50 protein-coding genes, 1 tRNA gene and 1 riboswitch are annotated in these 56,769 nt (G+C 71.4%); of the genes, 32 read left to right on the forward strand and 19 right to left on the reverse strand.

The features are described 5' to 3' along the window. Positions 1-239: 239 nt before the first annotated feature. The 5 genes from KBY19_RS16325 to KBY19_RS16345 all read right to left on the reverse strand — a co-directional run bounded on the left by KBY19_RS16325 (position 240) and on the right by KBY19_RS16345 (position 6,738). On the reverse strand, positions 240-3,302 hold the full coding sequence (locus tag KBY19_RS16325) for an efflux RND transporter permease subunit (protein ID WP_210966013.1): 3,063 nt from the start codon (positions 3,300-3,302) through the stop codon (positions 240-242). A 170-nt stretch (positions 3,303-3,472) separates the two neighbouring features. Then, positions 3,473-4,165 carry a response regulator transcription factor gene (locus KBY19_RS16330; protein WP_099880042.1) on the reverse strand — a complete coding sequence of 231 codons (693 nt, stop codon included), beginning with the start codon at positions 4,163-4,165 and terminating at the stop codon, positions 3,473-3,475. Continuing rightward, positions 4,162-5,481 (reverse strand): sensor histidine kinase, encoded by a 1,320-nt coding sequence (locus KBY19_RS16335; RefSeq protein ID WP_180289615.1) that lies wholly within the window; start codon positions 5,479-5,481, stop codon positions 4,162-4,164. Before KBY19_RS16335 ends, KBY19_RS16330 begins: the two co-directional genes overlap by 4 nt. A 145-nt stretch (positions 5,482-5,626) precedes the next feature. Next, the gene (locus tag KBY19_RS16340) at positions 5,627-5,905 is read right to left on the reverse strand and encodes a hypothetical protein (protein ID WP_099886441.1); all 279 of its coding nucleotides are present in this window, start codon (positions 5,903-5,905) and stop codon (positions 5,627-5,629) included. Positions 5,906-5,949: 44 nt separating this feature from the next. Beyond that, entirely contained in the window at positions 5,950-6,738 is a 789-nt protein-coding gene (locus KBY19_RS16345; RefSeq protein WP_247691039.1) for a PspA/IM30 family protein, read from the reverse strand. A 252-nt stretch (positions 6,739-6,990) separates the two neighbouring features. Between KBY19_RS16345 and KBY19_RS16350 the strand changes: the two genes are divergently transcribed. Both KBY19_RS16350 and KBY19_RS16355 read left to right on the forward strand, forming a co-directional pair. Beyond that, complete coding sequence (locus KBY19_RS16350) at positions 6,991-7,587, forward strand: DUF3043 domain-containing protein (protein ID WP_099880047.1); 597 nt, start codon at positions 6,991-6,993, stop codon at positions 7,585-7,587. Continuing rightward, positions 7,584-8,270, forward strand: a complete 687-nt coding sequence (locus KBY19_RS16355) for a bifunctional 2-polyprenyl-6-hydroxyphenol methylase/3-demethylubiquinol 3-O-methyltransferase UbiG (protein WP_210966043.1) — start codon at positions 7,584-7,586, stop codon at positions 8,268-8,270. Before KBY19_RS16350 ends, KBY19_RS16355 begins: the two co-directional genes overlap by 4 nt. 52 nt (positions 8,271-8,322) lie before the next feature. Here the strand turns inward: KBY19_RS16355 and KBY19_RS16360 are convergent, their stop codons facing one another. Beyond that, positions 8,323-8,760 (reverse strand): hypothetical protein, encoded by a 438-nt coding sequence (locus KBY19_RS16360; protein WP_099886443.1) that lies wholly within the window; start codon positions 8,758-8,760, stop codon positions 8,323-8,325. A 57-nt stretch (positions 8,761-8,817) separates the two neighbouring features. Continuing rightward, positions 8,818-9,054: a hypothetical protein gene (locus tag KBY19_RS16365; RefSeq protein ID WP_099880049.1), complete on the reverse strand. Its 237-nt coding sequence runs from the start codon at positions 9,052-9,054 to the stop codon at positions 8,818-8,820. 84 nt (positions 9,055-9,138) lie between these two features. On the opposite strand from KBY19_RS16365, the gene KBY19_RS16370 reads away from it, so the two are divergent. The 8 genes from KBY19_RS16370 to aceE all read left to right on the forward strand — a co-directional run bounded on the left by KBY19_RS16370 (position 9,139) and on the right by aceE (position 21,656). Beyond that, complete coding sequence (locus KBY19_RS16370; protein ID WP_210966016.1) at positions 9,139-10,353, forward strand: bifunctional adenosylcobinamide kinase/adenosylcobinamide-phosphate guanylyltransferase; 1,215 nt, start codon at positions 9,139-9,141, stop codon at positions 10,351-10,353. A 275-nt stretch (positions 10,354-10,628) separates the two neighbouring features. Further along, positions 10,629-11,741, forward strand: coding sequence for a nicotinate-nucleotide--dimethylbenzimidazole phosphoribosyltransferase (locus KBY19_RS16375; protein WP_210966018.1), 1,113 nt, complete (start codon positions 10,629-10,631; stop codon positions 11,739-11,741). A gap of 53 nt (positions 11,742-11,794) precedes the next feature. After that, on the forward strand, positions 11,795-12,622 hold the full coding sequence (locus KBY19_RS16380) for an adenosylcobinamide-GDP ribazoletransferase (RefSeq protein WP_099880053.1): 828 nt from the start codon (positions 11,795-11,797) through the stop codon (positions 12,620-12,622). A 204-nt stretch (positions 12,623-12,826) separates the two neighbouring features. Beyond that, on the forward strand, positions 12,827-14,536 hold the full coding sequence (locus KBY19_RS16385; RefSeq protein ID WP_307843523.1) for a leucyl aminopeptidase: 1,710 nt from the start codon (positions 12,827-12,829) through the stop codon (positions 14,534-14,536). Position 14,537: 1 nt separating this feature from the next. Then, on the forward strand, positions 14,538-15,926 hold the full coding sequence (gene lpdA, locus KBY19_RS16390) for a dihydrolipoyl dehydrogenase (RefSeq protein WP_180289617.1): 1,389 nt from the start codon (positions 14,538-14,540) through the stop codon (positions 15,924-15,926). A 61-nt stretch (positions 15,927-15,987) separates the two neighbouring features. Beyond that, positions 15,988-17,850 (forward strand): 2-oxoglutarate dehydrogenase, E2 component, dihydrolipoamide succinyltransferase, encoded by a 1,863-nt coding sequence (gene sucB, locus KBY19_RS16395; RefSeq protein WP_210966020.1) that lies wholly within the window; start codon positions 15,988-15,990, stop codon positions 17,848-17,850. Between the two features lie 171 nt (positions 17,851-18,021). Further along, entirely contained in the window at positions 18,022-18,651 is a 630-nt protein-coding gene (locus KBY19_RS16400) for a GntR family transcriptional regulator (RefSeq protein WP_099880061.1), read from the forward strand. Between the two features lie 305 nt (positions 18,652-18,956). Then, positions 18,957-21,656: a pyruvate dehydrogenase (acetyl-transferring), homodimeric type gene (gene aceE / locus KBY19_RS16405; RefSeq protein WP_210966021.1), complete on the forward strand. Its 2,700-nt coding sequence runs from the start codon at positions 18,957-18,959 to the stop codon at positions 21,654-21,656. 333 nt (positions 21,657-21,989) lie between these two features. Here the strand turns inward: aceE and KBY19_RS16410 are convergent, their stop codons facing one another. Next, positions 21,990-22,091 (reverse strand): methionine/alanine import family NSS transporter small subunit, encoded by a 102-nt coding sequence (locus KBY19_RS16410; protein WP_099880065.1) that lies wholly within the window; start codon positions 22,089-22,091, stop codon positions 21,990-21,992. Continuing rightward, positions 22,091-23,617, reverse strand: coding sequence for a sodium-dependent transporter (locus KBY19_RS16415; protein WP_099880067.1), 1,527 nt, complete (start codon positions 23,615-23,617; stop codon positions 22,091-22,093). Before KBY19_RS16415 ends, KBY19_RS16410 begins: the two co-directional genes overlap by 1 nt. A 74-nt stretch (positions 23,618-23,691) precedes the next feature. Here KBY19_RS16415 and KBY19_RS16420 point away from each other — a divergent pair, with 74 nt between their 5' ends. Next, positions 23,692-24,735 carry a YafY family protein gene (locus KBY19_RS16420; RefSeq protein WP_185016689.1) on the forward strand — a complete coding sequence of 348 codons (1,044 nt, stop codon included), beginning with the start codon at positions 23,692-23,694 and terminating at the stop codon, positions 24,733-24,735. Here KBY19_RS16420 and KBY19_RS16425 read toward each other — a convergent pair. After that, positions 24,726-25,673 carry an SDR family oxidoreductase gene (locus KBY19_RS16425; RefSeq protein WP_099880071.1) on the reverse strand — a complete coding sequence of 316 codons (948 nt, stop codon included), beginning with the start codon at positions 25,671-25,673 and terminating at the stop codon, positions 24,726-24,728. The genes KBY19_RS16420 and KBY19_RS16425 overlap by 10 nt on opposite strands. A gap of 177 nt (positions 25,674-25,850) precedes the next feature. On the opposite strand from KBY19_RS16425, the gene KBY19_RS16430 reads away from it, so the two are divergent. Next, complete coding sequence (locus KBY19_RS16430; protein ID WP_180289898.1) at positions 25,851-26,372, forward strand: DUF4240 domain-containing protein; 522 nt, start codon at positions 25,851-25,853, stop codon at positions 26,370-26,372. Between the two features lie 22 nt (positions 26,373-26,394). Here KBY19_RS16430 and KBY19_RS16435 read toward each other — a convergent pair whose 3' ends face one another. Beyond that, positions 26,395-26,838, reverse strand: coding sequence for a MarR family winged helix-turn-helix transcriptional regulator (locus KBY19_RS16435; RefSeq protein WP_247691040.1), 444 nt, complete (start codon positions 26,836-26,838; stop codon positions 26,395-26,397). Between the two features lie 197 nt (positions 26,839-27,035). On the opposite strand from KBY19_RS16435, the gene KBY19_RS16440 reads away from it, so the two are divergent. The 5 genes from KBY19_RS16440 (at position 27,036) to KBY19_RS16460 (ending at position 32,444) form a co-directional block, all read left to right on the forward strand. Further along, positions 27,036-28,058: a superoxide dismutase gene (locus tag KBY19_RS16440; RefSeq protein ID WP_307843524.1), complete on the forward strand. Its 1,023-nt coding sequence runs from the start codon at positions 27,036-27,038 to the stop codon at positions 28,056-28,058. 94 nt (positions 28,059-28,152) lie between these two features. Next, the gene (locus KBY19_RS16445; protein ID WP_247691041.1) at positions 28,153-29,058 is read left to right on the forward strand and encodes a TIGR01777 family oxidoreductase; all 906 of its coding nucleotides are present in this window, start codon (positions 28,153-28,155) and stop codon (positions 29,056-29,058) included. Between the two features lie 401 nt (positions 29,059-29,459). Continuing rightward, positions 29,460-30,938: an FAD-dependent oxidoreductase gene (locus KBY19_RS16450; RefSeq protein ID WP_307843525.1), complete on the forward strand. Its 1,479-nt coding sequence runs from the start codon at positions 29,460-29,462 to the stop codon at positions 30,936-30,938. Between the two features lie 192 nt (positions 30,939-31,130). Beyond that, the gene (locus KBY19_RS16455; RefSeq protein WP_180289899.1) at positions 31,131-31,367 is read left to right on the forward strand and encodes a hypothetical protein; all 237 of its coding nucleotides are present in this window, start codon (positions 31,131-31,133) and stop codon (positions 31,365-31,367) included. A 102-nt stretch (positions 31,368-31,469) separates the two neighbouring features. Continuing rightward, positions 31,470-32,444, forward strand: coding sequence for a DMT family transporter (locus KBY19_RS16460; protein WP_099880081.1), 975 nt, complete (start codon positions 31,470-31,472; stop codon positions 32,442-32,444). Here the strand turns inward: KBY19_RS16460 and KBY19_RS36515 are convergent. Beyond that, positions 32,380-34,593, reverse strand: a complete 2,214-nt coding sequence (locus tag KBY19_RS36515; protein WP_221505954.1) for a germacradienol/geosmin synthase — start codon at positions 34,591-34,593, stop codon at positions 32,380-32,382. The genes KBY19_RS16460 and KBY19_RS36515 overlap by 65 nt on opposite strands. Before the next feature lie 162 nt (positions 34,594-34,755). Here KBY19_RS36515 and KBY19_RS16470 point away from each other — a divergent pair, with 162 nt between their 5' ends. The 7 genes from KBY19_RS16470 to KBY19_RS16500 all read left to right on the forward strand — a co-directional run bounded on the left by KBY19_RS16470 (position 34,756) and on the right by KBY19_RS16500 (position 40,188). Then, positions 34,756-35,487, forward strand: a complete 732-nt coding sequence (locus KBY19_RS16470; protein WP_099880085.1) for a hypothetical protein — start codon at positions 34,756-34,758, stop codon at positions 35,485-35,487. A gap of 185 nt (positions 35,488-35,672) precedes the next feature. Then, positions 35,673-35,746, forward strand: a tRNA-OTHER gene (locus KBY19_RS16475). A 163-nt stretch (positions 35,747-35,909) separates the two neighbouring features. Continuing rightward, a riboswitch (cobalamin riboswitch) is annotated at positions 35,910-36,091 on the forward strand. A gap of 66 nt (positions 36,092-36,157) precedes the next feature. Beyond that, positions 36,158-36,379: a hypothetical protein gene (locus KBY19_RS16480; protein ID WP_210966029.1), complete on the forward strand. Its 222-nt coding sequence runs from the start codon at positions 36,158-36,160 to the stop codon at positions 36,377-36,379. Between the two features lie 145 nt (positions 36,380-36,524). Continuing rightward, positions 36,525-37,532: an ABC transporter substrate-binding protein gene (locus KBY19_RS16485; protein WP_210966030.1), complete on the forward strand. Its 1,008-nt coding sequence runs from the start codon at positions 36,525-36,527 to the stop codon at positions 37,530-37,532. 4 nt (positions 37,533-37,536) lie between these two features. Then, positions 37,537-38,562 (forward strand): iron ABC transporter permease, encoded by a 1,026-nt coding sequence (locus KBY19_RS16490; RefSeq protein WP_210966031.1) that lies wholly within the window; start codon positions 37,537-37,539, stop codon positions 38,560-38,562. A gap of 14 nt (positions 38,563-38,576) precedes the next feature. Next, the gene (locus KBY19_RS16495; protein WP_247691051.1) at positions 38,577-39,368 is read left to right on the forward strand and encodes an ABC transporter ATP-binding protein; all 792 of its coding nucleotides are present in this window, start codon (positions 38,577-38,579) and stop codon (positions 39,366-39,368) included. After that, the gene (locus KBY19_RS16500; protein ID WP_210966033.1) at positions 39,352-40,188 is read left to right on the forward strand and encodes a (2Fe-2S)-binding protein; all 837 of its coding nucleotides are present in this window, start codon (positions 39,352-39,354) and stop codon (positions 40,186-40,188) included. The genes KBY19_RS16495 and KBY19_RS16500 overlap by 17 nt, the downstream gene beginning before the upstream one ends. Before the next feature lie 75 nt (positions 40,189-40,263). Here the strand turns inward: KBY19_RS16500 and thrS are convergent, their stop codons facing one another. Both thrS and KBY19_RS16510 read right to left on the reverse strand, forming a co-directional pair. Then, complete coding sequence (gene thrS, locus KBY19_RS16505) at positions 40,264-41,490, reverse strand: threonine--tRNA ligase (protein WP_210966034.1); 1,227 nt, start codon at positions 41,488-41,490, stop codon at positions 40,264-40,266. 256 nt (positions 41,491-41,746) lie between these two features. Beyond that, complete coding sequence (locus KBY19_RS16510; protein ID WP_099880101.1) at positions 41,747-42,118, reverse strand: hypothetical protein; 372 nt, start codon at positions 42,116-42,118, stop codon at positions 41,747-41,749. 153 nt (positions 42,119-42,271) lie between these two features. Between KBY19_RS16510 and KBY19_RS16515 the strand changes: the two genes are divergently transcribed. Together KBY19_RS16515 and KBY19_RS16520 are read left to right on the forward strand one after the other, a co-directional pair. After that, on the forward strand, positions 42,272-43,588 hold the full coding sequence (locus KBY19_RS16515) for a DUF5685 family protein (RefSeq protein WP_210966035.1): 1,317 nt from the start codon (positions 42,272-42,274) through the stop codon (positions 43,586-43,588). A gap of 109 nt (positions 43,589-43,697) precedes the next feature. Next, entirely contained in the window at positions 43,698-44,594 is an 897-nt protein-coding gene (locus tag KBY19_RS16520) for a DUF1206 domain-containing protein (RefSeq protein WP_210966036.1), read from the forward strand. 108 nt (positions 44,595-44,702) lie between these two features. On the opposite strand, the gene KBY19_RS16525 is transcribed toward KBY19_RS16520, so the two are convergent. After that, positions 44,703-46,925, reverse strand: a complete 2,223-nt coding sequence (locus KBY19_RS16525) for an NADP-dependent isocitrate dehydrogenase (protein WP_185016693.1) — start codon at positions 46,923-46,925, stop codon at positions 44,703-44,705. A 425-nt stretch (positions 46,926-47,350) separates the two neighbouring features. On the opposite strand from KBY19_RS16525, the gene KBY19_RS16530 reads away from it, so the two are divergent. Continuing rightward, complete coding sequence (locus tag KBY19_RS16530; protein ID WP_099880109.1) at positions 47,351-48,109, forward strand: hypothetical protein; 759 nt, start codon at positions 47,351-47,353, stop codon at positions 48,107-48,109. A 137-nt stretch (positions 48,110-48,246) separates the two neighbouring features. On the opposite strand, the gene KBY19_RS16535 is transcribed toward KBY19_RS16530, so the two are convergent. Further along, the gene (locus tag KBY19_RS16535; protein ID WP_185016694.1) at positions 48,247-49,692 is read right to left on the reverse strand and encodes a glyceraldehyde-3-phosphate dehydrogenase; all 1,446 of its coding nucleotides are present in this window, start codon (positions 49,690-49,692) and stop codon (positions 48,247-48,249) included. A gap of 287 nt (positions 49,693-49,979) precedes the next feature. Here KBY19_RS16535 and arsM point away from each other — a divergent pair, with 287 nt between their 5' ends. Further along, a complete protein-coding gene (gene arsM, locus KBY19_RS16540) occupies positions 49,980-50,759 on the forward strand; it encodes an arsenite methyltransferase (RefSeq protein WP_210966037.1) in 780 nt (259 codons plus the stop codon). Between the two features lie 676 nt (positions 50,760-51,435). Then, positions 51,436-52,680, forward strand: coding sequence for a PP2C family protein-serine/threonine phosphatase (locus KBY19_RS16545; RefSeq protein WP_185016696.1), 1,245 nt, complete (start codon positions 51,436-51,438; stop codon positions 52,678-52,680). Between the two features lie 314 nt (positions 52,681-52,994). Here the strand turns inward: KBY19_RS16545 and KBY19_RS16550 are convergent, their stop codons facing one another. Beyond that, positions 52,995-53,567: a DUF5994 family protein gene (locus KBY19_RS16550; protein ID WP_247691043.1), complete on the reverse strand. Its 573-nt coding sequence runs from the start codon at positions 53,565-53,567 to the stop codon at positions 52,995-52,997. A 346-nt stretch (positions 53,568-53,913) separates the two neighbouring features. Here KBY19_RS16550 and KBY19_RS16555 point away from each other — a divergent pair, with 346 nt between their 5' ends. The 3 genes from KBY19_RS16555 (at position 53,914) to KBY19_RS16565 (ending at position 55,151) form a co-directional block, all read left to right on the forward strand. Further along, positions 53,914-54,498 carry a DUF5994 family protein gene (locus tag KBY19_RS16555; protein WP_210966038.1) on the forward strand — a complete coding sequence of 195 codons (585 nt, stop codon included), beginning with the start codon at positions 53,914-53,916 and terminating at the stop codon, positions 54,496-54,498. 5 nt (positions 54,499-54,503) lie between these two features. After that, on the forward strand, positions 54,504-54,707 hold the full coding sequence (locus KBY19_RS16560; RefSeq protein WP_210966039.1) for a hypothetical protein: 204 nt from the start codon (positions 54,504-54,506) through the stop codon (positions 54,705-54,707). Between the two features lie 183 nt (positions 54,708-54,890). Then, positions 54,891-55,151 (forward strand): hypothetical protein, encoded by a 261-nt coding sequence (locus KBY19_RS16565; protein WP_099880121.1) that lies wholly within the window; start codon positions 54,891-54,893, stop codon positions 55,149-55,151. A 475-nt stretch (positions 55,152-55,626) separates the two neighbouring features. Here KBY19_RS16565 and KBY19_RS16570 read toward each other — a convergent pair whose 3' ends face one another. Next, entirely contained in the window at positions 55,627-55,809 is a 183-nt protein-coding gene (locus tag KBY19_RS16570) for a hypothetical protein (RefSeq protein ID WP_099880125.1), read from the reverse strand. Further along, the gene (locus KBY19_RS16575) at positions 55,800-56,705 is read right to left on the reverse strand and encodes a hypothetical protein (protein WP_210966040.1); all 906 of its coding nucleotides are present in this window, start codon (positions 56,703-56,705) and stop codon (positions 55,800-55,802) included. The genes KBY19_RS16570 and KBY19_RS16575 overlap by 10 nt, the downstream gene beginning before the upstream one ends. Positions 56,706-56,769: the final 64 nt, after the last annotated feature.

Here is a 56,769-nt window from a genome sequence, read left to right on the forward strand (position 1 = left end):
CTTCACGTACGTCAATGGCTGTTTCATCGGGGGCAGTAACGCACGGGCGGATTCCATGTAAGGCAATGGCTTGCCTGGTTGCGGCAGGGGGGTTCTAGGGGGGCGAAGCCCACCTAGCGGGGGGCCGTCGGGGGGCAGAGCCCCCCGACACGACCCCTCGGCGGCAGCCGAAAACGCAAGGGGGCGTGCCCCCACAGGCGGGGGGCGCCGGCCCTCACGGGGGAACCCCGAAAGGCGGCTCAACCCGCGCGGAGCGCCCGGCGTTCTTTGCGGAGCTCCACCATGGTGTAGAGCGTCGGCACCAGCAGCAACGTCAGCAAGGTGGACGTGATCAGGCCGCCGATGACGACGACCGCCAGCGGCTGGGAGATGAAGCCGCCGTCACCGGTGACGGCGAGCGCCATGGGCGTCAGCGCACAGATCGTGGCGAGTGCGGTCATCAGGATGGGCCGCAGCCGGTGCCGGCCGCCTTCGACGACGGCGTCGATGACGCCGTACCCCTGTCGCCGGTACTGGTTGATCAGATCGATCAGCACGATGGCGTTGGTCACCACGATCCCGATCAGCATCAGCATGCCGATCATGGCCGGGACGCCCAGCGGGGTGCCGGTCACGACCAGCAGGCCCAGGGCGCCGGTGGCGGCGAAGGGGATGGAAACCAGCAGGATCAGCGGCTGGATCAGTGACCGGAAGGTCGCCACCAGCAGCATGAAGACGATGGCGATGGCCGCCAGCATGGCCAGGCCGAGTGAGCTGAAGGCCTCGTCCTGGTCCTGGGAGAGCCCGCCGATCTCGGCGGTGGCGCCCTTGGGCAGGTCCAGTCCGTCGATCTCGGACTGGAGCTCGGTGCTGACCGCACCGGTGTTGTCCCCGGTCGGCTTGGCCGTGATGGTGGCGGCGCGGGCGCCGTCGATGCGGGTCAGCTGGACGGGGCCGTCGACGGTGCGTACGTCGGCGACCTCGCCCAGCGTGGCCTTGCCGAGGGGCAGTTTCTTCAGTTCGGCGACGGTCTCGGCCGGTCGCGCGGAGCGGACGACGATGTCGCGCTCGGTGTCGTCGAGGATGGCCTTGCCGGACCTGGTGCCGCTGACCGCCTGGGTGACGGCCTGGCCGAGCGCGGCGTCCGACAGGCCGTGGCGTGCCGCCTCGGGCTTGGCCCGCACCGAGATGCGCGGTACGGACTGCGACAGGTCGGACTGCACGTCGGTGACATTGTCGAGCTCTGCGACCTTGGCGCGGACCTGCTCGGAGGCCTTCTTCAGTACGTCCTCGTCGCCGGCCTTGACGACGACGCTGAGGTCCTGGGTGCCGAAGCCGTCACCGGCGTTGACGGTGGTCTCGCCGATGGACGGGCCGAGCTTGTGGAGGCCGTCCTCGACGGCGTCCTGGACCCGGTCGCTGTCGGCGGACTCCTTCAGCTTGACCTGGTAGGTGGCCTGGTTGGCGTCCGTGCTGCCGCCGAACGCCGCCATGAGGCCTGCCGAACCGACGGTGACCTGGTGGTCCTCGACGCCGTCGATGCCCGACAGCATCTTCTCCACCTTCTTGGCCTGCTTGTCGGCGGCGCTCAGGCTGCTGCCGGGCGGCAGCTCCTGCTGGATGCTCAGCTGCTGGGTCTCGCCCTGGTCGAAGAAGTTGGTCTTCAGCAGCGGCGCCATGCCGAAGGTGCCCACCAGCACGGCGAGGGCGATGAGCAGGCTGGTGAAGCGGCGGCGGGTGGCGAAGCGCAGGACGGGGACGTAGATCCGCTGCAGCGGGCTGTGGGCCTCCTTCTCCTCGGACTTGCGGCGCTGTTCGGCGGGGTCGAGCCCGCGCAGGGACTTCGGCGCGCGCAGGAACCAGTACGAGAGCACCGGTACGACCGTCAGCGACACCAGCAGGGAGGCCAGCAGGGCGACGGTGATGGTGAGCGAGAAGCCGCCGAACAGGGCGCCGACCATGCCGCCGACGAACGCCATCGGGAGGAAGACCGCGACCGTGGTCAGCGTGGAGGAGGTGATCGCGCCGGAGACCTCCCCCACGGCGTCGAGGATCGCGGTGGTGCGCTCCTTGCCGTAGGCCAGGTGCCGTTTGATGTTCTCCAGGACGACGATGGAGTCGTCCACCACCCGGCCGATGGCGATGGTCAGCGCGCCCAGCGTCAGCATGTTGAGCGACAGGTCCCGGGTCCACAGCACGATCAGCGTGAGGACGACGGACAGCGGGATGGAGACCGCGGTCACCAGCGTGGAGCGCAGGGACAGCAGGAAGACCAGGATGACCACGACGGCGAAGACGAGGCCGAGCATGCCCTCGGTCGTCAGCGAGCTGATGGACTTGGAGACCTGCGGGCCCTGGTCGGCGACGACGGTCAGTTCGGCGCCCTTGCCCAGATCGGCGCGGAGTTGGGGCAGCTTGTCCTTGACCGTGTCGGAGATGTCCACGGCGCTGCCGTCGTTGTCCATGGTGACGGAGATCGAGAGGCTGCGCTCGCCGTTGGTGCGGGTGAGCGAAGTGGCCTTGCCGGGGGCCTCCTCGACGGTGGCGACCTCGCCGAGGCCGACCGGGTCCGACCCGCCCTTTGCGGGGATCCGCAGCCGCTTGATCTGGTCGAGGGAGGTGAAGCCGTCTCCGACCTGCACGGTCTTGGACTTGCCGCCCTCGTCGAAGGACCCGGCGGGTACCGAGGCGCCGCCCGCCTCCAGGGCCTTGGTCAGATCGGCGGGGGTCAGCTTGGCGGCGGCCAGCTTCTCGGGGTCGGGGGTGACGGCGACGACCATGTCCTGCACGCCGTCGACGGTGACCTGGCTGACGCCGTCGATGTCCTTGAGGACCGGCACCACGGAGGTGTCCAGCGCGTCGGCCAGCGCCTGCTGGTCCTTGCCCTCGGCGGAGGCGGCGAGCACGACGGTGGGGATGTCGTCGGTACCGCCGGAGACGACCTGCGGGTCGACGCCGTCGGGCAGCTCGGGGCGAGCCCGGTTGACGGCCTGCTGGACGTCGGCGACGGTCTGCTCGGAGCCGTCGCTGTAGTCGAACTGGGCCATGACGACGGCGGAGCCCTCGCCGGCTGTCGAGGTGACGCCGGTGATGCCGTCGACGCCCTGGATGTTCTCCTCCAGCGGCTCGACGACCTGCTTCTCGACCACGTCGGGGGACGCGCCCTGGTACGGCGCGATGACCGAGACCATGGGCAGGTCGATGGAGGGCAGCAGCTGCTGCTTGAGCTGAGGGACGGCGATGGCGCCGAAGGCGACGGCGACCAGCGCCATCAGGCCTATCAGCCCACGCTGCAGGAGGCTGAGGCGGGACAGCCAGGACATGGGTAGCGGGTCTCTCTGTGAGGGGGACGTGCGGGTGCCGCCTGCGCGGGCAGACACCTGGTGCCGCCTACACCCTCACCTACGAACCGGCCGGAGCCCTCCGCCGCAGGTCCCCTTCTGCCCTCGGCCGCGTACTGCGCCCGCAGTACGCGGCGGGGAGGGCCGGCCCCTCACTCCGGACGGAAGGGCCGTACCAGTCCGCTCTCGTACGCGGCCACCACCAACTGCGCCCGGTCCCGGGCCCCGAGCTTGGCCATGGTGCGGTTGACGTGTGTCTTGATGGTGAGCGGGCTGACGTCGAGCCGTTCGGCGATCTCGTCGTTGGAGAGCCCGCCGCCCACCTGGGTCAGCACTTCACGTTCGCGCGCGGTGAGTGCCTCCAGCCGGGCGGCGGCGCCGTTGTCGGCAGCGGCGCCGTCCGGGTCCGCACTGCCGCCCTGCGCCAGGAATCTGGCTATCAGCCCCTTGGTCGCCGCCGGGGAGAGCAGGGCCTCGCCCTTGGCCGCCGTGCGGATCGCGGAGAGCAGTTCGCCGGGCTCGGCGCCCTTGCCGAGGAACCCGGAGGCCCCGGCGCGCAGCGAGCCGACCACGTACTCGTCGACCTCGAAGGTGGTGAGGATGACGACCTTGACGTCGGCCAGCGCCGGGTCGGCGCTGATGGCGCGGGTGGCGGCGAGGCCGTCGGTGCCGGGCATCCGGATGTCCATCAGGACCACGTCGGCGCCCTTCTCGCGCACCAGCGCCACGGCCTCGTCGCCGTCGGCCGCCTCGCCCACGACCTCCATGTCGGCCTCGGAGTCCACCAGCACCCGGAAGGCGCTGCGCAACAGCGCCTGGTCGTCGGCGAGTACGACTCGGATCATGCGGGGGTCTCCTTCCGGGGCGCCGTCGTCTCCAGCGGCAACCGTACGTGGACCCGGAAGCCGCCCCCGGGCAGCGGTCCGGTCTCGCAGTCGCCGTGCAGCGCGGCGGCCCGCTCGCGCATTCCGACGAGACCGTGCCCGCCGCTGCCGCCCTCGCGGCGGGGGATGTCGTCGTCCGGGTCCGGGTCGGGGCCTGCGGCGGTGACGTCGTCGTCCGGGACGGTATGGGTGGCGCCCGCGCCGTCGTCGATGACGACGATCTCCAGGGCCCCGGCGTCCCGCCGTATGCGCACCTCGGCGTGGGCGCCGCTGCCCGCGTGCTTGTGCACGTTGGTGAGGGCTTCCTGGACGACGCGGTAGGCGGTCAGGTCCACGGCGGAGGAGAGCGACGGCGCGCCGGGGGTCGGCGCGTCCACGACGACGGACATCCCGGCGTGCCGGAAGCTCTCCACCAGTTCGTCCAGCACCTCCAGTCCCGGCGCGGGTTCGGTGGGGGCCGTGCTCTCCCCGGACTGGCGCAGCAGTCCCACGGTGGTCTGCAGCTCGGCGAGGGCGTGCCTGCTGGCGTCCCGGACGTGGGAGAGGGCTTGTTTGGCCTGATCGGGCCGCTGGTCCATGACGTGCGACGCCACCCCGGCCTGGACGTTGACCAGGGCGATGTGATGGGCGACCACATCGTGCAGTTCGCGGGCGATCCGCATGCGCTCCTCCGCGACCCGGCGTCTGGCCTCCTCCTCGCGGGTGCGCTCGGCACGTTCGGCGCGTTCCTGGATGGCGTCGACGAAGGCGCGCCGGTTGCGGACGGCCTCACCGACGGCGGCGGCCAGCGCGGTCCAGGCGAAGATGCCGAGATTCTCCTGCGCGTACCAGGGGCGGGCCCCGAAGAGCATGCTCGCGCCGGTGAGCACCCCGACGGTGGCGGCGCCGACCCGCCAGCTGGTGCGGCGGTCGGTGGTGTTGCTGACGGTGTAGAGCGCGATGACGGCGGCCGAGACGAGCGGCGCCTCGGGCGCCGAGCCGGCCCGGGGGCCGTCGCCGGCGACGAGAGCGACCACGGAGATCAGACTGGTGAGCAGCAGCACCGGCATCGGGGCGCGGCGACGCAGCGCGAGCACCCCGCAGGTGAGCGCGGCCAGCAGCACCATCTCTCCGGTGACCTGGCGCTCCGCGAACTGCGGCTGTCCGTCCGGACCGTTGGGCTCCGTCGCGGCGCCGAGGAGGATGCAGCAGAAGGTCCCTACGGCGATGAGGGCGTCGACCGCGTGGGGATGCGCACGGAGGCGCTCACGGATGTCGCGGAGTGTCACAGCAGGCACCGTATGCCCGGCTCCTGGGGTGTGTGTGCTGTCGTGATCTGCTCTTGCAGGTCGCGTTGTGCGTGTGGTGCGAGTGGTGCGGGACGTGCTTGTGGTGCGGGCGAGCTTGTGGGGGGTGGCGCGCCCGGGGCCGAGGTGCCGGGGGCTAGCCGGGGATGAGTCCGTCGTCGCCGAGCATCTCCCGTACCTCCTCCAGACTGGCGTCCGGTGCGGGCAGGATCAGCTCGGAGGGTTCGAGCGCGTCGTCGGGCAGCGGGCTGCCCAGTCTGCGGACGGCCTCCAGCAGCGCGTAGAGGGTACGGCGGAAGCCGGCCTCGTCGCCGCTCTCCGTCTCCCGGAGCAGCTCGTCGTCGAGCTTGTTCAGCTCGACGAAATGGCTGTCGTCCAGTCTGACCTGGCCTTCGCCCATGATCCGTACGATCATGCCGTTCTCCTCCTCCGGCTGCCGGGGTGCCGCTGCGGCCCGGTTCACTCCTTGTTGAACTTGGGCGCTTCCTGCTGCTGGCCGTTCGTCTGGCTCTCCGAGCCCTGGCCCCCCTCGATGGCCTGCTGGCCGCCACCGCTGCCGCCGGCCAGTTCGGCCTTCATCCGCTGCAGCTCCAGCTCCACGTCGCTGCCGCCGGAGAGGCGGTCGAGCTCAGCGGTGATGTCGTCCTTGGCCATGCCGGACTGGTCGTCCAGCGCGCCGGAGGCCAGCAGCTCGTCGATGGCGCCGGAGCGGGCCTGCAGCTGAGCCGTCTTGTCCTCGGCCCGCTGGATGGCCATGCCGACGTCGCCCATCTCCTCGGAGATGCCGGAGAACGCCTCACCGATGCGGGTCTGGGCCTGGGCAGCGGTGTAGGTGGCCTTGATCGTCTCCTTCTTGGTGCGGAAGGCGTCCACCTTGGCCTGGAGCCGCTGCGCCGCGAGGGTCAGCTTCTCCTCCTCGCCCTGCAGCGTCTGGTGCTGTCCTTCCAGGTCGGTGACCTGCTGCTGAAGGGCCGCCCTGCGCGAGAGCGCCTCGCGGGCCAGATCCTCCCGGCCGAGCGCCAGTGCCTTCTTTCCCTGTTCCTCCAGTTTCGAGGACTGCCCCTGCAACTGGGTCATCTGCAGCTCCAGGCGCTTACGGGAGGTCGCGACATCCGCGACGCCCCTGCGCACCTTCTGCAGCAGCTCCAGCTGCTTCTGGTAGGAGTAGTCGAGCGTCTCACGCGGGTCCTCAGCCCGGTCCAGGGCCTTGTTGGCCTTCGCGCGGAAGATCATCCCCATACGCTTCATGACACCCCTCATGGGCCTCGCGCGCCCCCTTCGTAACGGACTCAAGCCCTCGGCAATCTACAGACCCCAGAGTACGGGGCTGTCTTCCATTACCGCACCGTTCGAGCACGGATGCGCTCCTCCTGGAGGACGATCAGCCTTCGGCCCTCTCCGGCGCAGGGAGTAGGCACCGCTCCACGGTGGGGACCGGTCCCACCGGTCCTTTCCCCTGGGGGCTGGGGCCCACCCTGATTCACACCGTACTCTTGAGGTGTGTTCCGTAGCCGTTCGAAAGCAGGGCAGGCCAGCTCACCCCAGGTGACGGCGGCCGAGCCCCAAGAGCCCCGCGACCCGCAAGCCCCCAAGGGTCGCCCCACACCCAAGCGCAGCGAGGCGCGCGGTCCGCGCCGCCCGATGGCCGCCGGGCCGCAGAGCCGCAAGGACGCGGCCAAGCGGCAGCGCGAAGCCCGCAGGGCCGCGCTGGCCAAGCAGCGCGAGGCGCTGGCCAGCGGGGACGAGCGCCATCTGCCCGCCCGGGACAAGGGCCCGGTGCGGCGACTGGCGCGCGATTTCGTGGACTCCCGGTTCAGCGTGGCGGAGTTCTTCCTGCCGCTGGCCGTGATCATCCTCGTACTGAGCATGCTGCCCTCGCTCCAGCTGAAGAACATCTCGCTGCTGCTGTGGCTCGTGGTGATCCTGCTGATCGTCGTCGACTCGATCGGCATCTCCGTACGGCTCAAGAAGAAGATCCGCGAGCGCTACCCCGACGAGAACCGCCGGGGAGCTGTCGCCTACGCGCTGATGCGGACCCTCCAGATGCGCCGTATGCGCCTGCCCAAGCCGCAGGTCGCCCGCGGCGAGAAGCCCTGATCCGGCAGGAGCTGGTCGCCCGGCAGCTCGAGGAGCGGATAGCCGCGCACTTCGAGGTGGGGCGTCGGCTCCGGGTGCTGGACGCCGGGCTGGGTGACGGCGCACAGGCGCTGCGGCTGGCCCGGGCGGGTCACGAGGTGACCGGACTGGAGTCCGACCCGGCGCGGCTGGCCGTGGTCGAGGCGGCCCTGCGGGACGAGCCCGAGGGGATCCGAGCGCGGTTCCGCGCGCTGTCCGGCGGCGGCCAGGACACCGGGGCGCACTTCCTGCCGGGCACCTTCGACGTGGTGCTCGGCCATGACGTGCTCGACCGGACGCGGGACCCGGACAGCACGCTGGCCGGGCTCGCCCGGGTGCTCGACGCACGAGGGCTGCTCTCGCTCGTGCTGCCCAATGTGGCGGCCCGCGCGATGCGGCCGGGGCTCACCGGCGACTGGGCGGGCGCCCACGCCGCCCTGGTGGCGGAACCGGCCGAGAGCGACCGCTTTCTGCGCCTGGAGACGCTGACCTCGTTCCTCGCCCGGATCGGGGTGCCCATGGAGCGCTGGTACGGCGTGGGCGTCTTCGCGGCGGACGACACGGCCACCGGCCCGGACGCCCTCGACGTGGAGGAGCGGGCCTGCCGGATGGACCCGTACCGGGGCGTGGCTCAGTCGCTGCACCTGTTCGGCGTCCGGGGCTAGCACCGTCGGGCGTGTGCGCCACCGGCCGGTCCGGCCGGTGGCGCCGGCCCGTTCAGGCGACGGGCGGCTGGAACTTCGGGGGGTCGCGCAGCTCTATGTCCGCGACGTCGACACCCCGCTCGCGGGCGAGATGGTCGAGTGTCTCGGAGCGGGACCGCTCGGGGGCCTGGGTGTCGATGAAGGCCCCCAGCCATTCGCCGGTGCGGCGGTTGTAGGCGAGCTTGCGGGAGGCGGCGGCACTGCTGATGGTGCCCGTCTCCGCCACCGCGAAGTCGGTACCGATGGCCGCCTTGGCGACATGCGCGGCACAGGCGTCCATGAAGCGGGGGCTGGGACGCTCGTCGCCCCCGTAGAAGAACGCCTCGATCACCTCGGAGCCGCGGACCGACTTCTCGGCGAAGATGCCCGCCTTCTTCAGCGTTCCCAGCGCCCGGTCCCGTTTCTCGGCCGGGCCGCGCAGAACCACGTAAACCGCGCCACGTACGTCCATGAGCACCGAGGGTAGCGGCTCACCGGGTGGGCCGACCCCCCGCGGCGGGAAGCCGGCTCACCCGGCGGCGGTGCCCCCGGAGTCCGCCTCCGTGGCGGCGTGCAGACTCATCGGGCCATAGACGGTGCTGCCGTCCTCCTGGAGGGTCACCTGATCGGTTCCGCCCTCCAGCAGCTCCCGCCACACCTCCCCGATCCACGACTCGGCGTCCGACTGGGTGGAGAACTCCTCGGGCTGCACGGCCGGTTCTGTCTCCGTACCGTCGGCCTTCTCGAACCGCCACGTCCACGCCATCAGTGCCTCCGTAAGATCGCCGGTTGCTCCCGGAAGCGTAGTCCCCTGTGCGCGCGCGGCGGCAGGTCACGAGACGATCAGAGGGTGGAACTGACTCTGCTCGGCACCGGCGAGCCCGCCGGTCTCCCCCGCTCCGACTGCCCCTGCGCCCGCTGCGCCGCCGCCGTCGGCCATGAGGCACGGGCCGCGACGGCACTGCTGGTGGACAGCACCCTGCTGCTCGACCTGACGCCCGGGCCCGCCTTCGCCGCCGCGCGGGCCGGCCGGTCGCTCAGCGGCGTACGGCAGGTACTGCTGTCCCATCCGCACGACGGGCCCGCGCTGGAGGTGCCCGCCGGGCTGCCGGCGCCCGTGCGGGTGCCGGACCGGCAGGAGCTGGCACTGATCAGCGGGCACCGGGTGCGGGCGCTGGCGCTGGACTCCCCGGGCACCGGCTATCTGGTGACCGGGCCGGACGGGGAACGGCTGCTGTATCTGCCGCCCGGTGCCGCGCTCGCCGGGACCGGCAGCGGGGCGGGGCCCGGCGGCCCGTGCGACGTGGTGCTGGTGGACGTGGGCCGGCGCCCCGACGCGCTGGCCCGGCTGCGGGAGGCGGGACTGGTGGGGGCGGCCACGGACGTGCTCGCCGTCCATCTGGGGCACGACGTGCCGCCGGGCCCGGAGCTGCACCGGCGGCTGGCCGCGGCCGGCGCGCGGGCGGTGCCGGACGGGACGTCCCTGACCGTCGGCGAGTTCCACGGCGGGGTGGACGTCTCGCAGCTTCCGCGCCGGACGCTGGTGCTGGGCGGGGCGCGCTCGGGCAAGTCGGTGGAGGCCGAGCGGCGGCTGGCCGCGTTCCCCGGGGTGGTGTACGTGGCCACCGGCGGCAGCCGCGACGGGGATGCGGAGTGGGCCGCCCGGGTGGCCCAGCACCGCGAGCGGCGGCCCGCCTCCTGGCGTACCGAGGAGACCTGCGACCTGGTGCCGCTGCTGGAGCGGGACGGGCCACCGCTGCTGATCGACTGCCTGGCGCTGTGGCTCACCCACACCATGGACGAGGTGGGGGCGTGGGACGACACCCGGTGGGAACGGGGCGGTGCCGCCGAGTTGGCCACACGGGTACGGACGCTGGTGGAGGCCGTACGGCACACGCCGCGGCAGCTGGTGGCCGTCAGCAACGAGGTGGGGTCGGGCGTGGTGCCCGCGACCCCGGCCGGACGGCGGTTCCGGGACGAACTGGGCAGACTCAACGCGGCGTTCGCTGCGGAGTGCGAGCACGTACTGCTGACGGTCGCGGGCGTGGCGCTGCCACTGCGGTGAGGGACCAGCCGATGGTTTCGCGCACCCCGCATGGGGGCTGCGCTTGCCCACCCTGCTCCCCAAGCTCTTCGAGCAGGGGGTACCCCCAAGGGCACCTCCCGGCCGGAGGCTGGGGGAGCGGACTGCCCAAGCTTGCGGGGGCAACCAACAAGGGGCGCGGGGAACTGCGCGACCAGCCAGAAACAACCGGCAGCCTGCAACGCACAGCAAGGGGCACCCCCTCTCCAGCAAGGCGCCCAACCCAGGCGCATGGCACTGACGTACGCTCAGCGAGCATGAGTGACCGCAGCCTGGATCTGGACGACTTCTCCGACCTCATCGAGCGACCGCACGGCGGTCTGCGCCGGGAAGCCGAGGAACGGCGGGCGCTGACCGGGCTGCCCCCGCGGGCCCTGGGACGGCTGGAGGACGTCGGCGAATGGCTCGGCTCCGCACAGGCCCGGGTGCCGGTGCGGCCGATCACCGACCCGCGCCTGGTGGTCTTCGCCGGGGACCACGGCGTCGCCGAACTCGGCGTCTCCACCCGGCCGGCGGGCACCGCCAAGGAGCTCGTCCGCGAACTGCTGGACGGCGCCTCCCCCGCGGCCGTACTGGCGCGGCGCTTCGACGTACCGGTGCGCGTGGTCGACATGGCGCTCGACTGCGACCCGGGCGAACTCCCCGCCGAGGTGACACGGCACCGGGTGCGCCGCTCGTCCGGGCGGCTGGACATCGAGGACACGCTGACCCCCGAGGAGGCCGAAGCCGCGTTCCGCGCGGGTATGGCCGTCGCCGACGAGGAGGCCGACGCCGGCACCGACCTGGTGGTGCTCGGCGATCTGAGCGTCGGCGGCACCACTGCGGCCGGGACCCTGGTCGCCGCGCTGTGCGGCACGGACGCCTCGGTGGTCACCGGACGCGGCGGAGGCGGCATCGACGACCTGACGTGGATGCGCAAGTGCGCCGCCATCCGGGACGGCCTGCGCCGGGCCCGGCCCGTCCTCGGCGACCAGCTGGAGCTGCTGGCGACGGTGGGCGGCGCCGATCTGACGGCCATGACGGGGTTCCTGCTGCAGTCCGCCGTCCGGCACACACCGGTCATCCTCGACGGCGTGGTGTCCGCGGCGTGCGCGCTGGTCGGCCAGCGGGTGGCCTTCCGCGCCCCGGACTGGTGGCTGGCCGGCCAGGCGGGTGGCGAACCGGCCCAGGCCAAGGCCCTGGACCGGCTGGCCGCCGATCCGCTGCTGGAGCAGGGCGTCGAGGTCGGCGGCGGCACCGGAGCGCTGCTGGCCCTCCCCCTGGTGCGGGCGGCGGCCGCGCTGGCCGCCGAACTCCCGGTCCGCGAGGGCCCGGAGGCGGACCCGGACGCGGAACCGGCGGGTGGGGCGGGGGCCGTGGACGCCACCTGACCCCGCCGGGGCGTGGGCCGGGGCCGTCCGGGCCGCGGGTAGCCTGCTCGGCCATGGACTCCTCCTCCCCCGCGGAACCCGCGCAGCCCGCGGACACCGCCCCGGCCTCCACGGTGGAGGGGCTGCGGTTCGCGTTCGGCACGCTGACCGTGCTGCCGGTGGGCGTCGAGCGGTGGGACAGGGCCGCCGCGCGGGCGGGCATGGTGTGCGCGCCCGTGGTCGGGCTGGTGGTGGGGCTGCTCTCCGCCGCCGTGGCTGCCGTACTGCTGGTGTGCGGGGCCTCCGCACTGCTCGCCGGGGTCGTGGCCGTCGCGGTCCCCGCGGTGCTGACCCGGGGGTTGCACCTGGACGGACTCGCCGATGTCGCCGACGGGCTGGGCAGCGGCAAGCCCGCCGAGGAGGCGCTGCGAGTGATGAAGCGGTCCGACATCGGGCCGTTCGGCGTGGTGACACTGGTGTTCGTCCTGTTGGGACAGGTGGCCGCGCTCGCCGCGCTGTACGGCCAGGGGTGGGCCGCCGGAGCCGCCGGAACCGTCGCCTCCGCCGTGGTGGCGCGGACTGCCCTCACCCTCGCCTCCCGGCAAGGCGTGCCCGCCGCGCGGCCCGAGGGACTGGGGGCCGCTGTCGCGGGCACCGTGCCGCGGGGCGCGGCGCTGGGCACCGTGCTGGGCGTCGCGGGCTGCTGTGCGGCACTGGCCGGCTGCGCGGGACCGGCAGCAGGCGTCGCCGGTTCCGTGATCGGTGCCGTGCTCGGGCTGTGCGCCGCGGAGGCGCTGTTGCGACGGTGTGTGCGGCGGTTCGGGGGTGTGACGGGGGATGTCTTCGGTGCGGTGGCCGAGGTCGCGGCAAGCTGCACGCTCGTCGCGCTGACGGTCCTGTGAGCCCTGTGAGCCCGCAGGTCACCCTTCCGTGACCGCGCCCGTACCGCGATCGTCCCGCTCCCGCCGGGTACTTCGCCCCGGCCCGAGGTTGTGCGGGAAATGTGCGGAGCGGGAGAAAGGGGGCCGGGCATACGATGCCCGGAGCGTCCGAACCGGAGGCAGCTCGCGCTCCGGAGCCATGTCCAGGAAGAAGGTCTCTCCCACGTGTCTGCACTGACTCTCAGCTCCTCGTCCGCGGCGACGCTGCGCGCGGACGCCGTCGTCGTAGGTGTCGCGAAGAACGGTTCCTCCGGCAAGGCGGGCCGGGCGGCCAAGGCAGCCGTCGTCCTGGCTCCCGGCGCGGAGGCCGTGGACAAGGCCTACGGCGGAAAGCTGGCCGCGACGCTCGAGACGCTCGGCGCGAGCGGCGGCGAGGGCGAGGTCACCAAGTTGCCGGCGCCGGCGAGCGGCGTGAAGGCCCCCCTCGTGGTGGCGGTCGGGCTGGGCGACGCGGCCGGCGGACAGGAGCCCTACGACGCCGAGGTGCTGCGCCGTGCGGCGGGCGCCGCCGCACGCGCGCTGGCGGGCAGCAAGAAAGCCGCTTTCGCGCTGCCCGTCGAGGACGCCGAGGCGGTCGCCGCGATCGCCGAGGGCGCGCTGCTGGGCGCGTACTCCTTCACCGCCTACCGGGGCAAGGAGAACGGCGGCAAGGACGGCGGCAAGCAGGACGGCAGGAGCTCCAAGGACGCCTCCGCGCCGCTGGCGGAGATCGCGCTGGTCGGCGCCAAGCCGAGGGACAAGGCGCACAAGGCCGCCGTGGACCGCGCGCTGGTGGTCGCCGAGGAGGTGCACCGCGCGCGTGACCTGATCAACACCCCGGCCAACGGGCTGGACCCCAAGACCTTCGCGTCCGAGGCCCGCTCCGCGGCCAAGGACTTCGGCCTGACGTTCGAGGTGCTGGACGAGAAGGCGCTGGCCAAGGGGGGTTACGGCGGCATCCTGGGCGTCGGCAACGGCTCGGCCCAGCCGCCGCGGCTGGTCCGCGTCGGCTGGTCGCACCCGAAGGCGAAGAAGTCCCTGGCGCTGGTCGGCAAGGGCATCACCTACGACTCGGGCGGCATCTCGCTCAAGCCGGCCGGCCACAACGAGACGATGAAGTGCGACATGAGCGGCGCGGCGGCCGTCTTCGCCGCCGTGGTCGCGGCGGCCCGGCTGGGGCTGCGGGCCAATGTGACCGGCTGGCTGGCGCTGGCCGAGAACATGCCGTCCGGCTCGGCCACTCGTCCGGGTGATGTGCTGACCATGTACAGCGGCAAGACGGTGGAGGTCCTCAACACCGACGCCGAGGGCCGCCTGGTGCTGGCGGACGCGCTGACCCGCGCGAGCGAGGAGGAGCCGGACGCGATCGTGGACGTGGCGACGCTGACCGGCGCGATGGTGCTGGCGCTGGGCAACCGCACCTTCGGGATCATGGCGAACGACGACGAGTTCCGTACCGCTCTGCACGAGGCGGCCGAGGAGGCGGGCGAGGACGCCTGGCCGATGCCGCTGCCCGGACACCTGCGCAAGAGCTTCGACTCCCCCGTCGCCGACATCGCCAACATCGGTGAGCGGATGGGCGGCGGCCTGCTGGCCGGGCTCTTCCTGAAGGAGTTCGTCCCCGAGGGCACGCCCTGGGCCCACCTGGACATCGCGGGCCCGGCCTTCAACGAGTCCGGCCCCTTCGGTTACACCCCTCGGACCGACCGCCGGAGGCACCCCGCTCTCCGCTTTCCGGCAACAAGTGCAAAGATGGGTCACTGGCAGGACAGGGCCCCGCACGGCTTGACAGAAGCCGGAAGCGATGAAAAGGGCCGAGCAGACAAAAGCGGCCGAACCTCAAGCCGCCCGGTCGCAGGAGACCGGCTACGGCGTACCCATGCATGGAGGACGTGACGTGGCGAACGACGCCAGCACCGTTTTCGACCTAGTGATCCTCGGAGGCGGTAGCGGCGGTTATGCCGCTGCCCTTCGCGCCGCACAGCTCGGTCTGGATGTCGCCCTCATCGAGAAGGACAAGCTGGGCGGTACCTGCCTGCACCGGGGCTGCATCCCCACCAAGGCGCTGCTGCACGCCGGCGAGGTGGCCGACCAGTCCCGGGAGAGCGCCGAGTTCGGCGTCAAGACCTCGTTCGAGGGCATCGACATGGCCGGTGTCCACAAGTACAAGGACGGTGTGATCTCCGGCCTCTACAAGGGCCTGCAGGGGCTGGTCGCCTCCCGCAAGGTCACCTATGTGGAGGGCGAGGGCCGGCTGTCCTCCCCCACTTCCGTCGATGTCAACGGTCGGCGCTACGAGGGCCGCCACATCCTGCTGGCGACCGGCTCCGTGCCGAAGTCGCTGCCGGGTCTGACCATCGACCACGAGCGCATCATCAGCTCCGACGACGCGCTGGTCATGGACCGGGTGCCGAAGTCCGCGATCATCCTGGGCGGCGGCGTCATCGGCGTCGAGTTCGCCTCCGTGTGGAAGTCCTTCGGCGCGGACGTCACCGTCGTCGAGGGCCTCAAGCATCTGGTGCCGGCCGAGGACGAGAACAGCTCCAAGCTGCTGGAGCGGGCCTTCCGCAAGCGCGGCATCAAGTTCAACCTGGGCACCTTCTTCGACAAGGCCGAGTACACCGGCGACGGCGTCAAGGTCACGCTGGCGGACGGCAAGGAGTTCGAGGCCGAGGTGCTGCTGGTCGCCATCGGCCGCGGCCCGGTCTCCCAGGGCCTGGGCTACGAGGAGGCCGGGGTCGCCATGGACCGCGGTTTCGTCACGGTGGACGAGTACTGCCGCACCAGCGTCCCGACGATCTCCGCCGTCGGTGACCTGATCCCCACCCTCCAGCTCGCCCACGTGGGCTTCGCCGAGGGCATCCTGGTCGCGGAGCGGCTGGCCGGGCTCAACCCGGTGCCGGTGGACTACGCCGGTGTGCCGCGCGTGACCTACTGCAACCCGGAGGTGGCCTCGGTCGGCCTCACCGAGGAGCAGGCCAAGGAGCGGTACGGTGCCGACAAGGTGGTCACGCTCAAGTACAACCTCGCGGGCAACGGCAAGAGCAAGATCCTGAAGACGGCGGGCGAGGTGAAGCTCGTACAGGTGCGCGACGGTGCCGTGGTCGGCGTCCACATGGTCGGTGACCGCATGGGTGAGCAGGTGGCCGAGGCCCAGCTCATCTACAACTGGGAGGCGCTGCCGGCCGAGGTGGCCCAGCTCATCCACGCCCACCCGACGCAGACCGAGGCGCTCGGCGAGGCGCACCTGGCGCTGGCCGGCAAGCCGCTGCACTCCCACGACTGACCGCCGGGTTCCAGTCAGGGCGCGACCCATCCGCACAGTTTTGTAAGGAGCAACAGAAACCATGGCGGTTTCCGTAACCCTGCCGGCGCTCGGCGAGAGCGTGACCGAGGGCACCGTCACCCGCTGGCTGAAGGCCGAGGGTGAGCACATCGAGGCCGACGAGCCGCTGCTCGAGGTCTCCACCGACAAGGTCGACACCGAGATCCCGGCGCCCGCTTCCGGGACCATCTCCTCCATCAAGGTCGCCGAGGACGAGACGGTGGAGGTCGGCGCCGAGCTGGCCGTCATCGACGACGGCTCCGGCGCTCCGGCAGCTGCCGCACCGGCCGCCGAGCCCGCGGCCGAGCCCGCCGCGCAGCAGCCCGCGCAGACCGAGGCCCCGGCCGCCGAGGAGCAGCCCGCGCCGCAGCCCGAGCCCGCCGCCGCGGGCCCCTCCGGCGGTGGCGCGGCCGAGGGCACGGACGTGGTGCTGCCCGCGCTGGGCGAGTCCGTCACCGAGGGCACCGTCACCCGCTGGCTCAAGCAGGTCGGTGACGAGGTCGAGGCCGACGAGCCGCTGCTGGAGGTCTCCACGGACAAGGTCGACACCGAGATCCCCGCCCCGACGGCCGGCACCCTGCTGGAGATCACCGTCGGCGAGGACGAGACGGCCGAGGTCGGCGCCAAGCTGGCCGTCATCGGTGCGGCCGGTGCCGCTCCCGCCGCCGCGGCCCCGGCGCCGTCCGCCCCGGGCAAGCCCGCCGAGGCGGCTCCGCAGCCCGCGCAGGAGGCCCCGCAGGCTCCGGCGGCCCCGGCGCAGCCCGCCGCACCGCAGACACCGGCTGAGCCCTCGCAGGCCCAGCCGGCGCCCGCCCAGCCGGCCGCACCCGCCCAGCCCGCTCCGGCGCAGCCCGCTCCCCCAGCCTCCGGCCGGGAGGTACCCCCAGCGGCGCAGGCACCCGCGGCCCCGGCCGCTCCGGCCCAGACTCCGGCTCCGGCACCGGCACCGGAGAGCGACGGCGCCTATGTGACCCCGCTGGTGCGCAAGCTGGCGGCCGAGCAGGGCGTGGACCTCTCGTCGGTGCGGGGCACCGGCGTGGGCGGCCGGATCCGCAAGCAGGACGTCATCGAGGCGGCCGAGGCGAAGAAGGCCCAGGCCCCGGCCCCGGCCGCTGCCGCGCCCTCCGCCGCAGCCCCGAAGTCGCCGAAGCTGGAGCCGTCGCCGCTGCGCGGCCAGACGGTGAAGATGCCGCGGATCCGCAAGCTGATCGCCGACAACATGATGAAGGCGCTGCACAGCCAGGCGCAGCTGTCCACGGTCGTCGAGGTGGACGTCACCCGCATCATGCAGCTGCGGGCCCGTGCGAAGGACTCCTTCGCGGCGCGGGAGGGCGTCAAGCTCTCGCCGATGCCGTTCTTCGTGCAGGCGGCGGCCGAGGCACTGAAGGCCCACCCGGCCGTCAACGCCCGGCTGAACGACGACGGCACCATCACCTACCACGACGTCGAGAACATCGGCATCGCGGTGGACTCGGAGAAGGGCCTGATGGTCCCGGTCATCAAGGAGGCCGGGAACCTCAACCTGGCGGGCATCGCCCGCAAGACCGCCGAGCTGGCCAAGAAGGTCCGCGAGGGCGGGCTGGGCCCGGACGACATGTCCGGCGGCACGTTCACGATCAGCAACACCGGCTCGCGCGGTGCGCTGTTCGACACCATCATCGTGAACTACCCGCAGGTCGCCGAGCTGGGCATCGGCGCCACCGTGCGCCGTCCGATGGTCGTCAACCACCCGGACCTGGGCGAGACCATCGCGATCCGCGACATGGTCTACCTGACCCTGTCCTACGACCACCAGCTCGTGGACGGCGCCGACGCCGCCCGCTACCTCAACGACGTCAAGGCCCGTCTGGAGGCCGGCGAGTTCGAGGGCGAGCTGGGGCTGTAGGCCCCCGGCAACCGCGCAGAACGGTGCCCCCGCCACAGCTGTGACGGGGGCACCGTCGCGTCCGGGCGTCGAGCGCCGGTGACGGATCCCTCACCGCATGCAGTGGCACTCGGTGCCGGGGCAGGTCGTATCGTCTAGGGGCCCCACCACCTCGCTGCGAGGAGTGTCTTCATGACCCCGCCCGTCGTCCAGTCGCTGCGCGAGCAGATCCGCGAGCATCTTGTGGAGGGGATCGTCAGCGGGCGGTGGAAGCCCGGGGAGCGGATCGTCGAGCGGCGGATCGCGGTGGAGCTGGAGGTCTCCCAGACCCCGGTACGAGAGGCGCTGCGGGAGCTGGAGACGCTGCGGCTGATCGAGTCGGCGCCGAACAAGGGCGTGCGCGTGCGGGAGCTGTCGGCGGCGGATCTTGAGGAGATCTACCCGGTGCGCGCCGGGCTGGAGCAGATCGCCGCGGAGCTGGCGGTGCCCCGGCTGGCGGGGGATGTGACGGCGCTGCGGCCGCATGTGGCGGCGCTGTACGAGGCCGACCGGCGCGGGGACGGCGAAGCCCAGGTGCGGCACACCGTGGCTTTCCACCGGGAACTGGTGCGCGCCGCGGGCAACAGCGTGCTGCTGCACACCTGGGAGGGGCTGGGGATCGAGGTGTGGACGGCGCTGTCGATCCGTTGGCTGGGTACGGTGCAGCAGTCGTACGCGGAGGAGCACGAAGCTGTCATGGCCGCGATCCAGCGATGTGACCCGAACATCGGCCTCCTGGTGAAGGAGCACGTGCTGGGTTGCGCCCCGGCGCCCCGGGACTGAGCGCCCCGACAGGGGCGCGGGGAACTGCTCCCCCAGCCTCCGGCCGGGAGGTGCCCCCAACAACCGCGGAGCACCCGCACTCGGCAACGGACCCCGGGCGCGACGGCGAGCTTCCGGCATGCGGTGCCAGATTTCGCGGCACGGAATGCCAATTTCGCCATGACCTTTGATCGATCATCGATCAGAGGCGTACAGTCCCTTCGTTGGGTGCCCCCTGTCCTGCCCGTCAGGGTTCACAACACCCACCCGCACAACCGCCCTCCCGACCCGTTTGGAGGGGCCTACACGTCCGGAAGGTGGCCACCATGCCCGATCCCGTACGCCCGCCGTATCCGAGTGAGCTGGACCAGCTCCCGGACCGTGATCCGCAGGAGACCGGCGAGTGGCGCGAGTCGCTCGACGCCGTCGCGGCACATGCGGGCGACGAACGAGCCGCGTACCTGGTGCGTCGTACCGTGGAGCACGCCCAGCACAGCGGCCTGGCCGTACCGGCCCTGCTGGAGACGGAGTACGTCAACACCATCCCGACCTCGGCCGAGCCCGCCTTCCCGGGCGACGAGGCGATGGAGTCCCGCATCACCGCATGGAACCGCTGGAACGCGGCGGCCATGGTCACCCGCGGCAGCCGCCAGGGCCTCGGCGGCCATATAGCGACGTTCGCCTCGGCGGCGTGGCTGTACGAGACGGGCTTCGAGCACTTCTTCAAGGGCAAGGAGGGCGACGGCGGCCACAGCTCGGGTGACCAGTTGTACGTCCAGGGCCACGCCTCCCCCGGCATCTACGCCCGTGCCTTCCTCGACGGGCGGCTCACCGAGGCCCACCTCGACCGCTTCCGCCAGGAGGCGGGAGGCGACGGACTGCCGTCCTACCCGCATCCTCGCCGGCTGCCGTGGCTGTGGGAGTTCCCCACCGTCTCCATGGGCCTGGGCCCGATCTCGGCGATCTACCAGGCGCGGTTCAACCGCTATCTGACCCACCGGGGCATCAAGGACACCTCCGCCTCGCACGTGTGGGCCTTCCTCGGCGACGGCGAGATGGACGAGCCCGAGTCGACCGCCGCCCTCGCCCTGGCCGGGCGCGAGCAGCTGGACAACCTCACCTTCGTCATCAACTGCAATCTGCAGCGCCTCGACGGCCCGGTACGCGCCAACTTCAAGATCGTGCAGGAGCTGGAGACCCAGTTCCGCGCCGCCGGCTGGAACGTCGTCAAGTCGCTGTGGGGCTCCGCCTGGGACGAGGTGTTCGCGCTGGACACCACCGGCGCGCTGACCCGCCGGCTGCGGGAGGTGCCGGACGCGCAGTTCCAGACCTACGCCACCCGCGACGCCGCCTACATCCGCGAGCACTTCTTCGGCGCCTCGCCCGCTCTCGTCGAGATCGGCAAACTGCTGACCGACGACAAGATCACCGAACTGTTCAAGACCTCCCGCGCCGGCCACGAGCCGCGCAAGGTCTACGCGGCGTACAAGGCGGCCGTCGAGCACAAGGGCGCCCCCACGGTGATCCTGGCGCAGACCGTCAAGGGCTGGACGCTGGGCCCGGGCTTCGAGTCCCGCAACGCCAACCACCAGATGAAGAAGCTCACCGGCAAGGAGTTCCGCGCCATGCGGGACCTGCTGGAGCTGCCCATTCCGGACAGCAAGCTGGACGACGAGCTGGTGCCGTACGTGCACCCGGGCCCCGACTCGCCCGAGGTGCGCTACCTCCAGGAGCGGCGCGCCGAGCTGGGCGGGCCGGCGCCGGCCCGCAAGGTGCACCCGGTCGGCCTGCCCTCCCCCGCCGACAAGCCGTTCGACGTGCTGAAGAAGGGCTCCGGCTCGCAGGAGATCGCCACCACCATGGCGTTCGTCCGGCTGGTCAAGGACCTGATGCGGGAGAAGGAGACCGGCAAGCGCTGGGTGCCGATCGTCCCGGACGAGGCGCGCACCTTCGGCATGGAGTCGCTGTTCCCGTCGGCCGGCATCTACTCGCCGCTCGGCCAGCAGTACGACCCGGTCGACCGCGACCAGCTGCTGTACTACAAGGAAGCCAAGGACGGTCAGATCCTCAACGAGGGGATCACCGAGGCCGGTTCGCTGGCCGACTTCACCGCGGCGGCGACGTCGTACGCCACGCACGGCGAGCCGATGATCCCGTTCTACATCTTCTACTCGATGTTCGGGTTCCAGCGCACCGCCGACCAGTTCTGGGCGCTCGCCGACCAGCTCGGCCGCGGTTTCGTCATCGGCGCCACGGCCGGTCGTACGACCATGACCGGCGAGGGCCTGCAGCACGCCGACGGCCACTCGCATCTGCTGGCCTCCACCAACCCGGCGGTCATCTCCTACGACCCGGCGTTCGCCTACGAGGTCGGCGTCATCGTCAAGGACGGTCTGCGCCGGATGTACGGGCCGGACGCCGAGGCGCAGGAGAACGTCTTCTACTACCTGACGGTCTACAACGAGACCAAGGTGCAGCCGCCCATGCCCGAGGGCGAGGGCGTCGAGGAGGGCATCCTCAAGGGCCTCTACCGCTTCAAGGAGGCCGAGGCCGCCGCCGAGGACGCTCCGCGGATGCAGCTGCTCGCCTCCGGTACGGCCATCCACTGGGTGCTCGAAGCGCAGCGGATTCTCGCCGAGGAGTGGGGCGTGGCCGCCGATGTGTGGTCGGCGCCGTCCTGGACGGAACTGCGGCGTGAGGCCATGGAGTGCGACGCGGCGGCGCTGCGCGGCGAGGAGCGGGTGCCGCATGTGACCTGCGCGCTGGAGGGCGCACCGGGGCCCGTGCTGGCCGTCAGTGACTGGATGCGGGCCGTTCCCGACCAGATCAGCCAGTGGGTCGAGCAGGACTGGGCCTCGCTGGGCACGGACGGGTTCGGCCTCTCCGACACCCGTGAGGCCGCGCGCCGGTACTTCGGCGTCGACGCCGAGTCCGTCGTCGTGGCCGCCCTGTCGCGGCTCGCGCGGCGAGGTGAGGTCAAGGCGGAGGATGTCCGCCGGGCCGCCGAGAAGTACGGTCTCGCGTAGGCGCTCGCCTACGCTTCGCGGGGTTCGCCCACGCGGAGACGCGCCATCCGCGCTCGGGGCATCCTCCCCGAGCGCGGATGCTCCCCGGGACTCCGTCCGGGAAGTACCTCCAGGACTGAGCGCGCCCACGCGGCGAGCCGCACACGAACACGGCCCCCGCGCCCCGGAAGGGGTGCGGGGGCCGTGTTCGTTCCTCCGCCGGGTGCTTGCTGCGCCCTCCACCGTTGTGGCGGAGAGCCGCCGTCGGGGCTCGGGTCGTCGCCCGGGCGCCGGTGTGGTGGCTCGCAAGGTTCCCCGGGCCCCTTCGGGGCGCGGGGAACCTTGCTGTGCGGCCTACTCCGGCGGGTGGCTGCGCAGGCGGAGGATGGCGGCGACCAGGCCGCCCCAGACGATGAGGATGGCCGCGGTCATCATCACGATGGCTCCGGTGGACATCAGCGCACCTCCTCCCGCTCGGCCTCGTCCTCGACGGGCGCGTCCCGCCAGGGGATCAGCGAGATCAGGACGCCCACCAGCAGGGCCCCGATCGCCACGCCCCAGCCGGCCCAGGCCAGGAACGAGCTGGGGTAGCCGCCGTAGTTCTCGTCGAACTCCTTGCGCAGGCTGTCGACCATCATCCAGCCGAGCACCAGCGGGGTGATGACCCCGAGGCACACCCGCCACCAGGTTCCCAGCCGCACCGCGGAGGTCTCGTCGGCGTGGGCCTGGAAGGGCCGCAGACGGCGCACCACCCAGGCCATGATGACCAGGAAGACGAGCGCGGCGAGCGCGATGCCGTACTGGTTGATGAAGTGGTCGGCCGCGTCCAGCAGCGACAGGCCCGCATCCGTGGGGAAGAGGAGCAGCGAGACGACCGCCACCAGACCGCCGACGGTCCACACGGCGGGCACCCGGCGCATGCCGGTGCGGTCCTGCACGGCCGAGATGACGACCTGGACGATGCTGACCAGCGAGGTGAGGCCGGCGATGGCCAGCGAGACGAAGAAGATGACGCCGAACGCCGCGCCCAGCGGCATCTGGGAGATGACGGCGGGAAAGGCGATGAAGGCCAGGCCCACGCCTTCGCTGACGACGTCACCGACGGCCACGCCGTTGGCCTGGGCCATGAAGCCGAGGGTGGCGAAGACGCCGATGCCGGCGAGGATCTCGAAGGAGCTGTTGGCGAAGCCCGCCACCAGCGCCGAACCGGTCAGGTCCGCACGGCGCCCCAGGTAGGAGGCGTAGGTGACCATGATGCCGAAGCCGATGGAGAGCGAGAAGAAGATCTGCCCGTAGGCGGCGACCCAGACGCTGCCGTCGGTCAGCGCACCCCAGTCCGGGGAGAACAGCGCGTCCAGGCCCTTGGTCGCGCCGTCCAGTGTCACGGCGCGCACGACCAGGATGAGGAAGAAGAACACCAGGGCCGGGATGAAGACCTTGTTGGCCCGTTCGATACCGCGGCGGACACCCAGCGCGAGGATGGCCAGCACGACGATCCATACGGCCAGCAGGGGCCAGAAGACGTTGCCGACGAAGGAGCTGGGCAGCCCGGGCTCGCTTCCCGCCTGCAGGAAGTCCCCGGCGAAGAACTTCTCGGGGTCCTTGCCCCAGTCCTTGCCGAAGGAGAATCCGGCGTACCGGACCGCCCAGGCAACGATCACGGCGTAGTAGGAGGCGATGACGAAGCAGATCGCGACCTGCCACCAGCCGATGACCTCGGCGGGGCGGGAGATCTGCCGGAAGGCGGCCGGCGGTGACTTGCGGTACTTCCTGCCGACGGTGTATTCGAGGATGAGCAGCGGGAGCCCTGCGGTGAGCAGAGCGACGAGATACGGCAGCAGAAAGGCTCCGCCACCGTTCTTGTACGCCTCCGCGGGGAAGCGCCAGATGTTTCCCAACCCGACGGCGGAGCCGATGGCCGCCATCAGGAATCCGGCCCGCGAGCCCCACTGTTCGCGCTGTTCGCGAGTTTGCTGAGACATGACCGTTTCCTAGTTCGCTGTATAACGGGCGGAACGTTAACAGCGGGCCACGGCCCACGGGAGGGGTATTCAGCATGCGGGCAGCCCGGCTGATCAAGATGGTGCTGCTGCTCCAGGCGCGGCGGGAGATGACCGGTGCTCAGCTCGCAGCCGAACTGGAGGTCTCCGAGCGTACTGTCTCACGTGATGTGCAGGCGCTCTCCGAGGCGGGCGTGCCGGTGTACGCCGACCGGGGCCGCGCCGGCGGCTACCGGCTCGTCGGCGGCTACCGCACCCGGCTGACCGGCATGGGCCGCACCGAGGCGGAGGCGCTGTTCCTGTCGGGGGTGCCCTCGGCCCTGCGGGACCTGGGCTTGGACGACGCGGCCTCGGCGGCGAAGCTGAAGGTCTCGGCGGCGCTCGATCCCACCCTGCGCGATGTACACGACAGCACGGCGCAGCGCTTCCATCTGGATGCCCCGGGCTGGTGGCAGGCGCCCGAGACGCCGCCGCTGCTGCCCGTGCTGGCCGACGCCGTCTGGTCGGACCGCAGGGCCGCCGTCCGCTACCGCCGCCGGGACGAGCGGGGCGGCGGCGAGGTGGAGCGGGACCTGGAGCCCTACGGCCTGGTGCTGAAGGCGGGGCAGTGGTATCTGGCGGCCCGCGTCCCGGCGGACGCCGAGCATCCGCTCCGCAGCCGGTGGAGGGTCTACCGCGTCGACCGGTTCACCGAGGTCACCGTCGGCGACGAGCGCTTCGACCGCGACACCGACTTCGAGCTGGCCGCGTTCTGGGCGCAGCAGGCGGCGGCCTTCGCCCGCTCCCTCCTCAGGGAGCAGGTGACGCTGCGGCTGACGGAGCTCGGAACCCGCCGGCTGCGCCACGTCATCGACCGGGACGCGGCTCACGAGGCGCTGGCGGGCGGCACCGTCGACGAGCAGGGCCGTACGACGGTGACGCTGCGGGTGGAGAGCGAGGAGGTGGGCTACAGCCAACTCCTCGCCCTCGGCCCGGAGTGCGAGGTGCTGGCGCCGCCGCCGTTGCGGCAGCGCTTCGCGGACGCGGCACGGCGGGCGGCGGCGCTGTACGCAGGAGAGTCCGGAAGCGCGGGACGGTCCGGGAGCGAGGATCAGCGGTAGCCGGAGACGTCGGCGGGCTTGCCCGCGAACTGGACGTCCATGATGTAGCGCCAGGCGTCCGGCGCCGAGCCGTCCACGTCGGTGAAGCCGTAGACCTTGGCGAGACCGCCGCTGGAGAGCGACTGCCCGTTCCAGCGGGCCACCTCCGGGTCGGCGGCGAGCGCGGCCACGGCGCGGCCGATGAAGACTGGGGTCTCGGAGATGGCGAAGTGCGGGTCGATGGCGCAGCCGTCGCGCCAGTCCTCCTCGGTCACTTTGAAGTGGGTGTCGAGCATGGTCTCCGAGCGCAGCCACCCCGGGGTCAGACAGACCACGGTGGTGCCGTACCCGTCGGTCTCCTGGGCCAGCGCACGGGCCATCCGCAGCGGTGCCGCCTTGGCCAGGTCGTAGTAGACCGGCTCCCGGTAGCCCTGGTTGGACTCCTCGGTGCCGTCGGTGATCTCGATCAGCAGGCCGCCCGGCCGCCGGGTCAGCAGCGGCAGGGCGTGACTGCTGGTGATCAGGTGGCTGTCGATGCCGAGCCGCAGCACGCGCAGCCCCTCGGCCAGATCGTGCTCCCACAGCTTCTTGCCGAATCCGACGAGGTGGTCGCCGCCCCACAGGTCGTTGACGAGGACGTCGAGGCGGCCCTGTTCGCGGTCGATGCGCGCGATCAGGTCGCGCACCTGTGCGGGGTCGAGGTGGTCGACAGCGACCGCGTGGGCACTGCCCGAGTTCTCCCTCCCCGCCTCGCTCGCCAGTTCGGCCGTCTCCTCGATGGTCTCGCTCGTCCGGCCGACCTCGCTGGCCCTGACCCGGGTGGTCCGGCCGGTCGCGTAGACGGTGGCTCCGGCGCGGCACAGTTCGACGGCCATGGCGCGGCCCGCTCCCCGGGTGGCGCCCGCGACCAGCGCGACCTTGCCTGCCAGCGGCCCTGTGGAGCTGCTCGGTTCCTGCATCTGTTCCTCCTTGCTGCTGCTCCGGTTCGGTGGAAGGACACGCTGGCAGCGATACCGGACAGCTGCTGTCGGGTATTGAATACGGAATGCCGTGTGGCTCATGTCTCATAACGACACAGCCGCATCTGGCGCACTCCGCGTGCGTTGTGGGCTTCCAGGCCCGATGCTGAGGGCGTGATGGACGAGACGGAGTTCTGGGAGCTGATCGACTCCACCCGGCAGGAGGCCGACGGCGACCCCCCGGAACAGGCGGATCTGCTGGTCGAGCGGCTCACCCAGCTCGACCCCGACGCGGTGACGTACTTCGCCCGCCACTTCGAGTCGCGCTACAGCCGGGCCTACCAGTGGGACCTGTGGGCCGCTGCCTGGATCCTGCTGGACGGTGCGAGCGACGACGCGTTCGACTCCTTCCGCTGCTGGCTGATCGGCCAGGGCCGGGAGGTCTTCGAGGGCGCGGCGCACGACGCCGACGCCCTGGCCGAACTGCTGGACGACTTCGACGAGGAGCTGGACGGTGACGGCGAGGAGCTGGGCTTCGCAGCCGACGAGGCGTACGAACAGCTGACCGGTACGGTCCTGCCTGACCTGGGGCTGCCGGAGGCACCGGCGGAACCCGAGGGCGTCTCCTTGGACATGGAGGACCCGGCGGCGCTGGCCGACCGGCTGCCCCGGCTGTGGAGCCGCTTCCGGGGCGAGTGAGCCCAGCCCTCCACCGGCCGGTTCACTCCGGCCGCACCGACTCCAGATACCGCTCGCACCGCTCGAGCAGTGCGATCAGCTGAGCCCGTTCCTCGTCGGTGAACTCGGCGGCCAGCCCGCGTTCGACCCGTACGGCGCTCCGGTCCGCCTCGGCGACCGCTTCCGCCCCCGCTTCGGTCAGCCGGGTCTCCAGAACATTGCGGTGCCAGGAGTGCGGAGTGCGTGTGATGAGGCCGCGCTGCTGAAGGTTCTTCAGGATCGTGTTCATGGTCGGGGCCGTGACCCGGCATGCCCGGGCCAGGGCCGCCGCGGGCATCCCGGGGTTCTCCGCGAGCTGGAGCAGCGCGGCGTACTGCGCGACTGTCAGCCCCGAGGGCCTGAGCACGGCGTGCTTCGTCGTCATCAGTGCGTTGGCCGCGTCCTTGATATACGAGCCCAGGCGCTCGCCGGCGGGCATGGAGGTCATCCGGGCATCGTAACGACCAGCACAGCAGTAAGCATGTTGACGAGCATTAGAGCTCTAATTACCGTGTGGGTACATTCCCGCTGAAGGCGGAACGGGCCGGGTCGGACACCCGGTCCCACGCCTCGTCCTGCCCCTGGAGGCACACCATTTCCCGCTCGGCTTCCCCTCCGCTCCCCCACCCCTCTCGCCGTGCGGTGGTGACCGCCCTGGCCGCGGCGACAGCGGCCACCGCGCTCACTGCGTTCACCACGACACCCACCGCCCCCGCGCCGACCGCCCGCACCACGCACCCCGCCGCCCACCCGCCGCACCCTCCTCGGCTGCGTATCTCGACCGCGTACGAGCTGCCCGGCGACCGCGTCTACCCGGAGGGCGTCGCCGCTGACCCGCGTTCCGGCCGGCTGTACGCGGCCTCCTTCGAGACGGGCGCCGTCTACCGGATGACTCCCGGACGCCGGGTGGCCGAGACCTTCCTGCCCGCCGGCACCGACGGACGGCACACCGCCAACGGGCTCAAGGCCGACCGCGCCGGCCGGCTGTGGGTCACCGACTCCACCCGCGGCGTCTGCGTCTACGACCTGCGCACCCGGCGGCTGCTCGCCCGGTTCGACGCCACCGGCAAGGCCCCCTCCTTCGTCAACGACCTCACCCTGACCCCGGAGGGCTCCGCGTATCTGACCGACAGCCTGCGCAACGTCGTCTATCGCGTCACCCCGTCGCAGTTCGCCCGCGCCCGGGCCGAGGGAGGGCGTGACCGGCTGACCGTCCACTCCGACCTGTCCGGCCTGCTGCCTCCGCGCCCCGGCGAGGTGCCCTCCGCGCTCAACGGGATCGCGGCCGGGCCCGGTGGCCGCTATCTGCTCACAGTCGACATGACCGGCGGCGGCCTCTACCGCGTCGACCCGCGCACCGGCAAGGCTTCCCGCGTCGACACCCACGGCGTCGACCTGCGCAACGCCGACGGTCTGGAGACGGCGGGCAACAGGATGTGGGTCGTCCACAACACGGACAACGCGCTGAGCCGCTGGAGGATCGGCCACCACGGCACAACAGCACGCCAGGAAGCCCGCGCGAGCGACCCCGACCTGCAACTGCCCACCACCCTGGCGCGGTCACACGGCACCCTGTTCGTAGTCCGCTCGCAGTTCGACAAGGGCGGTCCGATGGGTCCGGGCACGCCGCGGACCCCGTTCACCATCGCCGCCGTACACGGACTGTGAGACGTCGTCGGCCGGCGGCCGGCAGCGGCCGTGCGTCCCGGTCGGCGGCGGCCCAGTCCGCTCGGTCGGCGGGGGCGCGTACGTGCTCGCGCGTATGGGTCAGGATGGGCGCATGCGTATCGCGGTCACCGGCTCCACGGGGCTCATCGGCTCGGCACTGACCCGCTCCCTGCGGGCGGACGGACACGACGTGCTGCGGCTCGTACGGCGGCCCGCCGCGGCGGCCGACGAGGTGCGGTGGGACCCGAAGGGCGGGCAGGTGGACACGGCGGGACTCGTCGGCTGCGAGGCCGTCGTCCACCTGGCGGGCGCGGGCGTGGGCGAACGCCGCTGGACGGAGAGCTACAAGCGCGAACTGCGCGACAGCAGGGTGCTGGGCACCCGCACCCTCGCCGGTGCCCTCGCCGGGCTGGACACCCCGCCCCACACTCTGATCGTCGGCACCGCGATCGGCTACTACGGCGACACCGGGGAGCGGGCCGTCGACGAGAGCGCCGGTCCCGGTGCCGGGTTCCTGACCGAGTTGTGCCAGGGCTGGGAGGCCGCGGCGGGGGCGGCGGCTCAGGCCGGGATCCGCACGGTGTACGGCCGCACCGGGCTGGTCGTCGCCCGCGGCGGCGGCGCGTGGGGGCGGCTGTTCCCCCTCTTCAAGGCGGGGCTCGGAGGGCGGCTGGGCGACGGCCGCCAGTTCTGGAGCCACATCGCGCTGCACGACCATGTGGCGGCGCTGCGGTTCCTGCTGGCTCATGAGGCGCTGAGCGGCCCGGTGAACCTCACCGCGCCGGAGCCGGCCACCAACCGGGAGGTCACCGCCGCCATGGGCCGTGTGCTGCGCCGCCCCACCCCCTTCGCGGTTCCCGCGCCCGCCTTGCGGGTCGTCCTGGGCGAGTTCGCCCAGGACGTGCTGGGCAGCCAGCGGGTGCTGCCCCGCCGCCTGCTGGACGCGGGCTTCCGCTTCGCCTTCCCCACCGTCACCGACGCCATCCGCGCCGCCCTGTGACCCGCCGGTCCCGGACGGACCACCGGGCCTCCACCGGGCCTCCACCGGACCTCCGCCGCCGGGATGCGGTGGCCGTCCCGCAGGCGCGGCACCCCCGGTGCATGCTTCCGGGCGCCCCCCGCGCGACGTACCGCAAACGCGATCACACACCAACGCTCGAACACGGGTATGAGCCGAGCACGCTGGGGCATCAGGACGACAGCCGGAGCCCACAGCGGCACACGGACCCACCAAGACGGACACACGGCGACACCGAAGCACACGCGTTCACCGCGCACAGCACCAACGCGACAGCAGCGAAGGCCAACCCCATCAGACCAGCACGCGCGTCGACGTCGGGAGGACACGTGCTGACCAGCAGCGCACAGGCAGGCACCCGAACAGCCACTGGCGGCGAGGAGGTGGAAGCCGTCGGCAGAGGAAGCGCCGATGTGGTGATCGTCGGTGCGGGCCTGGCCGGGCTGGCCGCCGCACACCGGCTGACCGGCGCGGGGATGCGCGTCCTCGTCCTGGAGGCGGCGCCGCACGTCGGGGGGCGGCTGCGCACCGATCACCTCGACGGGTACCGGCTCGACCGCAGTCCCGGGGTACTCAGCCTGGACCGGGACGCGGACCCGTTCGCGCGGCTGCCCGCGCTGGACACCCTCGCGCTGCGCCCGTTCACCCCGGGTGCGCTGCTCCACTTGGAGGGCCGCACCCACCGCGTGGCGGCCCCGGCGACGGAGCGCACCGCTCCCCCGGCGCGGGCAGGCCGTACGGCCCTGCTCGACCGGCGCACGAGGGGCGCAGGAAGCACGCGGGGCGCACTGACAGCTCTCACCACGGCTCGTGCGCTCACCGGCGCGCGGAGCCGCGCCGACATGTCGGACGCGCTGGGCCTGGTGCGGCTCCGCGCTTCTCTCGGCCGGTTCGCCGCGGTGCCGCCCCAGGGGCTGCTCTCGAGGCCCGAACTGCCCACCTGCCAGGCGCTGTCGGCCCGCGGTCTGCCTTCCCGGCCGACGGAGACGCTGGTGCGCCCGCTGCTGACGGCGCTGCTGTCGGACCCGGCGCTGACGACCTCCAGCCGCGTCGCCGACCTGACCCTGCGCGGCTTCGCACGCGGCGGACTGGGCGTACCGGCGGGCGGGCAGGCCACGGTGCCCGAACTGCTGGCCGCCGCGCTGCCGCCGGGCACGGTACGTACGGGGGTCCGGGTCACCTCGGTCAGCACCCACGCCGTCGAGACCGCGGAGCACGGCACGTTCGGGTGCGAGGCGGTGCTGGTGGCCACCGGTGCGCGCTCGGCCGCCACGCTGCTGCCCGGACTGCGGGTGCCCCAGTTCCACCCGGTAACAGTCCTGCACCACACCCTGGAGGGTCCGCTCCCGGCGGGTGCGAGCGAACCGTCGTTCACCGTCTGCGCCGAACGGGACGGCGCGGAGACCGACCCGGTCAGCCACACCTGGGTGGCCTCGGCGGTGGACCCCTCGCGCGCGGCGCCCGGCCGGACGCTCATCACCTCCGTCGTGCTGGGCGAGCGGGCGGCCGAGCCGCCCGCCGCACTGGACAAAGCCGCGCGCGAGCAACTCGCGGGCGTCTACGGCACATCGACGGACCGCTGGGAACTGCTGGCCGCCTACCACGACCCGGACGCGGTGCCCGCGATGCCCGCGCCGCACGATCCGCGGCGCCCGGTGCGGGTGCTGTCGGGACTGTACGTCTGCGGGGAGCACCGGGACACCAGTACACCGCGTGGGGCGCTGAGTTCCGCGGAGCGGGCGACGGAGCAGATTCTGCGGGACTTCGGGCGTCCGGCCCAAGGTCCGCGGGAGGCGGGAGAGACCTCGCCGCAGGAGTCGTCGCACAGCTCTCGACAGGCCTCGCAAGAGACCGCCGCTTAATCGAACAAAGATCCCGAACTCCCTGGTGACCAGCGGGTTTTGTCAGTGGGGCGGGGTAGAATAGGGGTAGTTTCCAGCAAGCGCACCGACGTCGTGAGGAGACCGTCGATGACTGCTGTCCGTTCCCGTACCTCTCGTTCGCACTCCCGCCCCACCACCCGCGCCCAGCACCAGCAGCAGCACCTGCCGAAGATGTCCACGCTGCCCGTGCTGCCCAAGAAACCGCTCCCGGCCGGCCTGCCGCGCGAGTGGTACGAGACGCACAACCGCCGGCTCAAAGCCATGCGGATCGCCATAGCGCTGCTCGACACCGGCGTCTACACCGCGGCACAGGCCCGCAACCGCACCATCCGGACGACGGCGCAGCGTATCGGCGTGCACCCGCCGTCGCTCACCACCTGCCGTCTGGTGCGCGCCCTGCTGCCGTAGCACGGCTCGGAAGGGGGCAGCGGAAAAACAGTGGCGTCATGAGTGAAGCTCCTTTACGGTCCTGACAGCATATGCGGTCGGATGAACCTTGAAGGAGCCCTCATGGCGGCAGGCAAGGGACGCGCCGAGGCCACGGCACTGGCAGCAGCCACGATCACGGTGGTGCTGTGGGCCTCGGCATTCGTCTCCATACGCAGCGCCGGCGAACACTACGCGCCCGGCGCCCTGGCGCTGGGACGGCTCGGGGCCGGTGCCCTTGTGCTGTGCGCCGTGCTGCTCATCCGCCGCGAGGGGCTCCCGCCCAAGGAGGCCTGGCCCGGCATCGTCACCTCGGGCCTGCTGTGGTTCGGCGGCTACATGGTCGCGCTCAACTGGGGTGAACGCCTCGTGGACGCGGGCACGGCCGCCATGCTCGTCAACATCGGGCCCATCCTGATGGCACTGCTGGGCGGCTGGCTGCTCAAAGAGGGCTTCCCCCGCCGGCTGCTGGCCGGGATGGCGGTCTCCTTCGCAGGTGCCGTGGTGGTCGGCCTGTCGGTCTCCGAGGGCGGCGACTCCTCGCCCCTGGGGGTGGCGCTGTGCGTGCTGGCAGCCGTCACCTACGCCATCGGAGTCGTCAGCCAGAAGCCGGCACTGCGCCACGCCTCGCCGCTCCAGGTCACCACTTTCGGCTGCCTGACCGGCTTCGTGGCCTGCCTGCCCTTCTCCGGGCAGCTGGCCTCCCAGGTGGCCGACGCACCGCTGTCGGCCACCCTCAACACCGTCTATCTGGGCGTCTTCCCCACCGCGCTGGCCTTCTCCACCTGGGCCTACGCCCTCTCCCGCACCACCGCGGGGCGGATGGGCTCCACGACGTACGTCGTCCCCTTCCTCGTCGTGCTGATGTCCTGGCTCTTCCTGAACGAGGTGCCCGGCTGGCTGACCCTGGCGGGAGGTCTGCTGTGCCTGGCGGGGGTGGCGGTCTCCCGCTCCGGCGGCCGGACCCCCCGGCCCCCGCGGACACGCACCGTGGCTACCTCGGCACCGGCCGGGCAGCCGACGTCCCCAACCCCTTCGGCCCGTCGAACGGCCAGGTAGGCAGGAAGTGGCGGCGCAGGTCGGCCTCCGTGTAGCGGCGGCAGTCGCGGTGCCACACCAGAATGCCCGCCATCCAGTTCTCCAGCTCCCGCACATAGCCGTCCAGTGCGGCGCGGCCCGCCCCGTCCAGCGCGAAGTCGTCGTAGAGCACCGGGAACTCGTGCGCGGCCACGTGCTGGAACTGCCGCATCCGGGACTTCATCAGATCGTCGACAATACGCAGCGCCGTGGGGTAGTCGCAGTCGAAGAAGTCCCGGACGACCAGCAGCCCGTTGTGGATCTCGCCCTCGAACTCGATCTCCTTCTGGTAGGAGAAGACGTCGTTGAGCAGACAGGCGTAGTCGGCGGCGGCGTTCTCCAGCGACTTCATCGGACCGCTGCGGTAGATCTCCTCCGGGATGGTGTCCGGCTGGGCGAGCCTGCACAGACTCATGGTCAGATCCGAGCCGAAGGTCCGCCGGCGCATCTCCACGTAGTCGACCGGGTCAGGGATGCGGTTCTGCGCCTGGTTGTCCAGCTCCCACAGCCAGCTGTCGGCCATGACCTCGATGGCGGTACGGAAACGGCGGCGCTTGGCCGGGCTCATCGGGCCCGCCGTCCGCACCCACAGATCGGCCAGTGAGCGCTCCAGCGGACTCGTCGGCGGCGGGGGTGGTTCGCCGTCGACGGGCATGAACAACGACAGCCGCCGGGTGCACGCCTTGGCACCCGCCAGATCGCGGGTGCGGCCGAAGCGGACCGGATAGTAGTCGTCGCCCCAGGTGCCCCAGGCCAGCCAGGCGGAGGCCAGATCGAGTTCGTCGGCCGTCGCGTCCGGGTGCAGACCGGCGGCGCACAGCGGCAGGTCGTTGTCCCGCATCAGCTCCTCGTCCCACACCCGGCCGCCGGGCACGTCCGGCTGCGGCTCCAGCAGCCCCATCGCACGCGCCCACTCGACCACCCGCTCCCGGGCGCCGCCCAGGTGCGGACTGAGCCGGTGCTCGAAGGGCATCTCGAAGTCGGGCAGCAGCGAGGGCCCGGTGCGCTCATGCGGTACGTGGCTGAAGGAACGGGTACGCCGCACCTGCGCCCGGGTGTGCGGGCGCAGTACTTCGGCGGCCGAGGTGCCGATACCGGCCGGGACGAACGGCAGCCGCACCGGTCCGGCCGCGTCGGCTCCCCCGCCGTTCATATAGCGGCTGGAGCGCATGTGCCACTCGTGACCACCGGACTGCCAGTCCTGCAGCCCCTTGGCGTAGGCGGCGATATCGGCGCAGGCGGCCGGATCCAGGCCCTCCTCGACGCAGAGCGCGGGCACTTCGGCCAGTGCGGTGTGCTCGAACTGCTGAAGGCGCGAGGTGAGCAGGTCGTTGACGGCGTCGGCCGCCTCCTGGGTGGTGCACTCCAGGAACGTCTCCAGGACGAGCACGCCGTTGGACAGCTCGCCCTCCTCCCGCGTCTCCCGCTCGTAGGAGAACAGGTCGTTGCGCAGATGGACCGCGTCGGAGAAGGTGTCGCGCAGTACGCACAGCGGGCGGGAGCCGGCCACCGACGCGGGTACCTCGGCGTGTGCCGCGAACTCCACCAGCCCGGCCGACCACGGCGCGCCGCCGACCTTGCGCCGCATCTCGATGTACTCGACCGGGTTCGGCACCCGCCCGATGTTGATGTTGGACAGCTCCCACAGCGACTCGTTGAGCAGGTTCTCGGTGCTGACGGCGAATCGCGCGCGCCAGTCGGCCGACATCGAGGGGACCGTCCTGGCCCACAGGTCGGCCAGCCCCGCCTCGACGGGGTTGGTGGGCGGGGGGACGGTCGCGGAGTCGGCCAACGGCATGAACAGCGGCAGCCGGTCCAGATACGCCTTGCCGCCCGCCCGGTCCTGGGTGCGCTTGAACATCTCCAGGAAGTGGTCGTCGAAGAAGAAGACCCACACGTACCAGTCGGTGACCAGCTCCAGGTCCTCGGCGGTGGCGTCGGGGTGGGTGTAGGCGCACAGCAGCGCGTAGTCGTGCGCGTCCAGGTCGGCCGTCTCCCAGACCCCGGACCCCTCCAGCATCCCCATCTGCCGTGCCCACTGCCGGGAATGGGCCCGCGCCTGGTCGACGTGCGGGTTGAGACGGGCGGGGTAGGGCACGTAGAAGTCGGGCAGTTCGAAGGGTTGCGACAACGTCTTGGTATCCCCACAGCTCGTCGAATCGGTGCTGCCTTTGCCTACCCGGGGCAGAGCGATGAGCATCCTTTTTCACCCGGACGTGGGACCCGCCCTGTTACCGAGCTGTCGAACAAAATCCGTGGTGCGGGGCGATGTTGGGCTGCTAGGTTCGCGATCGTGGCGAAGCTGAATCAGATCATCGCAGTGGAGAAGGGCGTCAAGTCCAAGGTGGCCCAGGACCTGGCGCAGGCGCAGCACGGGCTGACGAAGCCGCAGATGCTGGCCGGGATCTCGCGTACGTACCAGCCCAAGGACGAAGAGGGCGAGCAGCTTCCGCCGGAGTCGACGCGGGTCCAGGTCAAGGCCGAGGATGTGCTGAAGGAAACGGCGAAGATCCTGACCCGGCTGTTCGATGTGACGGCGACGAAGGACTGGGCGAACCTCACGGCTCGCGCGGATGTCGTCGTCGACGGACGCACGGTCCTGTCCCAGGTGCCGGTCTCCTATCTGCTGTTCCTGGAGAAGCAGTTGGGCGAGCTCGGCTCGTTCCTGCGGAAGCTGCCGGTGCTGGACGGCGCCGAGGCGTGGGAGAAGGACCCCTCCACGGACTGGTGGAAGACCGAGCAGGTCCGCACCGTCCGCACCAAGAAGGTGCCGCGCAACCATGTGAAGGCGGAGGCCACGGAGAAGCACCCGGCCCAGGTCGAGGTCTACTACGAGGACATCCCGGTCGGTTACTGGACCACGGTCAAGTACTCCGGCGCCCTGCCCGCCCGGCGGATCAACGAACTGCTGGAGCGACTGGACAAACTGGCCGCGGCGGTGAAGTTCGCCCGCGAGGAGGCCAACGGGACCGAGGTGAGCGACCAGCGCGTCGGGGACGCCGTCTTCGGCTACCTGTTCGCCTGAGGCGCGAAGGCGCCGGTGCCGGCGCCGGCACAACAACCGAAGACTCCCCGGGCCGGGGTTTCGACGACTTCGGCCCGGGGTGCGCCAGGAGCGCAAAGCTGAAGCTGAAGCTGATGTGTGAACCCCCGGCGGCCCTGCCAGAGCCAGGGTGCCGGTCAAACTCAACCTCTCGCTCCACGCTCAGCATCGCCGTTCATCGTCCGGCAACCGGGGCGGTGACGACCTCGAGACGCCGGTTCGAACCCGGCCGGCGGTTCCACATGCCGCCGTGGTGGAGTGGCTCCACGCGAGGACATCGCCGAACGATCCGCCCATGAACCGCTGGGACGTGCGAACGAACGGCACCCAGGACCCCGGGGCCGGGCAAAGCCCCGGGGTCCCTTTTGTCACCTCTCCCCCGTTCCTGCCGTCTGCCGCCCGCGTGGTACGTTGCAGCCGCCAGTCAAACCCTTGAACGGGTCAGGGAATCCGGTGTGAATCCGGAGCTGACGCGCAGCGGTGTGGGACTGGGGCGTGCACGAGGCCACTGGGGACCTCCTCCCTGGGAAGGCGCACGCTCCCACAGTCCCGAGCCCGAAGACCTGCTGGCACCCGCGCCCGGACAGCCCCGGGCGTGGTGGCACGCCGGGCCCCGCGACTGGGCCTTACGACGGAGAAGGATCAGCTGGCCATGCGCCGACCGCGCCGTATCCACGCACATGTGCCGGGCCTCGCCCTGGCACTCGTCCTGGGCACCGCCGGCTGCGGTGCCCACTCCACGACCAAGGCCTCCGGCGCGGGAGCGGCCCCCGGCCGCCCCCGGCAGCACCCCGAAGTGCCGCAGCCGACCGACGGCTGCCCCGCGCCCGAGAAGGCAGCACGCCCTCCGCGTGAGCCCGGGCTCGCCAAGTGAGGCCGGAACACGGTGCCAAGGCCGTCGTCCCCGGCAGCGGGGCCGCACCCCGCCCCACCGGGGCCGCCCCCGTGCCCCCCGACCGTGGCGAGGTGCACGGGGTGCGGCTCGTGCCCGCCGACGACGATGTCTTGAGGAGACACCCATGACCTGTCCGGGACCGGCCGCGCCGCGCCGCACCCGCCGCGCGGCGCTCGCCTCGCTGCTGCTGATATCCCTCACCGCCTGTGCGGGCGGCGCCGGCGGTGAGGGCACGAAGACCGGCAGCTCCGCGAAGGGGTTTCCGTACACGGTCGACAACTGCGGGGTGAAGACCACCTTCACCGAGCCGCCCCGGCGCGCTGTGACCATGAACCAGCACGTCACCGAGATCCTGCTGGCACTCGGCCTCCAGAACCGGATGGCCGGCACCGCTTTCCTCGACGACCGGATCCTGCCCCGCTACGAGAAGGCGTACCGCGGCATCAAGGTGCTGGCCAAGAAGTACCCGTCCAAGGAGACGCTGCTGGCCGCCAACCCGGACTTCGTCTACGGCGGTTACGCCAGCGCCTTCGACAAGACGGAGGGCCGGGAGCGCGCGGCCCTGGTGGACAGCGGCATCAAGACCCGCCTCAACGTGGAGGACTGCACCAAGGACGTCGGCATCGCCACCCTGCACCGGGAGATCCGCGAGATCGGCCGCACCTTCGGCGTACCCGACCGCGCCGAGGCACTGATCAAGAAGCAGGACCGGCAGCTGGCGGACACCGCCGAGCGGCTGAAGGGGGTCGAGCGCACCCCGGTGTTCGTCTACGACAGCGGTGAGAGCGCCGCCTTCACGGCGGGAGGTACGGGCATCGGCAACGAGATCCTGCGCCGGGCCGGTGGCCGCAACGTCTTCGCGGATGTCGACAAGAACTTCGCCGACGTCTCCTGGGAAAAGGTCGTGCAGCGCAAGCCCGAGGTCGTGGTGATCTACGACTACGGCGGCACGACCGTCGCCCAGAAGAAGAAACGGCTGCTGAACGACCCGGCACTGGCCGACGTGCCGGCCATCGAGCACAAGCGCTTCGCCGTGCTGCCGCTCTCCTCGGCCGTCCTGGGGCCGCGTGTACCGGACGCGGTGGACGAGCTGGCCCACCAGCTGCACCCGGACCGCGACGGCGCGGAGTAGCACCGTGCCCATCGGTTCGCGAACGCGGTGCACGCTGGTGGCCACGGCGCTCGTCACCGTACTCGTCGCCGGGGCGCTGGCCGGGCTGGCGCTGGGCTCGGCGCGCATTCCCCTGGGGGAGGTGCTGGCGGCGCTGACGGGCCGCTCGCAGCCGGGTCCGTTCGCCACGATCGTGCTGGATGTGCGGCTGCCGCGGGTGCTGCTGGCGGCGGTCGTGGGAGCGGGACTCGCCCTGGTCGGCACGGTGTTGCAGGCCCTGGTGCGCAACCCGCTGGCGGACCCGTATCTGCTGGGCATCTCCTCCGGCGCCTCCACGGGTGCCGTCGTGGTCGTCGTGCTCGGCGTCGGCGCGCTCTCGATGCAGATGGGCGCCTTCGCCGGGGCGATGCTCGCGCTCGTCGTCGTGTACACGATGGCGCGGCGCGGCGGAACGTCGGCGACCCTGACGACGGGACGGCTGGTACTGGCGGGAGTGGCGGTGCAATACGTGCTGTCCGCGCTGACGAGCCTGCTGCTGGTGACCTCCGCGGAGAAGGAGCATCTGCGGGCCATTCTCTTCTGGACCCTGGGCGGTCTGGGCCAGGCCCGGTGGCACACCCTGCCGCTGCCCGCACTGGTGCTGGCCGCCGGTCTCCTCCTGCTGCTGGCGCTGGCCAGGCCGCTGGACCTGCTGCTGGCCGGGGAGGAGGGCGCCATGGTGCTCGGCCTGGACACCGGGCGCTTCCGCGCGGCGGTGTTCGTCCTGGCGTCCCTGGTGACGGCGGTGCTGGTGACGGTGAGCGGCGCGATCGGCTTCGTCGGGCTGATGGTGCCGCACGCCGCCCGGATGGCGGTCGGCGCCGGCCACCGCGCGCTGCTGCCGGTCGCGGCACTGGGCGGGGCGGCGTTCCTCGTCCTGGCGGACCTGGCGGCACGTACCGTCGCCGCGCCCGAGGAGATCCCGGTCGGCGTGCTGACGGCGCTCACCGGCGGGCCGTTCTTCCTGTGGATGCTGCGGCGTTCGCAGCGCACCGAGGGGGTTGCCGGGTGAGCGGGGCGTGCGCGCTGCGCGCCGAGGAGGTGTCCTACGAGGTGGCCGGGGGGCGCGCCCTGCTCGACGGGGTGACGCTGGAGGCCGTGCCCGGCGAGACTGTCGGTGTGGTGGGCCCCAACGGCAGCGGCAAGACCACGCTGCTGCGGTGCGTCTACGGGACGCTGCGGCCCACCGGCGGGCGGATCACTCTCGACGGCGACGACACGGCGGCGCTGAGCGTCAAGGCGCGGGCCCGCCGGGTGGCGGCCGTACCGCAGGACGCGGGCGGCGGATTCGGGCTGACCGTACGGCAGGTGGTGGCGATGGGCCGCTCCCCGCACAAGCGGTTCTGGGAGGGCGACACGGCGCAGGACGCCGCGCGGGTCGCCACCGCGCTGGAGCGGACGGGTGCCGCGGAGCTGGCCGGGCGTCCCTTCGACGAGCTGTCCGGAGGTGAGCGGCAGCGGGTGGTGGTGGCACGCGCCCTGGTGCAGGAGCCCGCGCTGCTCGTGCTGGACGAACCGACCAACCACCTGGATGTGCGCTACCAGTGGGAGCTGCTGGCGCTGGTGCGGAACCTGCCCGCCACCGGCCTGCTGGCCCTGCACGACCTCAACCTCGCCGCGTACTTCTGCGACCGGCTGTACGTACTGGAGGCAGGGCGGGTAGTGGCGCACGGGACGCCGGAAGAGGTGCTGACCCCGGCGCTGTTCGCCCAGGTGTACGGGGTACGGGCCGAGGTGGGCGTCCACCCGGAGACCGGCGCCCCGACCGTGGTGTACCTGCCGCCGAAGAAGGGGGTGCGGGATGAGCGGTCCGCATGAGCGGGAACCGGAACCCGAGCACGAGCCGCTGGAGGAGTTGACGGCGCTGACCGCCCTCACGGATCTCGCCTCGGCGTACGGCCCGCGCTACCACATGCTGCCGGGTGACCCACCCGCCGCCGACCAGGAGGCGGACGGGTGGCTGGCCGCCGACCGCCTCCCGGACCCGGACTCCGCCGAGCTGCGGCGACTGCTGAGCGCCGAATGGGAGGGCAGCGGACATCGCACGGCGCACGCGGCCGCGCTCACTTCGATCGCCGTGTACGCGGGGCGGGTGACGGCGGCCGCGATGCTCGGCTGGGTGCTCGACGGCCGTGTATGGGACGTACGGCCGCACAACGTGCTGGTGCGGCCGGGCCGTCACGGCATCGCGGGCGTGCGGCTACGGGTGCCGCGCCTGCTCGCGGCCCCCGCCGAGGACCGCGGGGCCACGCTGGCCGCCCTCCACGAGGCCGTGCTCGACACCCATCTGCTGCCGCTCGCCGCCGCGCTGCACCGCGCCACCCGTGCCGGACTGCGGCAGTTGCACGGCGGAGTGGCCCACGGCTGCGCCACCGCGTTGAGTTCCGCCGGGCTGAGCGCCGCCGCGCCCCGCCCCGTCGGCGAACTGGCCCGGAGCTGGGCCGAGTTCGTCGGCCCGCGCCCCGAGCTGGCCCGGCTCGGCGAGCTGGCCGAGGTCACCCGCACCGACGGCACCGGACGGCTGTGCTATCTGCGCAACACCTGCTGCCTCTACTACACCAGCGCGGAGGCGGTCCGCTGCGCGAGCTGCTGCCTGACGCCACGCGCCGACCGGCTGCTGAGCTACGCGGCACGCTGAGCCCGCACACCGCCGGGCGCCGACGGCTCTCCGGCGGGGCACCGGCGGCTCCCAGCGGGGCACCGGCGGCTCCGCTCACCACAGCTCGGTGCTGTGGCCTGCGACGAGTGCGCGGACGCGGGCGAGCACCTCCTCGGCGGGGAGCGAGCCGAGGCGACGACCGTCGCGCAGCCGCAGCGCGAGCCGGTCGTCGGCGGCCTCCCGCGGGCCGATCACCGCCTGGTACGGCACCAGACGCGCTTCCCGTACCCGCGCACCCAGACTGCCGCGTTCCGGTGCCGACGCCGCAGCCCGCAAACCGGCGTCCGCACAGCGCCGCACGAACGCCTCGGCCTCGGGAACCTCCGCCTCGGACACCGGGAGCACGGTGAGCTGGGTGGGAGCCAGCCATGCCGGGAACGCACCGCCGTGTACCTCGATCAGCTGGGCCACGGCACGCTCGACGCTGCCGATCACGGCCCGGTGCACCATGACGGGCCGGTGCTTGCTGCCGTCCGCGCCGATGTAGTGCAGATCGAACCGCTCGGGCTGGTGGAGGTCGACCTGGACGGTCGAGAGGGTCGCTTCCCTGCCCGCCGCGTCGGCGAGCTGCACATCGATCTTCGGCCCGTAGAAGGCGGCCTCGCCCTCGACCGCCTCGTACGGCAGCCCGGACCCGTCCAGCGCCTCGGTCAGCAGTGCGGTGGCCTGCCGCCATTTGTCGGGTGCCGCCACGTACTTGCCGTCCGGGGCCGGGAGGGACAGCCGGTAGCGGGCGGCCTCGATACCGAGCGCCCGGTAGGCGGCACGGAGCAGCTCGAGCGCGGCCCGCGCCTCGGCGGCCACCTGGTCGAGGGTGCAGAAGATGTGCGCGTCGTTGAGCTGGATGGCCCGCACCCGGGTCAGTCCGCCGAGCACGCCCGAGCGCTCGGACCGGTACATGGCACCCAGCTCCGCCATCCGCAGCGGCAGCTCGCGGTAACTGTGCGAGCGGGACCGGTAGATGACCGCGTGGTGCGGGCACAGACTGGGCCTCAGCACGAGCTGTTCGCCGCCCGGCGCCTCCAGGGGAGGGAACATGTCGTCGGCGTAGTGCGCCCAGTGCCCGGACAGTTCGTACAACTCCCGCTTCCCGAGCACGGGCGAGTACACGTGCTGGTAGCCCGCCCGGCGCTCCGCGTCGCGGACGTACTCCTCCAGCGCGTGCCGGACGGTGGCCCCGTCCGGCAGCCAGTACGGCAGACCGGCCCCGATCAGCGGGTCGGTGCCGAAGAGGCCCAGCTCGCGGCCGAGCGAGCGGTGGTCGTGGTGGGCGGCGGTCATATGGTTCTCCCTCTCGGACGCGGGCGGGCGCCTCAGGGAGCGGACGACGAAGCCCCGGGCGCTCGGCCCGGGGCTTCGGTGATACGTCAGGTATACGTCGATCAGCGCGCCGGGACCGGATCCGGCGTCGTCGTCCTGGCACTGCGTACGGCGCGCTGCTGCATGGCAGGGAACGTAGCAGAGGGGCGGAAGCGCGTCGCGGGGTTTTCCGCGCCCGGGTGCCCACTCACCCACAGGGAGCGGGTCCGCTCCCGCCTCAGGGAGCGGCCGAGGAGGGCAGCCACCGCCGGACGGCCTCGGCGACCTCGTCGATACGGCCGTTGAAGGCGATGGCGGCACCGGGAGCGTGCCGGTGGACCAGATTGACGACCTGCTCGAAGAAGGTCAGTTCGCCCTTCACCCGGATACCGCCGCCGATGACCACGACGTCCCAGTCGCGCTCGCCCAGCGCGGCCACGAAGACGGACTCGGACCCGGCCGGGTCGTCGGCGGCGACCTGGACCAAGGACACCTCGACGGACTGCTCCCGGAGGCGGGCCAGTTGCTGGTCGAGGGTCGCGAGCAGGGAGTCCCCGTCCACGTCCGGAACCGTGTACGGGTCGAAGCCGAGAACGAGGACAGCAGCCATGCCCCCAAGGACGCGGCAGAGCCCCGGCACGTTGCCTCTCACAGGCCCCGCACACTGCCCTCACGGGCCCCCGACGGTGCCGGCCTGGGCGGTGGATAACATCGCCGCACTGCACGGAGCACGTCAGCAGTCGAGTCATGTACGGGGGAGCTCGTGTTCGGAATCGTCAGGCCCTGCAGGCACCGGCTGTCCGAGGGACTCAGGACCGAGTGGATGGCGCATCTGTGCGGGCTCTGCCTCGCACTGCGGGGCGACCACGGCCAGTTCGCCAGGGTGGCGACGAACTACGACGGGCTGCTCGTCTCCGTACTGACCGACGCCCAGACCGGCACGGCCGACTCCCGGCGCCGCACCGCGGGCCCGTGCCCGCTGCGCGGGATGCGTACCGCCTCCGTCGCACAGGGCGAGGGAGCCCGGCTGGCGGCCTCGGTGTCCCTCGTCCTGGCCTCGGCGAAGATACGCGACCACATCGCCGACCGGGACGGCCTGCTGCGGCGGCGTCCGGTCGCGGCAGCCGCCCGCCGGATAGCCGCCGGCTGGGACCGGGCCGGTGCCCGCACCGCCGACACGCTCGGCTTCGAGGTGTCCGCCCTGGTCGACGCCGTGGACCGGCAGACCGACGTGGAGCGCGCCGCCGGCCTCGGAACCCCGCTGACGGCCGTCACCGAGCCCACCGAGACGGCGACGGCAGCCGCCTTCGCGCACACCGCGACGCTCGCGGGCAAGCCCGGCAACGCGGCCCCGCTCGCCGAGGTGGGACGGCTGTTCGGACGCCTCGCACACCTGCTGGACGCGGTCGAGGACCGGGTCACGGACGCCGCCGAGAACGCCTGGAACCCCATCACCGCCACCGGCGCCTCCCGCGCCGAGACCCGCCGGCTGTGCGACGACGCGGTCCGCGGCATCCGACTGGCGCTGCGGGACGTCGACTTCGCCGATCCGCGGCTGGCACACGTCCTGCTGGTGCACGAGCTGCCGCGCGCCGTGGACCGCGCGTTCACCACGACAACCTGCGCACACACCGACGCCCACTCCTCCGGCACCCCCCACCAGCAGCACCAGTCCGGCAACCCCTACCAGCAGCAGCCGTACGGGCAGACGCCGCAGGGCCGCCCTCCGTACGGGCAGGCCCCGCCAAGCCTCAACGGCCCCGCGAACCCCTACGCGGGCGAGGGCGGCAGCCGGCTGCCACCCGGCGACGGTGACGGCGGCCAGGGCGGTGGCGGCTGGGGCGACAACACCGGCGGCCACAGTTCCCATCCCCCCAACCAACACCCGCCACGCGGCTTCCTCGCCGGCTGCGCGGCCTTCGTCGGCCTCTGCTGCACCTGCCAACTGTGCTGCGCCTCGGAGTACGAGGGCCCCTGGTCCCGCAAGAAGCGCGAGGGCCTGTGCTCGGACTGCTGCGACTGCTGCGACTGCTGCAGTTGCGACGGCTGCGACTGCAGCTGCGGCTGCTGCGACTGCTGACACGAGCCCGGACGGCCGGCGGGCCGGACAGGGGCTCGGCGCTCCTCGCGCCAGGCGTGCCCCGGCCGTTCCGGGGCACCCGGCTCGCAGGAGCGACCGGGGAGGGGCGATGGACACGACCGTTCCGCAGGGCCGCAAACGGGGCGGCGGGAGCAGGGTGCGGTGGGCGGTACCGGGCAGGGCGCGGGCTTCGGACCGGGCCAGAGCAACAGCTCGGCCGGTGCTGAGCGGCGCGGCGCGGGCCGGGTTCCTGGGGCGGGGGGTCAGCTATCTGCTGGTCGGCGCGCTGGCGGTACAGGTCGCGTTCGCCGACGGGCAGCAAGGTGGCGGGCAGGCCGACCGCGGCGGGGCGCTGCGAGAGGTGGCGGGGCGTCCGTTCGGCGCGTTCATGCTGTGGGCGCTGGGGCTGGCGTTGGCCGGAATGGCGCTGTGGCGGCTCTCCGAGGCGGTCTGGGGTGCCGCCGAGCCGGGCGGCCACATGCCCCGCAAGCGACTCGCTTCGGGGGCGCGCGGGCTCTTCTACGTAGGCGTCGCCTATTCGGTGCTGGCCTTCGCCGCCGGAGACAAGGGCAGCGGCAGCGGCGCGTCCGACAGGCGGTCGCGCGACGTGACGGCCGAGTTGCTCGGCCTGCCCGCCGGGCAGTGGGTGGTCGGTGTCGGGGGCGGTGCGGTGGTGGTCGCCGGGCTGGTGATGGCCTGCCGTGCGGCGCTGCGCAAGTACCACGACCAGCTGAGGATGGGTCGGTTGTCCGAGAGGCAGCGGAAGTTCGTCGACGTCACCGGCGTTCTGGGCGGTCTCGCCCGCGGGCTGGTGTTCGCGACCGTCGGCGCCTTCCTCGCCCGCGCCGCGCTCACCTACGACCCGGAGCGCGCCAAGGGGCTGGACGACACGCTGCGTTCCTTCACCCGGACCCCGGCGGGGCCGTGGCTGCTGGTGGCCGTGGCGGCGGGGCTCCTTCTCTTCGGCGTCTTCTCGTTCGCGGTGGCGCGCTGGCGCAGGACCTGAAGCCGCAAGCACAAGCAGCAGGGCCGGGGAGCGGTCGACAGGTCGATACCGCTCCCGGGCCCCTCCATACGCGGAGTGCCGCGTCAGCGAAGCCGGCGCGTCAGCGCGTCAGCGCGTCAGCGAAGCCAGTGCCTCGTTGAAGGTCTTCGACGGGCGCATCACGGCCGCCGCCTTCTCGGGGGAAGGCTGGTAGTAGCCGCCGATGTCGACCGGCGAGCCCTGGACGGCCAGCAGTTCGTCGACGATCGTCTGCTCCTGCTCGGCCAGCGTCTTGGCGAAGCCGGAGAACGCCTGCGCGAGCTGCGTGTCCTCCGTCTGCTCCGCCAGCTCCTGCGCCCAGTACAGCGCGAGGTAGAAGTGGCTGCCGCGGTTGTCGATGCTGCCGAGCTTGCGGCTGGGCGACTTGTTCTCGTTCAGCAGCGTGCCCGTGGCCCGGTCGAGGGTGTCCGCGAGGATCTGGGCGCGCGGGTTGCCCGCCTTGTGCGCCAGGTGCTCGAAGCTGACGGCCAGCGCCAGGAACTCGCCCAGGCTGTCCCAGCGCAGATAGTTCTCCTTGACGAGCTGCTGCACGTGCTTGGGGGCCGAGCCGCCCGCGCCCGTCTCGAACAGCCCACCGCCGTTGATCAGCGGCACCACGGAGAGCATCTTGGCGCTGGTGCCCAGCTCCATGATCGGGAACAGGTCGGTGAGGTAGTCGCGCAGCACGTTGCCGGTGACGGAGATGGTGTTCTCGCCGCGGCGGATGCGCTCCAGGGAGAACTTCATCGCGTCGGCCGGGGACATGATCTCGATCTGCAGACCCTCGGTGTCGTGCAGCGGCAGGTACTCGCGGACCTTCCTGATCAGGTTCCGGTCGTGGGCGCGGGTCTCGTCCAGCCAGAAGACGGCCGGGTCGCCGGTGGCGCGGGCGCGGGTGACGGCCAGCTTGACCCAGTCCTGGATCGGCACGTCCTTGGTCTGGCACATCCGGAAGATGTCGCCCTCGCCGACGGCCTGCTCCAGCACCAGCTCGCCCGCGCCGTCCAGGACGCGGACCGTGCCGGTCGCCGGGATCTCGAAGGTCTTGTCGTGGCTGCCGTACTCCTCGGCCTTCTGCGCCATCAGGCCGACGTTCGGCACGGAGCCCATGGTGGCCGGGTCGAAGGCGCCGTTGGCGCGGCAGTCGTCGATGACGGCCTGGTAGATGCCCGCGTAGCTGCTGTCGGGGATGACCGCGAGAGCGTCCTGCTCCTGGTCGTCCTTGTTCCACATGTGACCCGAGGTACGGATCATCGCGGGCATGGAGGCGTCCACGATGACGTCGCTGGGCACGTGCAGGTTGCTGATACCGCGGTGCGAGTCGACCATCGCCAGGTCCGGGCCCTGGGCCAGCTCGGCGTCGAAGGACGCCTTGATCTTGTCGCCCTCAGGCAGCGACTCCAGGCCCTTGAAGATGCCGCCCAGACCGTCGTTCGGGGTCAGACCGGCCGCGGCGAGCTTGTCGCCGTAGGTGGCGAAAGTCTTCGGGAAGAAGGCGCGGACCGTGTGACCGAAGATGATCGGGTCGGACACCTTCATCATCGTCGCCTTGAGGTGCACCGAGAACAGCACACCCTCCGCCTTGGCCCGCTCGACCTGCGCGGACAGGAACTCGCGCAGCGCGGCCACCCGCATGACGGCGGCGTCGACGACCTCGCCCGCCTGCACCGGGACCGACTCGCGCAGCACGGTGGTCGAGCCGTCGTCACCGTGCAGCTCGATCCGCAGCGCGCCGTCCTCGGCCAGTACGACGGACTTCTCGGTGGAGCGGAAGTCGTCCTGGGTCATGTGGGCGACGTTGGACTTGGAATCGGCGCGCCACTCGCCCATCCGGTGCGGGTTGTTCCTGGCGTAGTTCTTGACGGAGGCCGGGGCTCGGCGGTCGGAGTTGCCCTCGCGCAGGACCGGGTTGACGGCGCTGCCCTTGACCTTGTCGTAGCGGGCGCGCACCTCCCGCTCCTCGTCGGTCTGCGGGTCGTCCGGGTAGTCCGGCAGCGCGTAGCCCTTCTCCTGCAGCTCCGCGATGGCGGCCTTGAGCTGCGGGATGGACGCCGAGATGTTCGGCAGCTTGATGATGTTGGCCTGCGGGGTCTTGGCCAGCTCACCGAGCTGCGCGAGGGCGTCCTCGACGCGCTGGTTCTCCTCCAGGCGCTCGGGGAAGCTGGCGATGATCCGGCCGGCCAGGGAGATGTCGCGGCTCTCGACGGCGACACCGGCCGTCGAGGCGTAGGCCTCGACCACGGGCAGGAACGAATACGTCGCCAGGGCCGGGGCCTCGTCAGTGTGCGTATAGATGATGGTCGAGTCAGTCACCGCTACTCCGCTTCGCGTCTACATCGTCTCGATATCAAGATATCCCGTGGGGCGCCCTCACGGTAAAGCGGCCCGCGCTTGCGGGACGCGCTCGCGTTCCGGCTTGCGGGACGCGCTCGCGTTCCGGCTTGCGGGACGCCCGTGCGGACGCGGTGGCCGGGCGCCGTGATCCGGGGCCGGTGCGCGGCACGAGTACCCGCACTCCGGGGACCGCACCGACGCTCGCCCGGCTTACGGGCGGCACTCGGTCGGCGAGCCGGGCCGGACCGAGCCGGGCCGGGCACCGGCCCCCCACCGCAGCAGGCCCATGGTTCGGCTACTCCCGGAGGGGTAACGCGCCGGTCCTCCTTCCGATGGATGCTCCCCATACCCCCCGCCCGTACCGTGGTCGGCATCTGGCAACCGACTGACAGGAGGGGCACGGCATGCTTCTGATCGAAGTCTTCACACCCAAGGGCGCCTTGAGTGAGGAGGAGCGGCAGGAGCTGGGGAAACGGCTCATCGACACCCTCATGGTCGAGGACGACAGTCACGCCCTCGAAATCCTCGACGCCCAGCGCACAATCACACAGGTCCTTGTGCACGAGCCCACCGCCTGGGTACTCGGGGTACGGCCGACCGCGGACCCCGCGGACCCGCCGCGCTATCTGGTACGGGTCACCGTTCCGGGTTCATGGCGCAAGGAGATGAGCGAGTACACCGTGCAGATCGTCACGGATGTGCTGGCCGAGACCGAACGCCGTGCGGGGCGGGACCCGGAGCGGCTGCGGCGCGAACCGCACGCCGTGATCCTCGTGGACGGCATCTCGGAGGGCGGCATCGGCATCCACGGAAAGGCCATGAGCAGCCTGGACCTCACGGAGTTCGTCTCCCGTCCGTACCGTGACGCCACCGCCGGCCGCCCGGCGGCGAGCCCTGCGCCGGACGCCGCGCGGAAGCCCACGCCCGAGCCCGAGTCCGCGCAGGACGACGCGGAGAGGGACCTTTCGCAGCAGCCGTCGCCGTCACCGTCGCAGCGCGAGCTGATCGATCCCATCTGCGGGATGAGTGTGGATCTCGACGACCGCCCTCTCACCCTGGTGCACGAAGGGGTCCTGTACGGCTTCTGCCACGGCTTGTGCCGACGGGCCTTCGCGGACGAGCACGGGCTCCCGCTCGGCAAGCAGGAGCCGAGCCCTTCCTGACGCCGACGGACTGCGGCTGCGGACGGACTACGGCACGGCGAAGGCAATCGCACGGGCACCAGTGCCGGTACGCGCATCGGCACGGGCACCGGCGCCGATCCCGCCGAGCCGTCGGCCCGGCGGGATCGGTCGGTTCCTCAGGCCAGCGGGGCCGGGAAGGTCGGGTACTCCGCCCCGGAGACGTGCTGGACGACGCGGATGACCTGGCAGGAGTAGCCGAACTCGTTGTCGTACCACAGGTAGAGGATCGCGTTGTCGCCCTCGACCTTGGTGGCGCCGGCGTCGACGATCGAGGCGTGGCGCGAGCCGATGAAGTCGTTGGAGACCGCGTCGGGGGCGCTGATGAAGTCGATCTGTCGCTTGAGCGGCGAGGTCAAGGAAACGTCCCGCAGGTGGTCGAGCACCTCTTCGCGGGTGGTCTCGCGGGCGAGCTGCAGGTTGAGAATGGCGATCGAGACGTCCGGCACGGGCACGCGGATCGAGCTGCCGGTGATCTTCGCCTTGAGGTCGGGCAGCGCCTTGGCGACGGCGGAGGCCGCTCCGGTCTCGGTGATGACCATGTTGAGCGGCGCCGAGCGGCCACGACGGTCCGACTTGTGGTAATTGTCCAGCAAGTTCTGGTCGTTGGTGAACGAGTGGACGGTCTCCACATGGCCGCGCAGCACACCGTACTCGTCCGCCATCGCCTTCAGCGGCGGGACGATGGCATTGGTGGTGCAGGACGCACAGGAGATGATCCGCTCGTCCGGCTTGACCATGTCGTGGTTGACGCCGTGCACCACATTGGGCACGTCACCCTTGCCCGGCGCGGTCAGGATCACCTTGTCCACACCGGGACGCAGGTGCTTGGACAGCCCCTCGCGGTCCCGCCACCTGCCGGTGTTGTCGATGAGGATGGCGTCCTTGATGCCGTAGGCGGTGTAGTCCACCGTCGTCGGATCGTCGGAGTAGATCACCTTGATCTCGTTGCCGTTGGCGACGATCGTACTGTTCGCCTCGTCGACGGTGATCGTGCCCTGGAACTGGCCGTGGATCGAGTCACGGCGCAGCAGTGAGGCACGCTTGACGAGATCCTGACCGGCGCCCTTGCGGACGACGATGGCGCGCAGCCGCAGTCCGTTCCCGGAACCGGCCTTCTCGATCAGCAGCCGGGCGAGGAGCCGGCCGATACGGCCGAAACCGTAGAGCACGACATCCCGGGACGCGCTGCGGTCGATCTTGTCGGCCCCCGTCGCACCGGCCACGGCCTGCGCCGTGAACTCCTCCACCGACAGGCCGCGGTCGTCGGCCTTGTATGTCGCGGCGAGCATGCCGATGTCGATCTGGGAGGGGCCGAGATCGAGCGTGGTGAGGGCCTGGAGGAACGGCAGCGTCTCGGTGACGGACAGCTCCGCCCCGGCAATCTGCCGGGCGAACCGGTGGGCCTTGAGGATGCTGATCACCGACTTGTTCACCAGGGAGCGGCTGTGCAGCAGGACCGTGACGTCCCGCTCCCGGTGCAGCTTCCCGATGATCGGGATCATCGACTCCGCGATTTCCTCGCGGTGCTTCCAGTTGGTGAACACGTCGTCGTTGACAGTCACAGATTTATCTTTCGAGCTAGGCGGTGCTCATATGCTAACCCGCGCTTCGAGAGCCATACGAACGGCCATACGAACAGCCCCGTGAGTGGCCACGCGGAGCGGGGGGCGCGGGCGGGCGGGGGCGACCAGGAATCCTGATTCGACATCCTTCTATCTTGACACCCTTCGATACAGCGTCCAGCCTTGTATTCAGAGACATCGAAACAGGGCGCCCGGGTCCGATCCCCGGCCCCCGACCCGCCTTTCCGTTCCCTGCCCTGACCCGCCCTGCCCGTGAGGAGCGCACCATGAGTGAGACGAACGCACTGCGCGAGACCGTCCGTCGGCGGTACGCCGCCGCAGCCGTGCAGGTTGCCGAGGGGAACACCGGGTGCTGCGGCCCGGAGGCAGTGGAGATCGACGACACCTTCGGTGGGGCTCTCTACGCCCCCGACCAGCGCGATGACCTTCCCGTCGAGGCGGTCGCCGCATCTTTGGGCTGCGGCAACCCCACCGCTGTCGCCGAGCTCCACGAGGGCGAGCACGTCCTGGACCTCGGCTGCGGCGGCGGCATCGACGTCCTCCTCTCGGCCCGCCGTGTCGGCCCCACCGGCAAGGCGTACGGGCTCGACATGACCGAGGAGATGCTCGCCCTCGCGCTGGCCAACAAGGAGAAGGCCGGCGCCACCAACGTCGAGTTCCTCAAGGGCACCATCGAGGCCGTCCCGCTCCCCGCGAACACCATCGACGTCATCATTTCCAACTGCGTCATCAACCTCTCCACAGACAAGCCCGCCGTCTTCAGCGAGGCCTTCCGCGTCCTGCGCCCGGGCGGCCGCATCGGCGTGTCCGACGTCGTCGCAGAGGACCGTCTGAGCCACGAACAGCGAGCCGAACGAGGCGACTACGTCGGCTGCATTGCCGGAGCCCTCTCGTTCACCGAATACCGGCAGGGCCTCGAGGCGGCCGGGTTCACGTCCATCGACATCACACCGACCCACCAGGTCGCCGACGGCATGCACTCCGCCGTCGTACGCGCCACGAAGCCGGCCGCCACAGCACCGGAGCCGGCAACCAGCCCCCGCTGACGCGGATCCCGGCGAGTCGCGCCGCGCCCGGCAACGCCAGGTGACGGTGGGAAGGGCGGGACGAGGAGAGCACAGGGTCCAGCGGCCTCCAGTCCCTGGGCGTTCCCATCCCGGGTGAATCGTGCTCGCCTGGACGTCGGGGCACTCGCCCGGAAGCCGAAGGCCCGTGACACCGTCGGCAGGTCGCCCTGTCGGCCAGTCGCCCGGCGGCCGGTTCGGCCTGGGCACGCCGCTGTGGGCGCACAGTGGGGGAACGCCGGTGCTTTCGTGGGCAATCCGTGAGTCGGCCGAAGAACACGGTGAGTTGCGGTCCGATGCGGTTGCGCGACGACAGGACCGGCGACGAGCGGCTGAAGCGATTCTTTCGACGGAGCCCGGGACATTTTCGCGATCCCGCTGGAGGACGAGGCGTACCTGGTCCACGCCCCGCTGCACGGTGTCGCCTTCGCCGCCCGCACCCGCGCACGGCCGCCCCGCGCACGGCCAGCAGCCCACCGTGCGGATGCGCGTGCCCGGACCGTCTCCGAGGTGACGACCCGCTCGAGTGTCGTACGGAAGCGTTCGCTGCGATGCTGGAGGGTGGCGGCGGAAGCTGCGTGCAATGCCGGGACGGGAGACCTGGGGAGCTCAGGGGCTACGGCCGGGTAGGGATCTTCGGTAAAGGTTCGAGGTACCGATGACAGGACCCAGGCACGGCGAAGGCAGGTCCGCGGTGGACCTGTCCGAGGGGTTCGGTGAGCGACTGCTGGGACAGTTGCTGGACCGGGCCCACGAGATGCCGCCCCAGCTCATCGCTCCACTGGTGGCGGAGGAAGTGCGCAGGATCGGTGGCCGGAGCGTCTCGATCCTTCTTCAGGACTACGAGCAGCGCGAACTGGTGCACCTCCCTGGCAGGGGGCTGGAGGTCGGCAGGACGATACCCATCGACGGCACCCGGGCCGGTGAGGCGTTCGTCCGTAAGACCGCTGTCGAGGACGAGCAGGCCGACGGCGTACGTATGTACCTGCCGCTCCTGGACGGCAGCGACGAGGTCGGGGTCATGGGCTTCACGCTGGACAGCGTCGGGGAGGACGACCGCCGGCTGGCACGCCGGCTGGCCGGACTGGTCGCCGACATGCTGGTCACCAAGAACAGTTATACGGACCGGTACACCCAGGCACGGCGCCGTGGATCCATGAGCGTCGCCGCGGAGATCCAATGGTCCCTGCTGCCGCCGCTGGCGATGAACACGCCGCAGGTCGCCGTGGCCGGAGCCCTGGAGCCCGCCTACAACGTCGCGGGCGACAGCCTCGACTACGCGCTCAACGACGACACGCTGCACCTCGCCGTCATCGACGCGATGGGCCACGGTCTGAACGCCTCCGTGCTGGCGACCGTGGCGGTGAGCGCCTACCGCCACGCCCGCCGCGCCGATGTGGGGCTCGCGGAGCTGTACGCGTTCATGGACACCGCCATCGACCAGCAGTTCGGACCCGACCAATTCGTCACGGCGCAGATGATGCGCCTGGACGTGGCGACCGGCCGGCTGGAGTGGGTCAATGCCGGACACCCGGAAGCGCTGCTCATCCGTGGCAACAAAGTCATCCGGCGCCTCGAGAACGAGGGAACGCTGCCCGTCGGCTTCGGCGGCGCCGCCCCGCTGGTCAGTACGACCCAGCTCCAGCGGGGCGACAGGGTGGTGTTCTACAGCGACGGCCTCGTCGAAGAACACAAACCGGGTGAAGAGCAGTTCGGCGAAGAACGCATGATCGACATCCTCGAACACGTCAGCAGCCTCACCGACGACGTGCAGGAGACGGCACGCGTCCTCTCCCACACCCTGATGCGGGCACGTGGAGGCACCACCAGTGACGACGCGACCCTCTTCGTCGTCGAGTGGCGAGGCGGCACCGCGGACCACCTGGCCACCGTCGCCATCTGACCGTCGACACCCTTGAGGTACCACTCCGCGTGTGCCACTCCGCGTGTACTGCTCCGGTTGTGAGCGTTCGGTCTCCCTCGGGCTGCTGCCCTGGCCGGAGCGCGTACAAGTGGCCCGGGCCCTGCGGAACGGGACGGTGAGCGGCGCGGTCCCGCTGGGCGCCGCCCTGGTGACACTGGTGCGAGCGAACACCCCGTGGAGCGGAAGCTACGACGCGCAGCGCGACCTCCACTGCGGCGTACCCGCGCTCGGGGAAACCCACGAGAGGGGAACCCCGGCGGACGAGAGGGCCCCGGCAAAAGCCGCGGGGGGCGTCAGGTCGAGTCACCGTCCGCCTGGTCACCGTCGATGGGGACACCGTCCGCTTGCACACCGTCCGGCTGTTCCCCGCGACCGGGTTCTGCGGGGTCCGGGTGGGCGGGGTTGGTGCCGGTGTCGATGAGGATCTGCTCGGCCGCGGAGATGTTGTCGGCCCGCACCGCCTGGGCCATCGCGGCGCGGGCCGCGTCGGGCGTCGCCTGCGGGGGAACGACCAGGAGGGAGAAATGATCCCGGTCTCCCCGAGTGATGAGGACGGTGTCGTCGCCGACCGGGAAGGCGTCGAGGTGTACGACCCGGTCGTCGATGACCAGTCGTGTCGGCAGTTCCTCCCACGCACCGGCGTCCAGACCGACCCGGGTGATCGGCCCGAGACGCCGACTCAACTCTGTGATCAGACGCGGTAGTTCGGCTGCGATGTCATGAGAGCGCGGCCACCATGCACCGTCGAGGATCCCCTCACGAAGCCGTGTCGTCTCCAGCCTCAGCAGCGCTGTCCCGGGCTTCACCGAATGGTGGAGCCCGTCCGGCCCGGGCCTCGGGGGGTGTGGGGTGTCGGAGTCGGCCATGGTGAGTTCCCTCGGGGCTCGACATCTTCGCCGGACAGCCCGTGGGCCTGCGAGCTTCTGAGCTTGGGACAGAACCGCTGGGGTCGCCGCCGCGAAATCTTCCAGGAATTCCACCGTACCCGGCTGCCGGGCCGCAGGCTCGTCCGCAAGGCCGGGTGCAGCCGCATCCGCGAGAGATCGGTGGCCGCGAGAGATCGGTGACCGCGAGACATCCGGTCCGGCCCATGGACCGGAGTAGTGTGGAGCTACCGGAAGTACTTCGCACATCGGCTCCCGTGCCGGTGCCGCTCCCGGCGAGCAACAACGCCGGAGCTCGGAGAAACGAGCCCGGAGTCAGGCGCGCGCGATGACCGCGACCACCGACCCCACGACCACCGACCACGCGACCAGTGATGAGCACGTCTCCCCGCCACCGGTCCGCCTGGCACTGACCCCCGCGAACGCGCCTCCGGGACTGCTCGACGGCGCCTGGTGGCCGCGGTCCCGGGATCTCTTCCGCGAGTTGCCCGCCCTGACAGCCAGGCTGGACGTGTGCTGGGGCAGGATCACCCGTGTCACGGTGAATCCGACGCACTGGCCGGTGATCCCGCGGAAGGTGCCCGTCGCCGGGCACACGGTGGGCGTCGGCTGGTTCAGTAAAGAGCAGGACCCGCACAAACTGATACTGCTCTCCTACACCGCCGACCGTGGACGCTGGGATCTGCTGGTGATCCCGCCGGAAACCACTGCGGCCTCCGCCGACCGGCTGATGTCCGCCGCAGCCGTCCCGGGGAGTCTCCTCACCGTCAGCATGCTGATGGACGACGAGCACAGGATCCGCGACGCCGCCGAGGACCGGGGCCGGACAGCGGAGTGGGACGCCGAGGGCGGGGCCGCGCCCCCGCTCGGGCACTCGACCGGGCTCCGGGCCTCCGCCACCTTGGAGAGGTGAGAGCAATGGACGCTCTTGTCACCGTTGCCGTGATCATCGCGATGGTCGCTCTGGGAGTTCTGCTGCTCCACCGGCTCAACGCCCAGCACGACCAGCGGATCGCGGCCTTCCGCTACAGCGCCGCCCTGCCGGTGCGCGGCGGCCGACGCCGGAAGCGCCGCCGACCGGCCGACAGCGCCGCCGGACATCACGACGGAAACCGCGAATGACCCCTACCCTTCCTGACCAGGGCGCGCCTGATCACGGCATGTCCGGCCGGGACGCGTCCACCAGGGCGTGGGCGCTGCACCGACGCGCACGGCCCCGACACAGCACACGGTTCCTCCGGCCCTCACGTCAGCCGGAGGAACGCCGCTGACTTCCCGTGTCAGCCAGCAGGAACAAGGGAAACGATGAAACCAGCAGAACCCGTGCCCTCGGCCGGACACGCCGAGGTCCGTATCGTCGCGGCGTCCCCGGAGACGGCACGTCAGGTGGCGGAGGTTCTCCGCCGCTGCTTCGATTCCACGGAGCAACGCAGCTACCCCGTCGGCCAGGAGGGCGGCACGCGTCTCCACCTCACGGTGGACACCACCCGTGCCGCCGAACCCGCCCGCTCCTGGCTGCTGACCAGCGAGGGCTCGGACGACAACCGAACGCAGTCGGACGAGTGACACCGGACAGCGGGCGCAGATCAGCACTGCGCGGTCGAGCACCACCCGGCAGAGAACCGGGCCGACCTGCGTTTCAGGCGTTTCAGGAGAACGTGCGGCGCGAGGGGGCATGCGTGTGGGTGGATACCGGGATTCCCGGTGTGTCGACCGTCGTGTCGTGGTTGTGTCAGCCCGGTTTGTCGAGCGAGTGGTTGGAGGCGTGTCGTGGTGGCCTGCGAGGAGCAGGTACGGACAGTCGGCGAGCTTCTGCTCGGCGGACTACGTCCGGGCACACGGATCGCCGATGTGACGGCGCGGGGTGCTCGGGCGTTCGTCTTCTTCCGGCTGGTCGAGAGCGAGGACACGCGGCGGCGGATGTGTGGGGCTGCTCCGTTGGGTGACGGCCCACGGGATGCGGGCGCGGACGTGGCGATGTTCCGGTTACTGCTGGGCCTGCCGATGAGGGGCCCTCATGGGCAGGGCGGTTGACATGGAATCAGCTTCGCGTGACAGCTACGAGCAAACCCGTGACAGTGACCATCAGTGTCATCGCGACGCAGGCTCCGGCGAACGGTGCGCACCAGGACGGGTGGCGAAGAAGCAGCGCCAGAACACCAGCACCGATGCTCAAGGTGACAACGACGAGGAGCAGGATCACAGCAAGGTCGGTCAGCGGCATGTGCGTTCTGCATCCTGGACGACGGCTGCGGCGGATCGAACGGCGTAGCGCTTGCCGAGTCGTTTGAGTTTCCGACGGACCCGCTCACCGTACGGCGCCGGCAGTCCAACGCCGACGGCGGCTTGTACCCAGGCTTCCCCACTACGGGCCCGACTGCGGGCGATCATCTCCTCCGGCACGTTCAGTTGCCGTAACACCTTGAGGATCCGGGGATCGCAGAATTCAGCCGCCAACACAGCATCTTCGGGGCCCTCAGGGCCAGCCAGCAGGTCGCCCAGCACCAGCTCGTCGCCGATGGGGGTACTGAGCAGTACGGTGCGTTTGCCGCCGACCTTTCGCTCCCACAGCGGCTGTTGCAGCCGGTGCTCGATTCGGACGTAGTGCCGCAGCGTGCTGACTACGGTCAGAGTGTCGGCCGATCCGTCCCCCAGGGCATGTACCCACTCGCCCAGCAGGGCCATCTCCACGGCTTCCCGCCACGCGATGGCGCGCGGCAAGCCCAGCAAACTGCCGGCAAAAGTGTCCACGGCCACGGCATCGCCCTCGATCGCCGCGTTGCGGGCCTTCAGGGCCTCCCGCAGGGCGTAGCGATCGGGCCACGTCGGGATACGGCGAAGGGTATCGGCCAGGTCCAGGAGGATTTTCGCGAGGCAAGAGGTGCTGAGACGCCGGCATTCCAAGCAGTCGGGTTCCCCCACGCCCTCCCATACGTCCCTGACTGCTTCGATCTCACCCAGGGCCTGGGCCATCGCGGAAGAGAAGGCGTCCCCCTGAGTCTGGTGCCAGAAATGGAACAGTCCGTACACCTGCTGCTCCCGGTCCACCCTGGACGGGCTCTGCCGAACCATCTCGCAGACACACAAGAGACACTGGCTGGCCGACTGCAAGTTGATCATGAGCGTTCCTTGTCGAGCGGAGACGAGACTTCTCTCCTCAGGCCCGACCGGAGGGCAGAGCGGC

The organism is Streptomyces sp. B15 (assembly GCF_018070605.1).
Classification (GTDB): Bacteria; Actinomycetota; Actinomycetes; order Streptomycetales; family Streptomycetaceae; genus Streptomyces; species Streptomyces smyrnaeus.

Coding starts and splice junctions, on each gene's coding strand:
- KBY19_RS16455 (WP_180289899.1), top strand. CDS start 31,131: ATGTCCACGCTGCCCGTGCTGCCCAAGAAACCGCTCCCGGCCGGCCTG.
- KBY19_RS16340 (WP_099886441.1), bottom strand. CDS start 5,905: ATGATCGTACGGATCATGGGCGAAGGCCAGGTCAGACTGGACGACAGC.
- KBY19_RS16575 (WP_210966040.1), bottom strand. CDS start 56,705: ATGATCAACTTGCAGTCGGCCAGCCAGTGTCTCTTGTGTGTCTGCGAG.
- KBY19_RS16325 (WP_210966013.1), bottom strand. CDS start 3,302: ATGTCCTGGCTGTCCCGCCTCAGCCTCCTGCAGCGTGGGCTGATAGGC.
- KBY19_RS16445 (WP_247691041.1), top strand. CDS start 28,153: ATGGGTCAGGATGGGCGCATGCGTATCGCGGTCACCGGCTCCACGGGG.
- KBY19_RS16410 (WP_099880065.1), bottom strand. CDS start 22,091: ATGTCCACCGGAGCCATCGTGATGATGACCGCGGCCATCCTCATCGTC.
- KBY19_RS16520 (WP_210966036.1), top strand. CDS start 43,698: ATGGACACGACCGTTCCGCAGGGCCGCAAACGGGGCGGCGGGAGCAGG.
- KBY19_RS16420 (WP_185016689.1), top strand. CDS start 23,692: ATGCGGGCAGCCCGGCTGATCAAGATGGTGCTGCTGCTCCAGGCGCGG.
- aceE (WP_210966021.1), top strand. CDS start 18,957: ATGCCCGATCCCGTACGCCCGCCGTATCCGAGTGAGCTGGACCAGCTC.
- KBY19_RS16430 (WP_180289898.1), top strand. CDS start 25,851: ATGGACGAGACGGAGTTCTGGGAGCTGATCGACTCCACCCGGCAGGAG.
- KBY19_RS16545 (WP_185016696.1), top strand. CDS start 51,436: ATGACAGGACCCAGGCACGGCGAAGGCAGGTCCGCGGTGGACCTGTCC.
- KBY19_RS16365 (WP_099880049.1), bottom strand. CDS start 9,054: ATGGCGTGGACGTGGCGGTTCGAGAAGGCCGACGGTACGGAGACAGAA.
- KBY19_RS16345 (WP_247691039.1), bottom strand. CDS start 6,738: ATGAAGCGTATGGGGATGATCTTCCGCGCGAAGGCCAACAAGGCCCTG.
- KBY19_RS16400 (WP_099880061.1), top strand. CDS start 18,022: ATGACCCCGCCCGTCGTCCAGTCGCTGCGCGAGCAGATCCGCGAGCAT.
- KBY19_RS16570 (WP_099880125.1), bottom strand. CDS start 55,809: ATGCCGCTGACCGACCTTGCTGTGATCCTGCTCCTCGTCGTTGTCACC.
- KBY19_RS16565 (WP_099880121.1), top strand. CDS start 54,891: ATGAAACCAGCAGAACCCGTGCCCTCGGCCGGACACGCCGAGGTCCGT.
- KBY19_RS16435 (WP_247691040.1), bottom strand. CDS start 26,838: ATGACCTCCATGCCCGCCGGCGAGCGCCTGGGCTCGTATATCAAGGAC.
- KBY19_RS16460 (WP_099880081.1), top strand. CDS start 31,470: ATGGCGGCAGGCAAGGGACGCGCCGAGGCCACGGCACTGGCAGCAGCC.
- KBY19_RS16560 (WP_210966039.1), top strand. CDS start 54,504: ATGGACGCTCTTGTCACCGTTGCCGTGATCATCGCGATGGTCGCTCTG.
- KBY19_RS16425 (WP_099880071.1), bottom strand. CDS start 25,673: ATGCAGGAACCGAGCAGCTCCACAGGGCCGCTGGCAGGCAAGGTCGCG.
- KBY19_RS16480 (WP_210966029.1), top strand. CDS start 36,158: ATGCGCCGACCGCGCCGTATCCACGCACATGTGCCGGGCCTCGCCCTG.
- KBY19_RS16375 (WP_210966018.1), top strand. CDS start 10,629: ATGAGTGACCGCAGCCTGGATCTGGACGACTTCTCCGACCTCATCGAG.
- KBY19_RS16555 (WP_210966038.1), top strand. CDS start 53,914: ATGACCGCGACCACCGACCCCACGACCACCGACCACGCGACCAGTGAT.
- KBY19_RS16550 (WP_247691043.1), bottom strand. CDS start 53,567: ATGGCCGACTCCGACACCCCACACCCCCCGAGGCCCGGGCCGGACGGG.
- KBY19_RS16330 (WP_099880042.1), bottom strand. CDS start 4,165: ATGATCCGAGTCGTACTCGCCGACGACCAGGCGCTGTTGCGCAGCGCC.
- KBY19_RS16500 (WP_210966033.1), top strand. CDS start 39,352: ATGAGCGGTCCGCATGAGCGGGAACCGGAACCCGAGCACGAGCCGCTG.
- KBY19_RS16380 (WP_099880053.1), top strand. CDS start 11,795: ATGGACTCCTCCTCCCCCGCGGAACCCGCGCAGCCCGCGGACACCGCC.
- sucB (WP_210966020.1), top strand. CDS start 15,988: ATGGCGGTTTCCGTAACCCTGCCGGCGCTCGGCGAGAGCGTGACCGAG.
- arsM (WP_210966037.1), top strand. CDS start 49,980: ATGAGTGAGACGAACGCACTGCGCGAGACCGTCCGTCGGCGGTACGCC.
- KBY19_RS16510 (WP_099880101.1), bottom strand. CDS start 42,118: ATGGCTGCTGTCCTCGTTCTCGGCTTCGACCCGTACACGGTTCCGGAC.
- KBY19_RS16415 (WP_099880067.1), bottom strand. CDS start 23,617: ATGTCTCAGCAAACTCGCGAACAGCGCGAACAGTGGGGCTCGCGGGCC.
- KBY19_RS16485 (WP_210966030.1), top strand. CDS start 36,525: ATGACCTGTCCGGGACCGGCCGCGCCGCGCCGCACCCGCCGCGCGGCG.
- KBY19_RS16530 (WP_099880109.1), top strand. CDS start 47,351: ATGCTTCTGATCGAAGTCTTCACACCCAAGGGCGCCTTGAGTGAGGAG.
- KBY19_RS16360 (WP_099886443.1), bottom strand. CDS start 8,760: ATGGACGTACGTGGCGCGGTTTACGTGGTTCTGCGCGGCCCGGCCGAG.
- thrS (WP_210966034.1), bottom strand. CDS start 41,490: ATGACCGCCGCCCACCACGACCACCGCTCGCTCGGCCGCGAGCTGGGC.